At 65.3% G+C, this 57,671-nt stretch carries 36 protein-coding genes and 19 pseudogenes (1 of these 55 running past the window's edge); 16 read left to right on the top strand and 39 right to left on the bottom strand.

Annotated features, from left to right (window positions below):
• From LE197_RS00265 to LE197_RS00245, 5 genes are all read left to right on the top strand, one after another.
• Positions 1-875 carry the 3' portion of an ABC transporter permease gene (locus LE197_RS00265; protein ID WP_003159504.1) on the top strand. It extends 19 nt beyond the left edge of the window, so the window shows 875 of its 894 coding nt (coding positions 20-894); its start codon lies off the left edge, out of view; its stop codon occupies positions 873-875.
• Positions 868-1,638 (top strand): ABC transporter permease, encoded by a 771-nt coding sequence (locus LE197_RS00260; RefSeq protein WP_003092244.1) that lies wholly within the window; start codon positions 868-870, stop codon positions 1,636-1,638. Before LE197_RS00265 ends, LE197_RS00260 begins: the two co-directional genes overlap by 8 nt.
• Before the next feature lie 88 nt (positions 1,639-1,726).
• Entirely contained in the window at positions 1,727-2,791 is a 1,065-nt protein-coding gene (locus tag LE197_RS00255; protein WP_003129956.1) for a spermidine/putrescine ABC transporter substrate-binding protein, read from the top strand.
• Positions 2,792-2,965: 174 nt separating this feature from the next.
• On the top strand, positions 2,966-3,376 hold the full coding sequence (locus LE197_RS00250; protein ID WP_003109703.1) for a quorum-sensing-regulated virulence factor family protein: 411 nt from the start codon (positions 2,966-2,968) through the stop codon (positions 3,374-3,376).
• 18 nt (positions 3,377-3,394) lie between these two features.
• Complete coding sequence (locus tag LE197_RS00245) at positions 3,395-3,616, top strand: DUF3820 family protein (RefSeq protein WP_003092249.1); 222 nt, start codon at positions 3,395-3,397, stop codon at positions 3,614-3,616.
• A gap of 123 nt (positions 3,617-3,739) precedes the next feature.
• On the opposite strand, the gene LE197_RS00240 is transcribed toward LE197_RS00245, so the two are convergent.
• Positions 3,740-6,145, bottom strand: coding sequence for a phosphoketolase (locus tag LE197_RS00240; RefSeq protein ID WP_003113876.1), 2,406 nt, complete (start codon positions 6,143-6,145; stop codon positions 3,740-3,742).
• Between the two features lie 179 nt (positions 6,146-6,324).
• Between LE197_RS00240 and LE197_RS00235 the strand changes: the two genes are divergently transcribed.
• Positions 6,325-7,728, top strand: coding sequence for an MBL fold metallo-hydrolase RNA specificity domain-containing protein (locus LE197_RS00235; protein ID WP_031640473.1), 1,404 nt, complete (start codon positions 6,325-6,327; stop codon positions 7,726-7,728).
• An 82-nt stretch (positions 7,729-7,810) separates the two neighbouring features.
• Positions 7,811-8,881 carry an LOG family protein gene (locus LE197_RS00230; RefSeq protein WP_003092255.1) on the top strand — a complete coding sequence of 357 codons (1,071 nt, stop codon included), beginning with the start codon at positions 7,811-7,813 and terminating at the stop codon, positions 8,879-8,881.
• A 21-nt stretch (positions 8,882-8,902) separates the two neighbouring features.
• On the opposite strand, the gene recX is transcribed toward LE197_RS00230, so the two are convergent.
• The 3 genes from recX to LE197_RS00215 form a co-directional block, all read right to left on the bottom strand.
• Positions 8,903-9,364, bottom strand: coding sequence for a recombination regulator RecX (gene recX, locus LE197_RS00225; protein WP_003119355.1), 462 nt, complete (start codon positions 9,362-9,364; stop codon positions 8,903-8,905).
• A 5-nt stretch (positions 9,365-9,369) separates the two neighbouring features.
• Positions 9,370-10,410 (bottom strand): recombinase RecA, encoded by a 1,041-nt coding sequence (gene recA, locus LE197_RS00220; RefSeq protein ID WP_003092260.1) that lies wholly within the window; start codon positions 10,408-10,410, stop codon positions 9,370-9,372.
• Between the two features lie 133 nt (positions 10,411-10,543).
• Positions 10,544-11,050 carry a CinA family protein gene (locus tag LE197_RS00215; protein ID WP_003143267.1) on the bottom strand — a complete coding sequence of 169 codons (507 nt, stop codon included), beginning with the start codon at positions 11,048-11,050 and terminating at the stop codon, positions 10,544-10,546.
• A 147-nt stretch (positions 11,051-11,197) separates the two neighbouring features.
• Here LE197_RS00215 and LE197_RS00210 point away from each other — a divergent pair, with 147 nt between their 5' ends.
• The 3 genes from LE197_RS00210 (at position 11,198) to fdxA (ending at position 15,288) form a co-directional block, all read left to right on the top strand.
• Complete coding sequence (locus tag LE197_RS00210; RefSeq protein ID WP_031640472.1) at positions 11,198-12,205, top strand: TolB family protein; 1,008 nt, start codon at positions 11,198-11,200, stop codon at positions 12,203-12,205.
• A 125-nt stretch (positions 12,206-12,330) separates the two neighbouring features.
• Positions 12,331-14,898 carry a DNA mismatch repair protein MutS gene (gene mutS, locus LE197_RS00205; protein ID WP_003113873.1) on the top strand — a complete coding sequence of 856 codons (2,568 nt, stop codon included), beginning with the start codon at positions 12,331-12,333 and terminating at the stop codon, positions 14,896-14,898.
• A gap of 66 nt (positions 14,899-14,964) precedes the next feature.
• Positions 14,965-15,288, top strand: coding sequence for a ferredoxin FdxA (gene fdxA, locus LE197_RS00200; protein ID WP_003092272.1), 324 nt, complete (start codon positions 14,965-14,967; stop codon positions 15,286-15,288).
• A gap of 426 nt (positions 15,289-15,714) precedes the next feature.
• On the opposite strand, the gene rpoS is transcribed toward fdxA, so the two are convergent.
• The 8 genes and pseudogenes from rpoS to LE197_RS00160 all read right to left on the bottom strand — a co-directional run bounded on the left by rpoS (position 15,715) and on the right by LE197_RS00160 (position 22,790).
• Positions 15,715-16,719, bottom strand: coding sequence for an RNA polymerase sigma factor RpoS (rpoS, locus tag LE197_RS00195; protein ID WP_003113871.1), 1,005 nt, complete (start codon positions 16,717-16,719; stop codon positions 15,715-15,717).
• A 104-nt stretch (positions 16,720-16,823) separates the two neighbouring features.
• Complete coding sequence (locus LE197_RS00190) at positions 16,824-17,717, bottom strand: peptidoglycan DD-metalloendopeptidase family protein (RefSeq protein ID WP_003115226.1); 894 nt, start codon at positions 17,715-17,717, stop codon at positions 16,824-16,826.
• A 45-nt stretch (positions 17,718-17,762) separates the two neighbouring features.
• A pseudogene (locus LE197_RS00185) lies at positions 17,763-18,396 on the bottom strand (protein-L-isoaspartate(D-aspartate) O-methyltransferase).
• A 32-nt stretch (positions 18,397-18,428) separates the two neighbouring features.
• A complete protein-coding gene (surE, locus tag LE197_RS00180) occupies positions 18,429-19,178 on the bottom strand; it encodes a 5'/3'-nucleotidase SurE (protein ID WP_003092341.1) in 750 nt (249 codons plus the stop codon).
• A pseudogene (gene truD / locus LE197_RS00175) lies at positions 19,166-20,235 on the bottom strand (tRNA pseudouridine(13) synthase TruD). The gene surE and the pseudogene truD overlap by 13 nt, the downstream one beginning before the upstream one ends.
• Positions 20,232-20,705 carry a 2-C-methyl-D-erythritol 2,4-cyclodiphosphate synthase gene (ispF, locus tag LE197_RS00170; RefSeq protein ID WP_003098560.1) on the bottom strand — a complete coding sequence of 158 codons (474 nt, stop codon included), beginning with the start codon at positions 20,703-20,705 and terminating at the stop codon, positions 20,232-20,234. Before ispF ends, truD begins: the two are co-directional and overlap by 4 nt.
• A 68-nt stretch (positions 20,706-20,773) precedes the next feature.
• Positions 20,774-21,625 carry an S-formylglutathione hydrolase gene (fghA, locus tag LE197_RS00165; RefSeq protein ID WP_003113869.1) on the bottom strand — a complete coding sequence of 284 codons (852 nt, stop codon included), beginning with the start codon at positions 21,623-21,625 and terminating at the stop codon, positions 20,774-20,776.
• A 53-nt stretch (positions 21,626-21,678) separates the two neighbouring features.
• Positions 21,679-22,790 (bottom strand): annotated as a pseudogene (locus LE197_RS00160) (S-(hydroxymethyl)glutathione dehydrogenase/class III alcohol dehydrogenase).
• 131 nt (positions 22,791-22,921) lie between these two features.
• Here LE197_RS00160 and gfnR point away from each other — a divergent pair.
• The 3 genes and pseudogenes from gfnR (at position 22,922) to yedF (ending at position 25,345) form a co-directional block, all read left to right on the top strand.
• Complete coding sequence (gene gfnR / locus LE197_RS00155) at positions 22,922-23,830, top strand: glutathione-dependent formaldehyde neutralization regulator (RefSeq protein WP_003098564.1); 909 nt, start codon at positions 22,922-22,924, stop codon at positions 23,828-23,830.
• Positions 23,831-23,905: 75 nt separating this feature from the next.
• Positions 23,906-25,131: pseudogene (yedE, locus tag LE197_RS00150) on the top strand (selenium metabolism membrane protein YedE/FdhT).
• Entirely contained in the window at positions 25,097-25,345 is a 249-nt protein-coding gene (yedF, locus tag LE197_RS00145) for a sulfurtransferase-like selenium metabolism protein YedF (protein WP_003092358.1), read from the top strand. Before yedE ends, yedF begins: the two are co-directional and overlap by 35 nt.
• Positions 25,346-25,405: 60 nt before the next feature.
• Here yedF and ispD read toward each other — a convergent pair whose 3' ends face one another.
• The 27 genes and pseudogenes from ispD to rpsB all read right to left on the bottom strand — a co-directional run bounded on the left by ispD (position 25,406) and on the right by rpsB (position 52,683).
• On the bottom strand, positions 25,406-26,110 hold the full coding sequence (gene ispD, locus LE197_RS00140) for a 2-C-methyl-D-erythritol 4-phosphate cytidylyltransferase (RefSeq protein ID WP_003092359.1): 705 nt from the start codon (positions 26,108-26,110) through the stop codon (positions 25,406-25,408).
• Between the two features lie 19 nt (positions 26,111-26,129).
• Entirely contained in the window at positions 26,130-26,414 is a 285-nt protein-coding gene (gene ftsB / locus LE197_RS00135; RefSeq protein ID WP_003098569.1) for a cell division protein FtsB, read from the bottom strand.
• Between the two features lie 63 nt (positions 26,415-26,477).
• A complete protein-coding gene (eno, locus tag LE197_RS00130) occupies positions 26,478-27,767 on the bottom strand; it encodes a phosphopyruvate hydratase (protein WP_003092364.1) in 1,290 nt (429 codons plus the stop codon).
• Positions 27,768-27,812: 45 nt separating this feature from the next.
• Positions 27,813-28,656, bottom strand: a pseudogene (gene kdsA / locus LE197_RS00125) (3-deoxy-8-phosphooctulonate synthase).
• A gap of 2 nt (positions 28,657-28,658) precedes the next feature.
• Positions 28,659-30,287 carry a CTP synthase gene (locus tag LE197_RS00120; protein WP_003092366.1) on the bottom strand — a complete coding sequence of 543 codons (1,629 nt, stop codon included), beginning with the start codon at positions 30,285-30,287 and terminating at the stop codon, positions 28,659-28,661.
• Between the two features lie 170 nt (positions 30,288-30,457).
• Positions 30,458-31,785, bottom strand: a pseudogene (gene tilS, locus LE197_RS00115) (tRNA lysidine(34) synthetase TilS).
• Positions 31,786-31,854: 69 nt separating this feature from the next.
• Positions 31,855-32,805 carry an acetyl-CoA carboxylase carboxyl transferase subunit alpha gene (gene accA / locus LE197_RS00110; protein ID WP_003109333.1) on the bottom strand — a complete coding sequence of 317 codons (951 nt, stop codon included), beginning with the start codon at positions 32,803-32,805 and terminating at the stop codon, positions 31,855-31,857.
• A gap of 149 nt (positions 32,806-32,954) precedes the next feature.
• Positions 32,955-36,474, bottom strand: a pseudogene (gene dnaE, locus LE197_RS00105) (DNA polymerase III subunit alpha).
• Positions 36,475-36,603: 129 nt separating this feature from the next.
• Positions 36,604-38,019 (bottom strand): alanine/glycine:cation symporter family protein, encoded by a 1,416-nt coding sequence (locus tag LE197_RS00100; protein WP_003092370.1) that lies wholly within the window; start codon positions 38,017-38,019, stop codon positions 36,604-36,606.
• Between the two features lie 215 nt (positions 38,020-38,234).
• On the bottom strand, positions 38,235-38,840 hold the full coding sequence (gene rnhB / locus LE197_RS00095) for a ribonuclease HII (RefSeq protein ID WP_003098580.1): 606 nt from the start codon (positions 38,838-38,840) through the stop codon (positions 38,235-38,237).
• Positions 38,840-39,975: pseudogene (lpxB, locus tag LE197_RS00090) on the bottom strand (lipid-A-disaccharide synthase). The gene rnhB and the pseudogene lpxB overlap by 1 nt, the downstream one beginning before the upstream one ends.
• A gap of 3 nt (positions 39,976-39,978) precedes the next feature.
• On the bottom strand, positions 39,979-40,755 hold the full coding sequence (gene lpxA / locus LE197_RS00085) for an acyl-ACP--UDP-N-acetylglucosamine O-acyltransferase (RefSeq protein ID WP_003092373.1): 777 nt from the start codon (positions 40,753-40,755) through the stop codon (positions 39,979-39,981).
• Positions 40,752-41,191: pseudogene (gene fabZ / locus LE197_RS00080) on the bottom strand (3-hydroxyacyl-ACP dehydratase FabZ). Before fabZ ends, lpxA begins: the two are co-directional and overlap by 4 nt.
• 46 nt (positions 41,192-41,237) lie before the next feature.
• The gene (gene lpxD / locus LE197_RS37220; protein WP_413247422.1) at positions 41,238-41,867 is read right to left on the bottom strand and encodes a UDP-3-O-(3-hydroxymyristoyl)glucosamine N-acyltransferase; all 630 of its coding nucleotides are present in this window, start codon (positions 41,865-41,867) and stop codon (positions 41,238-41,240) included.
• The gene (locus tag LE197_RS37215) at positions 41,864-42,061 is read right to left on the bottom strand and encodes a hypothetical protein (protein ID WP_413247421.1); all 198 of its coding nucleotides are present in this window, start codon (positions 42,059-42,061) and stop codon (positions 41,864-41,866) included. The genes lpxD and LE197_RS37215 overlap by 4 nt, the downstream gene beginning before the upstream one ends.
• A gap of 40 nt (positions 42,062-42,101) precedes the next feature.
• Positions 42,102-42,290 (bottom strand): hypothetical protein, encoded by a 189-nt coding sequence (locus LE197_RS37210; protein WP_413247420.1) that lies wholly within the window; start codon positions 42,288-42,290, stop codon positions 42,102-42,104.
• Between the two features lie 2 nt (positions 42,291-42,292).
• Positions 42,293-42,798: pseudogene (locus tag LE197_RS00070) on the bottom strand (OmpH family outer membrane protein).
• Between the two features lie 51 nt (positions 42,799-42,849).
• Positions 42,850-45,239, bottom strand: a pseudogene (gene bamA, locus LE197_RS00065) (outer membrane protein assembly factor BamA).
• A gap of 69 nt (positions 45,240-45,308) precedes the next feature.
• A pseudogene (gene rseP / locus LE197_RS00060) lies at positions 45,309-46,661 on the bottom strand (RIP metalloprotease RseP).
• Positions 46,658-47,341, bottom strand: a complete 684-nt coding sequence (locus LE197_RS00055) for a hypothetical protein (protein ID WP_226034121.1) — start codon at positions 47,339-47,341, stop codon at positions 46,658-46,660. Before LE197_RS00055 ends, rseP begins: the two are co-directional and overlap by 4 nt.
• Positions 47,338-47,880, bottom strand: coding sequence for a hypothetical protein (locus LE197_RS00050; RefSeq protein ID WP_226034120.1), 543 nt, complete (start codon positions 47,878-47,880; stop codon positions 47,338-47,340). Before LE197_RS00050 ends, LE197_RS00055 begins: the two co-directional genes overlap by 4 nt.
• 7 nt (positions 47,881-47,887) lie before the next feature.
• Positions 47,888-48,689 (bottom strand): annotated as a pseudogene (gene cdsA, locus LE197_RS00045) (phosphatidate cytidylyltransferase); the annotation flags it as partial.
• Positions 48,683-49,433, bottom strand: a pseudogene (gene uppS, locus LE197_RS00040) (polyprenyl diphosphate synthase). The pseudogenes cdsA and uppS, both read right to left, overlap by 7 nt.
• Positions 49,434-49,448: 15 nt before the next feature.
• Positions 49,449-50,008 (bottom strand): annotated as a pseudogene (frr, locus tag LE197_RS00035) (ribosome recycling factor).
• A 2-nt stretch (positions 50,009-50,010) separates the two neighbouring features.
• The gene (gene pyrH, locus LE197_RS00030) at positions 50,011-50,748 is read right to left on the bottom strand and encodes a UMP kinase (RefSeq protein WP_003092391.1); all 738 of its coding nucleotides are present in this window, start codon (positions 50,746-50,748) and stop codon (positions 50,011-50,013) included.
• A 198-nt stretch (positions 50,749-50,946) separates the two neighbouring features.
• On the bottom strand, positions 50,947-51,816 hold the full coding sequence (tsf, locus tag LE197_RS00025; RefSeq protein ID WP_226033846.1) for a translation elongation factor Ts: 870 nt from the start codon (positions 51,814-51,816) through the stop codon (positions 50,947-50,949).
• Positions 51,817-51,943: 127 nt separating this feature from the next.
• A pseudogene (gene rpsB / locus LE197_RS00020) lies at positions 51,944-52,683 on the bottom strand (30S ribosomal protein S2).
• Positions 52,684-52,948: 265 nt separating this feature from the next.
• On the opposite strand from rpsB, the pseudogene map reads away from it, so the two are divergent.
• From map to LE197_RS00005, 3 pseudogenes are all read left to right on the top strand, one after another.
• Positions 52,949-53,733: pseudogene (gene map, locus LE197_RS00015) on the top strand (type I methionyl aminopeptidase).
• 166 nt (positions 53,734-53,899) lie between these two features.
• A pseudogene (locus LE197_RS00010) lies at positions 53,900-56,602 on the top strand ([protein-PII] uridylyltransferase).
• A 17-nt stretch (positions 56,603-56,619) separates the two neighbouring features.
• Positions 56,620-57,669, top strand: a pseudogene (locus tag LE197_RS00005) (aminotransferase class I/II-fold pyridoxal phosphate-dependent enzyme); the annotation flags it as partial.
• Between the last annotated feature and the right edge of the window lie 2 nt (positions 57,670-57,671).

Below are 57,671 nucleotides of genomic sequence, written 5' to 3'. Positions count from 1 at the left end.
AGTGGCTGCTGGTCTGGCCGCCGCAAGCGTATCTGCTGTTCTTCTTCCTGGTTCCGGCGCTGATCATGCTGTTCGCCTCGTTCCGCTTTCCCGGCGACTACGGCGGCCTGGCGCCCTGGATGTACAGCGAAGACGGGCAGACCGTCTACGACCTCAGCGTGGAGAACTACACCCGGCTCACCGAGAGCTGGGTGTACCTGCAACTGTTCGTCAAATCCTTCGGCTACGCCCTGGTCACCACCCTGGCCTGCCTGCTGCTCGCCTACCCGGTGGCGACCACCCTCGCCCGGGCCCCGGCGAAGTGGCGCAACCTGCTGATCCTGCTGGTGATCCTGCCGTTCTGGAGCAACCTGCTGGTACGCGTCTACGCCTGGATGATCATCCTCTCGCCGTCCGGTGCCCTGACCCGCGGGATCAACGCCACGCTGGACCTGTTCGGCGCGCAGCCGATCAGCCTGATGTTCACCCCGTTCGCGGTGATCCTGTGCATGGTCTACGTGCACCTGCCGTTCATGATCCTGCCGCTCTACGCCAACCTGGAGAAACACGACCCGGCCCTGCTGGACGCCGCCCAGGACCTCGGCGCCGGTCGTTGGCAACGCTTCTGGCGGGTGACCTTCCCGCTCTCGCTGCCGGGCGTGGCCGCCGGCGCGGCACTGGTATTCATCCCGGTGCTGGGAATGTTCGCGATCCCCGACCTGGTCGGCGGTACCGACGGCATCATGATCGGCAACCTGATCAAGAGCCAGTTCCTCGACTCCCGCGACTGGCCGTTCGGCAGCGCGCTGTCGATCGCCCTGACCGGCTGCATCCTGCTGCTGGTCGCCCTCGGCATGGGCGCCGCGCGCGCCCGCAAGGGAGGCGCCCATGCGTAGGCCCTACCTGCTCTGGAGCGCCACCGCGCTGGTGTACCTGTTCCTCTACGTACCGCTGGTGATCGTGGTGCTGTACTCCTTCAACGACTCGCGGCTGAACGCCGAGTGGGTGGGCTTCACCCTGGACTGGTACCGCAAGCTGTTCGGCAACCGCGACATGCTCCAGGCCGCCGCCAACTCGCTGGTCATCGCGCTGGTTTCGGCCAGCGTGGCGACCCTGCTCGGCACCCTCGCCGGGGTCGCCCTGCATCGCTTCAAGCTGCGCGTGCTGCCCCTGCTAGTGCTGACCCCGATCGCCATTCCGGAACTCCTGATGGGGGTCTCGCTGGTGATCTTCTTCATCGGCCTGAACATGAGCCTGGGCATGCTCTCGGTGACCCTCGCGCACATCACCTTCTCGGTCGGCTTCGTCGCCCTGGTGGTGCAGGCGCGCATGTCGGGCATGGACGAAAGCCTCACCGAGGCGGCCCGCGACCTCGGTGCCACGCCCTGGCAGAGCTTCCGCCTGGTGACCCTGCCGCTGATCATGCCGGGCATCGTCGCCGGCGCGCTGATGGCCTTCACCCTGTCCATCGACGACTTCGTGATCACCTTCTTCACCGCCGGCGGCGGCTTCGCCACCCTGCCGACGCAGATCTACACCATGATCAAGATCGCCGTGACGCCCGAAGTGAACGCCGTCTCCACCCTGCTGATGCTGCTCACCCTGGTGCTGATCGTGATCGCCTCGAAACTCTCCCCCAGCGCCATCAAGGGCCATTGATCCGCCGAAACCCGCGGGCCTCCCGGAGAGGCCCGCGGCCTTGCCCTGCTCCGGTTTCCGGAGCCCTGCCACCCCGTAACAAGGAACCATGATGAAAAAGCTGTTGCTCGTCGCAACCCTCATGGCAGGAGCCGCCCAGGCCACCGCCGCCGAGAAGCTGTATCTGTTCAACTGGAACGACTACATCGCCGAGGACACGCTGAAACGCTTCGAGCAGCAATGTGGCTGCGAGCTGGTGCAGGAGTTCTATTCCGGCACCGAGGAAATGATGGCCAAGCTGGCCGCCGGGGCCAGCGGCTACGACGTGATCATCCCGACCCAGAACGCGGTCGAGGCGCTGATCCGCAAGGGCGACCTGCTGGAGCTGGACAAGAGTCGCCTGGCGAACCTGAGCAACGAGGCCGCGGGCTACCTCGACAAGGATTTCGACAAGGGCAACCGCTATTCCCTGCCCTACGCCTTCACCACCACCCTGGTCGGCTACAACAAGACCGAGCTGGACAAGCTGGGCATCGACCCCGCCGACTGGTCGGTGATCTTCGACCCGGCGGTCCTGGAGAAGATCAAGGGCAGGGTCACGGTGATGGACGACCCGCAGGAACTGTTCGGCGCCGCCCTGAAGTACCTCGGTCACTCCGCCAACGACACCGACCCGCAGCACTGGAAGGAAGCCCAGGCGCTGATCCTCGCGGCCAAGCCGTACTGGGCCGCGTTCAACTCGTCGAGCTATATCAAGGAGCTGACCCTGGGCAACATCTGGGTCGCCCATGGCTACTCCAGCGACATGTACCAGGCCAGGGCCGACGCGGAGGCTGCCGGCCGCGCCTTCAAGGTCGACTTCGCCCTGCCCCGCCAGGGCGCGGTACTGGCCATCGACAACATGGTGATCCACAAGGGCTCGAAGAACCCCGACCTGGCCTACCGCTTCATCGACTTCATGCTCGACGGTCGGAACGCTTCCGAGCTGACCAACCAGATCGGTACCGGCACGCCCAACGCCGCCGCCCTGCCCTTCATCAGGCCGGAAATCAAGACGCTCGCCGCCCTGTTCCCGGACGCCGCCACCCAGGCCAGGCTGGAGCCGCTGAAGGACCTGAACTCGCGCCAGCGACGCGCCCTGAACAAGCTCTGGACCGAGATCAAGCTGCGCTGATCCGCACCGCTATCGACGAAAGGGCGACCCTCGGTCGCCCTTTTGCGTTTCCGTGCCCCGCCCCGAACGCGGTAACATGGCGCCCATTCGCCACCGTCCGTCCCGGGAAAGGGCCGACGGAAACAATTCGCCCCTTCATCGGTCGAATCCGCTTATTGCCCCAGGAGATCTTCGATGTCGCGCCTCATGGCCCTTGCCCTTTGTTTCGTCCTGCCCACCGCCGCCCATGCCGCCTCGCTCAAGGATTTCGAACTGAGCAAGATGCTGGAGAAAGTGGCCAAGGAAAGCAGCGTAGGCACTCCTCGCGCCATCAACGAAGACATCCTCGACCAGGGCTACACCGTCGAAGGCAACCAGTTGATCAATCACCTCAGCGTACGCGCCAGCCACGCCGAGCGCATGCGCTCCAACCCGGACAGCGTGCGCAGCCAGCTCGGCGATAGCGTGTGCAGCAACACCGGCTATCGCCAGTTGCTCGCCCGCGGCGCGATCCTCACCTACAGCTTCACCGAGTACAAGACCAACCAGCCGGTCGCCACCGAACGCTTCGATGCCGGCAGCTGCCGCATCCAGGGCAAGAAGTAAGCGCGCCGCGCGGTCGCCATGCTGGACAAGCAGCATCTGCTGAAGATCGCCAGGACGCCGATGCCGTTCGGCAAGTACCAGGGACGGATGCTGGTCGACCTGCCGGAGGAGTACCTGCTGTGGTTCTACAAGAAAGGCTTCCCGCCCGGTGAACTCGGGCGGCTGATGCAGTTGACCCTGGAGCTGAAGATCGACGGGCTGGACGGGCTGCTCAAGCCGCTTCGTCCCCCCGCTCCGTAGGCGAATGACGTCGCCGACGCTATCCGCCGATACCCCGCCCACACCCTGCCTTCGCCAGACACCCGCCCCCGTTCGGCAGGGCGAATAACGCCACAGACGTTATCCGCCGATACGCAGCCGAACTCAGCGCAACAACGCCGGATCGCCCTTGCCAGCCACCGCCGCCGCTTCCTCCGGGGTCAGCAGCGCGGTGCGCGGGACCTCCATCAAGCGGGCGCAAGCCGCCAGCACGTTGCCCCAGCAGGCGCGGTTGGCGAACTGCATGCCCGCCTCGTCGAGGGTGCCACCGCGGTTGCGATAGCCGAGTACCGAGGTGCGCCGGGCATCCGGCAGGATCGGCCAGAGATGCCCACGCGCCACTTCCGCACGCATATGGGTGAGCAGCACGCGGCGCTCATGGCTATCCGGGAACAGTCGTTCCACCAGCGCCTCGTCGGCCACCGCCTCGACCTCCCAGCGATCGCGCGGCGCGCGGAAGCGTCCCGGCTCCTGCAGGTAGACCAGCCGGTAGGCCTGCCCGGCCTCGGCCAGGCGCTGCGCGGCGCGGCGCATCTGTTCGAGCTGGTAGCTGCCGTTGGCGATCAGCAGCAGCGGATCGGAGCCGCAGCGCTCCTCGACCAGGATCGCGCCGTCGCGGGCCAGGCGCTCGGCCTGGACGGCGTCGAACACCATCGGCCGGTCGCGCTTGGGGATCACCAGGCAGGCCAGTTGCCCCCGGCTGCGGTAGATCGTCGGTAGCAGCGCCAGGGCACTGTTGTGATCGGCCGGGAAGAGCACCCGGACCATGTCGCTCATCTCGCCAAGCAGGGCTTCGCAGAAGGTGGTGTCCTGGTGCGACTGCTGGTTCTTGCCGTTCTCCCAGGTATGCGAAGTAGCGACCAGCGGCCAGCCCAGCCAGCCGGCCGGACGCCCGACCTCCTTCTGCTGGCGGGCGAAGATCAGGGTCTGGCGCACCGCGCCGAGCATCTTCACGCAGAACGCCTCGTAGCTGGCAACCAGGTTGAGTCCGCCCTGGTTGGCCAGGCAGGCGGACACCACCGCCTCCTCGTTGAGCGCGGTGATGACCCGACCGCTCACCGATTCCAGTTCGCTCTCCGGCTCGCTGACCCGATGCTTGAGCGCCTTGAGCACGCCGCCGAGGCGGTTGCTGGCCAATTCGTCGGGATTGCCGACCCGGGCGCGCAGGTCGGGGTTGGCCTCCACCAGTTCGGTATAGAAGCGGTCCAGCGCGGCCATCGGCGAGCAGGCGTCGTCGCGATAGCGCAGCGGCGGGATGATCGGTTCGATGGGATGGCGCAGGGCCAGCGGGTTGTCCCGTTCGAGGGGGCGCTCGCCGCGCTGCTCGGCGAACAGCCGGCGGGCCAATTCGAGAGCCTCAGGCTCGACCCAGAGTTCGTTTGCATGCTGGTTGAACAGTTGCCGGGCCTGTTCGTCGTTATGCGGATTGCCCGGCAGCGGCAGGTTGTGCGCGGCGTTGCTGCCGGCGCCATAGAAGCCGAAGCCCTTGACCGTCTCGGCGATGCCGTAGGGAATCGGCAGCGGGTAGCGGAGGATGCCGCTGTTCTTCTCCTGCACGCGCCGCTCCAGGCGCTGCTCCATCTCCCAGAGCGTACAGACGAAGGCGGCCGGGTCGCGCCCATCGAAGCTGATCGGATCGAAGCCGCATCGGCGCAGATGCAGCTTGAAGCCCTCCAGCCCCTCATGGGTGCCCAGTTCGGTGCGCTGCTCGATGCGCCGGCCATTGGCGATCATCACCGGCAGCGCCGCCCCGCAATCCTCGGCTCGCCACCAGCGCGGAATCCAGTCGCTGCCGCGCTGTTCCTCGGCGGCGCCATCGGAGAGGAACGCCACCAGGGTCTCGCCGGGCAGCGGCATGTGCGCGTACTGCAATTCGGCGAAGCCGAGGTAACCGCCCTCGGCGATACCGCCGGCGGTATGCGGATTCACGTGGCTGCCCAGTGGCGCCGCCGGTGCGCCGTTGGGGGCCTGGGCGTAGCCGTAGAAGTCCTGCAGCAAGCGGTTCAGCCCTTCCTCGCCGTCGGCATAGGCGCGCTCCTGCTCCGGGTGCAGGTTGCCGGTGAGGACGTTCAGCGCGTCGATGGCGGCCACGCAATGGCCCTGGCCCATCAACCAGGCGCGAGTCTTGCCGGTCAGGACGTTGAGTGCCAGATAGCCGGCGTAGGCCGGGACCATGTTCAGGGCTCCGCCGGTGTGGCCCTCGGGCTGTGTCTTGAAATCCTCGGCCTGCAACGGCTGGCCGTCCAGGCGGATGCGCCGGGCGTAGGTCATGTGCACGACGATGCGCAGGGCGCTGGCGGTCAGCCGGTCGAGGGCGCGGAACAGCTGGTAGACGCTGGCCAGGTCCGGTTGCAGCCCGGCTTGGACCAATTGATGAGCGGTGCGGAACACGGCGGCGCGGGTCTCTGCGCTATGCTGGAGCGGACCATGGCCTTGCAGCCACGCGGCAAACGCCGGCTCGGCCGCCGCATGGGCAAGCAACTCGTCCTGACTGGGCAGAATCTGACTCATGGTGGGTAGCCTCCCTAGTGGTGCCTTGCAGTCTAGGCAGCACACGGCAAAGGGCGCTGACCTGCATCAAGCTCCCCGCCCCCGATTCGTTCACCCTGGCCCTGTACGAAGGTTCCATGGCATTCCACGATCCCCGAAAGGTATCGGGGTGTCGACAGAGCTCTGACGGAGGAGGCTCGATGGCATCACTGACGTTTCTAGGCGCCGCCCAGGAGGTCACTGGCTCCTGTTATCTGCTGGAAACCCTCGATGGCGTGAAGGTCCTGCTCGAATGCGGCATGCGCCAGGGGCGCCGCGAAGCCGACAACGGCAACCGCGCGCCCTTCCCCTTCGATCCCGCGAGCATCGACGCGGTGGTCATCTCCCACGCCCACCTGGACCACAGCGGCCTGCTGCCGCGCCTGGCGGCCGAGGGCTTCAAGGGCCCGATCTTCGCCACCGAGGCCACCTGCGAACTGCTGGAACTCATGCTGCTGGACTCCGCGCACATCCAGGAAAAGGACGCCGAGTGGGAGAACCGCTGGCGCAACCGGATCGGCAAGCCGAGCATCAAGCCGCTGTATACCCAGGCCGACACCGAACGCGCGCTCAAGCTGCGCCGGCCGATCAGCCTCGGCAGCACCGTGGCGGTCGCTCGTGGCGTGCGGGTGACCTTTCACAACGCCGGGCACATCCTCGGCTCGTCGATCGTCGAAGTGCAATTCCACGACCAGGTGCAACCGCGCCGCCTGGTGTTTTCCGGCGACCTCGGCAACACCTGCTCGCCGTTGATGCGCGCGCCCTCGCCGCTGAGCCGGGCCGACGTGGTGATGCTCGAATCCACCTATGGCGATCGCGATCACCGCGACAGCAACGACACCCTGGAGGAACTGGCGGCGATTCTCGACCAGGCGCACCGCGACGGCGGCAACGTGCTGATCCCGTCGTTCGCCGTCGGCCGCACCCAGGACCTGCTCTACTACCTCGGCCGCTTCTACCAGGAGGGCCGCCTGCCGCAACAGGCGGTATTCCTCGACAGCCCGATGGCCGCCCGTGCCAATGGCATCTACCTGCGCCACAGCAACGAGTTCGACGACCGCGACCGCGAGTACATTCGCGGCACCGGCACCACCCGCCTGGAGGAATGGCTGCCGGTGCTGCGCGTCACCCGCAGCGCCGACGAGTCGATGGTGATCAACCGGATCAAGAGCGGCGCGGTCATCATCGCCGGCAGCGGCATGTGCACCGGCGGCCGTATCGTCCATCACTTCAAGCACAACCTCTGGCGCCCGGAATGCCATGTGGTATTCCCCGGCTTCCAGGCGCGCGGCACCCTGGGCCGCAACATCGTCGACGGCGCCAGCGCGGTTCGCGTGTTCCACCAGCGCATCGCGGTCAAGGCGCAGATCCATACCCTCGGCGGCTTCTCCGCCCACGCCGGGCAATCGCAGCTGCTCGACTGGGTCGGTCACTTCGCCCACCGTCCAGCGCTATACCTGATACATGGCGAGCGGGAAAAGATGGAAGCGCTGCAGGGCGCGATCCGCGAGCGTCTCGACTGGGATGCCGAGATACCGGAGCCCGGCGAACGCATCGAGATCTGAGCCGCCGTCCGCAACTGTCACGCAGTCCGTGGCAGTATGCGGATGACCGCCTGTCCAGGGTGGTTGTAGAAGGAGTATGCGAATGCCCTACGAAGCCGATGACTATCTTTCCCGGCACTTCCAGACCAGCGGCACCGACCTGGCGCGGAAGGTCGACGAACTGGCGGCCCTTGCGGCTCCCGGCGACAGCCCCAATCTCGCGCTCTACCGCGAGATGCTCTTCACCGTGACGCGCATGGCCCAGGCCGACCGCAACCGCTGGGACGCCAAGATCATGCTGCAGACCCTGCGCGAGATGGAGCATGCCTTCAGCGTCCTCGAGCAGTTCAAGCGGCGACGCAAGGTCACCGTGTTCGGCTCGGCGCGCACGCCAGTCGAACATCCGGTCTATGCCCTGGCGCGCAAGTTGGGCGAGGAACTGGCCCGCTACGACCTGATGGTGATCACCGGCGCCGGCGGCGGCATCATGGCCGCCGCCCACGAAGGCGCCGGGCTGGAGAACAGCCTGGGCTTCAACATCACCCTGCCCTTCGAGCAGCACGCCAACCATACGGTGGACGGCAGCGGCAACCTGCTGTCGTTCCACTTCTTCTTCCTGCGCAAGCTGTTCTTCGTCAAGGAAGCCGACGCCCTGGTGCTCTGCCCCGGCGGCTTCGGCACCCTAGACGAGGCACTGGAAGTGCTGACCCTGGTACAGACCGGCAAGAGCCCGCTGGTGCCGATCGTGCTGCTCGACCAGCCGGGCGGCCGCTACTGGGAACACGCCCTGGAGTTCATGCAGGAACAGTTGCTGGAGAATCACTATATCCTGCCGGCCGACATGCGCCTGATGCGCCTGGTGCATTCGGCCGAAGACGCGGTGAAGGAAATCGCCCAGTTCTACCGCAACTTCCACTCCAGCCGCTGGCTGAAAGGCACGTTCGTTATTCGCCTGAACCACGCCCTGAACGAAGCCGCGCTGGCGCACCTGCACGAACACTTCGCCAGCCTCTGCCTGAGCGGCGGCTTCCAGCAGCAGGCCTACAGCGAGCAGGAACAGGACGAACCGGAGTTCCGCAACCTGACCCGCCTCGCCTTCGTGTTCAACGGGCGCGACCAGGGGCGTCTGCGGGAATTGCTGGACTACATCAACCTGCCGGAAAACTGGGACTGAAGCTGCCGCTCCGGCACGCGCTCAATCGTCGCTGCGACCGTTCAACAGGCGGCTGATCGACTCCATGGAGTAACCCCGGTACGCCAGGAAGCGGCCCTGCTGGGCCTTTTCCCTGGCGTCCTGCGGCAGGCGGGCGAACTTGCGGCGCCAGACCTCGCGCAATTGCGCACTCCAGTCGACCTCGCAGGCACCCAGCGCCCTTTCGATATCGGCGCGCGGCAGACCGCGTTGCGCCAGTTCCTCACGGATGCGCAACGGCCCATGGCCGCTACGGGCGCGACTGGCGATGAAGCTTTCGAGATAGCGGGATTCGTCGAGCAGACCTTCCTCGGCCAGGCGGTCGAGGGCAGGGTCGATCAACTCGGCAGACGCGCCACGCTGGCGCAACTTGCGGGAAAGCTCGGCGCGCCCGTGCTCACGGCGCGCCAGCAGATCCATGGCCGCCCGCCGCACGGCGACGGGCGTATCGAGCACGGTCGCCATTGGCCTCAATCGGCTTCGGCGTCAGCCACTTCTTCGGCGTCGGCCTTCACCGGGCCGCTCTTGGCCAGCAACTGGTCGCGAATGGTCTTCTCCAGTACCGAACCGATTTCCGGATTGTCTTCCAGGTACTTGGCGGCGTTCGCCTTGCCCTGGCCGATCTTACTGCCCTGGTAGCTGTACCAGGCGCCGGACTTCTCGACCAGGCCCAATTGCACGCCCAGGTCGATGATCTCGCCGGTACGGTAGATGCCCTTGCCGTAGAGGATCTGGAACTCGGCCTGGCGGAACGGCGGGGAAACCTTGTTCTTCACCACCTTGACGCGGGTTTCGCTACCCACCACCTCGTCGCCTTCCTTCACCGCACCGGTACGACGGATGTCCAGGCGGACCGAGGCGTAGAACTTCAGTGCGTTACCGCCGGTGGTGGTTTCCGGGTTGCCGAACATGACGCCGATCTTCATGCGGATCTGGTTGATGAAGATGACCAGGCAGTTGGCGTTCTTGATATTGCCGGTGATCTTGCGCAGCGCCTGGGACATCAGGCGTGCCTGCAGGCCGACGTGGGCGTCGCCCATCTCGCCTTCGATCTCGGCCTTGGGTACCAGCGCGGCCACGGAGTCGACGATGATCACGTCGACCGCGTTGGAGCGCACCAGCATGTCGGTGATTTCCAGGGCCTGCTCGCCGGTGTCCGGCTGGGAGACCAGCAGGTCGTCGACGTTGACGCCCAGCTTGCCGGCATAGTCGGGATCGAGCGCGTGCTCGGCGTCGACGAAGGCACAGGTGGCGCCCTGTTTCTGGGCCTCGGCGATCACCGAGAGGGTCAGGGTGGTCTTGCCCGAGGATTCCGGACCGTAGATCTCGACGATCCGGCCCTTGGGCAGGCCGCCGATGCCGAGGGCGATGTCCAGGCCCAGGGAGCCGGTGGAGATGGCCGGGATCGCCTGGCGCTCATGGTCGCCCATGCGCATGACCGCGCCTTTGCCGAATTGGCGTTCGATCTGTCCCAGGGCCGCGGCCAGGGCGCGCTTCTTGTTCTCGTCCATTGAAGTCCTCGCGAAGTCAGGGCGGCCGGACGGCCACGAACAACTGTATAAGTAGACAGTATTATTCCACAGGGCAAGTCGCTCGCCTACCCCCGACGGGAAGAATGTTCCGAACGGTTGCCCGCAGGCGCGGCTAGCCCGGGTTCTCGCCGTTGCTCATGCGCAGCAGGCCGGTCAGCGCGGTCGCCACCGTCTGCCGGCGCACGGCATCGCGGTCGCCGTTGAACTGGCAGCGCTCGCTGACCAGCCGCTCGCCGTCGGCCCAGGCCAGCCAGACCGTGCCAACCGGCTTTTCCGGCGAGCCGCCGTCGGGCCCGGCGACACCGCTCACCGCCACCGCGAAACGCGCCCGGCTGTGCCGCTGGGCGCCGCGCACCATGGCCTCGACCACTTCCCGGCTGACCGCGCCGACTGCCGGGAACAGCGACTCGGGCACCTCCAGCTGGAGGGTCTTCTGGCGGTTCGAGTAGGTCACGTAGCCAGCCTCGAACCAGCCCGAACTCCCCGGGATGCGGGTGATCGCCTCGGCGATGCCGCCACCGGTGCAGGATTCCGCCGTGCTGACCTGCTCGCCCAGGTAACGAAGGCTTTCGCCGAGGCGGGCGGCCAGTGCGGTCAGGTCGGACTCCATCAGGGTCATCACTGTTCTCCAGGGTAGAAACGGAAAGGGACTACCCTACACCATCGGCTTTTCCATTCAGAAGCAGCTTTCGGACAAGCGCAACCGCGCGAAGGCAGCGAATGCGCGAACATGCGTGCTCCATCACCGTCCAAGGAAAGGCACCCCATGAACATCGCGCCACTCAAGGTCTCTCTGCTCTCCCTCGCCCTGCTCCTCTCCCCCGTTGCCAGCCTCCCCGCCCATGCGGCCTGCACCGCCAACCTGGCCCTGCAACCCGCCAGCAGCCTGCCCGCGCTCGGCGGGCGCCTGGCCTACCACAGCTATATGGAGTACGGGGACGGCTCCTCGAACCTCTACCTGCACGATTTCAAGAGCAAGAGCACCCGCCAGCTCAACCAGCCCGGCTGGAACATCGAGGACCCGATGAATGCGCATTTCTCCCCGGACGGCCGCTACCTGACCTTCATGGGCCGCCAGAATGGCGCCTGGCACGTGTTCGCCTGGGCCATCGGCGGTACCCAGGCGCCGAGCAACCTGACCGCGGCCATCGGCGGTCGCAACGAGGATCCGAAGTTCTCCTTCGACGGCCGCCAGGTCGTGCTCAAGCACGAGGGCGACATCCGCCTCGCCACCCTGGTCTTCAATGGCGATGGCAGCGTCGGCGTGAGCGCCTGGAAAGCCGTGACCGGCGACGGCTGGAGCACCGAAGAGTCGATGCCGTTCCTCACCCCCTCAGGCAAGTACGTGGTCTACGCGACAGGAGCCGGCGACAGCCTGCGGGTGGTGCGCAGGAACCTGGAGAACGGCCAGGTCAGCGCCCTCGCCACCCCGGCCGCGGGGGGCCGCGACTATTACCCGGTGGTACGCGACTATACCGCCTACTTCCTCTCGCGCACCCAGCCGGCCGGCAACGACCAGTTGGCCATGGTCGTACCCAACAGCCCGCCCGGCACCCCGGCGATCCTGCCGCTCAACCACTGCCAGGGCGACAATTCCGACGCCGCGCCGGTGAACGAGGACTACCTGATCTTCTCCAGCACTTCGTTCGACCCGACCTACAGCCTGCTCCTCGGTGACATCGCCGCGGCGCGGGTCTGGCGTCTCGACCCGGCGCAGATCAACCTGCCCGACGGTCGGCAGAAGCTCGGCGCCAGCTATACCGCGGCACGCTGAAAGCAGCCCGCACAGGCGCGGACCTGAGGGTCCGCGCCGGTTCCGAACGGACCCGACACAGGCCGGTGAATCGGGTTAACATTGCCCTCTTTTGCACCGTCCAAAGCCCGCTTCCGAAGGCCCGTATGACCGACCTCTCTCAGCACACGCCAATGATGCAGCAGTACTTCAAACTGAAGCATCAGCACCCCGACCAATTGATGTTCTATCGCATGGGCGACTTCTACGAGCTGTTCTACGAGGACGCGAAGAAGGCCGCCAAACTGCTCGACATCACCCTGACCGCACGCGGCCAGTCCGGCGGCAAGGCGATCCCGATGGCAGGCATTCCCTTCCATTCCGCGGAGGGCTACCTGGCCAAGCTGGTCAAGCTCGGCGAGTCGGTGGCGATCTGCGAGCAGATCGGCGATCCGGCCACCAGCAAGGGGCCGGTGGAGCGCCAGGTGGTGCGGATCATCACTCCCGGTACGGTGAGCGACGAAGCGCTGCTCGACGAACGCCGCGACAACCTGCTGGCGGCGATCCTCGGCGACGAGCGCCTGTTCGGCCTCGCCGTGCTGGACATCACCAGCGGCCGCTTCAGCGTCCAGGAGATAAAAGGCTGGGAAACCCTGCTGGCCGAACTGGAGCGCCTCAACCCGGCCGAGCTGCTGATTCCCGACGACTGGCCACAGGGCCTGCCGGCGGAGAAGCGCCGCGGCGTACGTCGCCGCGCGCCATGGGACTTCGATCGCGACTCGGCGCACAAGAGCCTCTGCCAGCAATTCGGCACCCAGGACCTGAAAGGCTTCGGCTGCCAGAACCTGACCCTGGCCATCGGCGCCGCCGGCTGCCTGCTCGCCTACGCCAAGGAAACCCAGCGTACCGCCCTGCCGCACCTGCGCAGCCTGCGCCACGACCGCCTCGATGACACGGTGATCCTCGACGGTGCCAGCCGCCGCAACCTGGAGCTGGATATCAACCTCAGCGGTGGCCGCGAGAACACTCTGCAATCGGTGGTCGACCGCTGCCAGACCGCCATGGCCAGCCGCCTGATGAGCCGCTGGCTGAACCGTCCGCTGCGTGACCGCGCGGTACTGGAAGCCCGCCAGGAGTCCATCGCCTGCCTGCTGGAACGCTACCGCTTCGAGAACCTGCAACCGCAGCTCAAGGAAATCGGCGACCTCGAACGCATCCTCGCCCGCATCGGCCTGCGCAACGCCCGCCCTCGCGACCTGGCGCGCCTGCGCGACGCGCTGGCGGCGCTGCCGGACCTGCAGAACGCCATGACCGAACTGGAAGCGCCGCACCTGCAGGCGCTGGCCACCACCATCGGCACCTATCCCGAACTCGCCGAACTGCTGGCCAAGGCGATCATCGACAACCCGCCAGCGGTGATCCGCGACGGTGGCGTGATCAAGACCGGCTATGACGCGGAGCTGGACGAGCTGCAGGCGCTGAGCGAAAACGCCGGGCAATTCCTGATGGACCTGGAAGCGCGCGAGAAGGCCCGCACCGGCCTGCCCAACCTGAAGGTCGGCTACAACCGCATCCATGGCTACTTCATCGAGCTGCCACGGGTGCAGGCCGAACAGGCGCCGGCCGACTACATCCGCCGGCAGACCCTGAAAGGCGCCGAGCGCTTCATCACGCCGGAACTGAAGGCCTTCGAGGACAAAGCGCTGTCGGCCCAGAGCCGCGCCCTGGCCCGCGAGAAGGCGCTCTACGAAGAGCTGCTGGAACGCCTGATCGGCCATCTCGCTCCGCTCCAGGACAGCGCCTCGGCGCTGGCGGAGCTGGACGTGCTGGCGAATCTCGCCGAACGCGCGCTGAACCTCGACCTGAATCGCCCGCGGTTCGTCGAACACACCTGCCTGCACATCGAGCAGGGCCGCCATCCGGTGGTCGAGCAGGTGCTGGAGACGCCGTTCGTGGCCAACGACCTGGCGCTGGATGCCGACACCCGGATGCTGGTGATCACCGGTCCGAACATGGGCGGTAAATCCACCTACATGCGGCAAACCGCGCTGATCGTGCTGCTTGCGCATATCGGCAGCTTCGTTCCGGCTGCGCGCTGCGAGCTGTCCCTGGTGGACCGCATCTTCACCCGCATCGGCTCGTCCGACGACCTTGCCGGCGGCCGCTCGACCTTCATGGTGGAGATGAGCGAAACCGCCAACATCCTGCACAACGCCACTGACAAGAGCCTGGTGCTGATGGATGAGGTCGGCCGCGGCACCAGCACCTTCGACGGCCTGTCGCTGGCCTGGGCAGCGGCCGAGGACCTGGCCCGGACTCGCGCCTTCACCCTGTTCGCCACCCACTATTTCGAACTGACCGTACTGCCGGAAAGCCAGCCCGCGGTAGCCAACGTGCACCTGAACGCGACCGAGCACAATGAACGCATCGTGTTCCTGCACCATGTACTGCCGGGACCGGCGAGCCAGAGCTACGGCCTCGCGGTGGCCCAGTTGGCCGGCGTGCCGGCCCCGGTAATCCAGCGCGCCCGCGAACACCTCAAGCGCCTGGAAACCACCAGCCTGCCGCACGAGATGCCGAGCCAGCAGAGCGGCAAGCCCGCCTCGCCGATGCAGAGCGACCTGTTCGCCAGCCTGCCGCACCCGGTGATCGATGAATTGTCGAGGATCAATCCCGACGATATCAGCCCGCGGCAAGCTCTCGATCTGTTATATGCATGGAAGATGCGGGTCTGACGGACTACCGCACAAGCTGCTAGAATCGCGCGCGCTTAGCCGCCCGCCTGAGGAGAGAACTAGAAAATGACCTTCGTCGTCACCGACAACTGCATCAAGTGCAAATACACCGACTGCGTGGAAGTCTGCCCGGTAGACTGCTTCTACGAAGGACCCAACTTCCTGGTCATCCATCCGGACGAGTGCATCGACTGCGCCCTGTGCGAGCCCGAATGTCCGGCCCAGGCGATTTTCTCCGAAGACGAAGTGCCGGAGAACATGCAGGAATTCATCGAGCTGAACAGCGAGCTGGCGGAAGTCTGGCCGAACATCACCGAGAAGAAGGATGCCCTGCCCGACGCTGAGGAATGGGACGGCGTCGCCGGCAAGCTCCAGCATCTGGAGCGCTGATACGCCAAGGCCCGCAAACAGCGGGCCTTTTCTTTGGCGACGAGTAAAACGGCAGGCAAAAAAAAGGGGCGGGGTATTACCCCGCCCACTCTTCAGTCCCTCGTCATCGTCCTGATGAATCGCCTCCCTGGCGACGTCCCTTCCCCGATCCTTCGGGGTTGCGTGTTCCCTGTACGCAGGAGTGATATTAGCGATTCCCTGTGCTTCCGCAACCTGCCAGAAAACCCAGCGAAGCTTCTTCGGCAGTCATTTTAGAAAAATATATTCCTTTATTTTCAATAAGTTACTTAAATTCACCGAGCGTTTTTGGCAAACCTCCCGGGCATTTATCTACTTAGGCTCACACGCCGTGTAAGTTAATGCTTACAAGAGCAGACACAAAAAACCCGGCGAACGCCGGGTCTTCAGTGGGTCTAAGGTTTTCCGTCACTGGAACAGCGCGTCACTCGACAGGCCGTTCTTCTCCAGGATCTCCCGCAGGCGCTTCAGCGCCTCGACCTGGATCTGACGAACCCGCTCGCGGGTCAGGCCGATTTCCTGGCCGACCTCTTCCAGCGTGCTGCTTTCGTGCCCGCGCAAGCCGAAGCGGCGAATCACCACCTCACGCTGCTTGTCGGTGAGTTCCGTCAGCCACTGGTCGATGCTTTCGCTGAGATCGTCATCCTGCAGCAGCTCGCACGGGTCGGTGGGGCGATCGTCGGTGAGCGTATCCAGCAGGGTCTTGTCCGAGTCCGGACCAAGAGAGACGTCTACCGAAGTCACCCGTTCGTTCAGGCCGAGCATGCGCTTGACCTCGGCGACCGGCTTCTCCAGCAGGTTGGCGATTTCTTCGGGTGAAGGTTCGTGGTCGAGCTTGTGGGTCAGTTCCCGCGCCGCACGCAGGTAGACGTTGAGCTCCTTGACCACATGGATCGGCAAGCGAATGGTCCGGGTCTGGTTCATGATGGCCCGCTCGATGGTCTGGCGGATCCACCAGGTGGCGTAGGTCGAGAACCGGAATCCGCGCTCCGGATCGAACTTCTCCACGGCGCGGATCAGGCCTAGGTTGCCTTCCTCGATCAGGTCGAGCAGGGACAGTCCGCGATTGACATAGCGCCGGGCGATCTTCACCACCAACCGCAGGTTGCTCTCGATCATCCGCTTCCGACCAGCGGGATCGCCCTTCTGCGCCAGACGAGCGAAGTGGACTTCCTCTTCGGGCGTCAACAGGGGCGAGAAACCGATTTCGTTGAGATACAGCTGCGTTGCGTCCAACGCGCGCGTGTAGTCGATGTGCTTGTGTTGTTTGGAAGAGAAGGAAGTGGTGGCTTTTGGAGTTGCCCGGGGAGAAGGCTGCTCGTCGGCAGACGACTCGTCCAGCATGATGCCGGGCTCCAGGAGGAGCACTTCATCATCGTGGTCAAACTCCGGCCCTTCTTTTTTGAGTGCCATGTCGTTATCCCTTGCATGAGTTCGACTCAAGCCCGGGCGATTCCTTTCCCGCTGGACACGCCCGGACCCGCTCACCTACATGATGTGGGCGGGCGAACTCCCGGTCAGCGACGTGGCAAATATTGCAGTGGATCGACAGGCTTACCCTGGCGGCGAATCTCGAAGTGCAGCTTCACCCGATCGGTTCCTGTGGAGCCCATCTCGGCAATCGATTGCCCTACCTTGACCTGTTGCCCTTCCCGCACCAGCAGCCTGCGGTTGTGACCGTAGGCACTCACGTAGGTCTCGTTGTGTTTGATGATGACCAACTCGCCGTAGCCCCGCAAACCACTACCGGCGTATACAACGGTCCCACCAGACGCAGCCAGGACAGGCTGGCCCAATTGACCGGCTATATCAATCCCTTTATTCAAACTTCCGTTTGAGGCAAAACGGCCGATCAGAGTACCGCTCGCGGGCCATGCCCACCCCCCCACCGCAGGCCCCGCGACGACGGGAGTCGCGCCGCTGCTGGGTGGGGTCGTGGTCGAGGCCGGAGCCGGTGCGGGCTTGGCAGGTACCGACGTACTAACTGCGGGTGGAACCGGGGTAGGCTTGGTCGCCACGGGCGCAGCGACGACCGGCGTGTTTTTCGCGACGGACGGTTGCGTCGATGCCCGCCCACCAAATTGGATAGCTTGACCGACCTGGATGGTATAGGGCGGCGCGATGCCATTGCGCGCGGCCAGGGCTTTCCAGTCCCAGCCGAAGCGGAAGGCAATGGAATACAGGGTGTCGCCGCGGCGCACGATGTACTGCCCGCTGGTGACCGGCGTACGCCGCGCAGCGGCAGGCGCGGAACCGTTGCGATCGACGACCTTGACTCCGCCGGGAGGCGACGACGAACAGGCGGCGAGAAGGGAACAGACAACGGCCCCGAGCAACAGGTGGCAGCCACCGTAGAGCCGAGTCCATTGCCGCAGGGTCGCTGCTAGCCTCAATCCTTCCCCCTTATCCATCTTCTTCGCTTTCGTTCAATCGGGCCGGCGACGCCGGCCGCCGGCTCAGGCGATCGGGCCGTTGAGCAGCGGGACGAAACGTACCGAGTCGAGTACCTGGCGGCTGAACCCGTCCTCGGTGCGGACGATCAGCATCAGTTGCTGGACCTCGCCGCCACCGACCGGGATCACCAGGCGCCCCCGGGGCCAACTGGTCCAGCAACGACTGCGGGACTTCCGTGGCCGCCGCGGTGACGATGATTCCATTGTAGGGAGCCAACGCCGACCAGCCCTCCCAGCCATCGCCCCAACGAAAGACAACATTACGCAGGTTTAGCTCCGCAAGACGCTCCTTGGCCTTGTCCTGCAACGCCTGGATCCGCTCGACGGAGAAGACCCGCTCGACCAGTTGCGCCAGCACCGCGGTCTGGTAGCCGGACCCGGTACCGATCTCCATGACCTTGTCCAGCGGGCCGGCCGCCAGCAGCAACTCGGTCATCCGCGCCACCATGAACGGCTGGGAAATGGTCTGGTTGTGGCCGATCGGCAGGGCGGTGTCTTCGTAGGCGCGATGCGAGAGCGCCTCGTCGACGAACAGATGACGCGGCGTGCGGCGGATCACCTCGAGCACGTGGGCGTTGGACAGGCCTTCTTCGTACAGGCGCTGGATCAGGCGCTCTCGGGTACGCTGGGAGGTCATGCCGATACCCCGGCGATGCAGGTCTTCGGACATCACGTCAGTCCTCCCAGCCACTCGTCGAGGCCGCCGAAGGCTTCGTGGAAGGTACGGTCCAGCTGCAACGGAGTGATCGACACGTAGCCTTGCATGACCGCGTGGAAATCCGTCCCCGGCCCGCCATCCTCGGCATCGCCGGCCGCGGCGATCCAGTAGCCTTCCTTGCCGCGCGGATTGACCACCTTCACCGGTGCGGCGGCACGGGCGCGGTGCCCGAGGCGGGTCAGTTGGATACCACGTACGCGATCCAGCGGCAGGTTCGGGATATTGACGTTGAGCACGGTACGCGGCGGCACGGCCAGGCGCTCGTGGGCGGAGACCAGCAGGCGGGCGAAGTGCATGGCAGTGGGCAGGTTGTCCGTCAACCGCGAGACCAGCGAGAAGGCGAAGGCCGGCCCCTTCAGGAAGCGCCCTTCGATGGCCGCCGCCACGGTACCGGAATAGAGGACGTCATCGCCGAGGTTGGCGCCCAGGTTGATACCCGAGACCACCATGTCCGGCAATTCCTCCAGCAAGCCGTTCAGGCCCAGGTGCACGCAGTCGGTCGGCGTGCCGTTGAGGCTGATGAATCCGTTGTCCAGGCGCTGCGGGTGCAGCGGGCGGTCCAGCGTCAGGGAACTGCTGGCGCCGCTCTTGTCCTGGTCGGGGGCGATCACTACGCAATCGGCATGATCCGCCAGCGCGTCGTAAAGCGCGGCGATACCGGGTGCGGTCACCCCGTCGTCGTTGGCAATCAGTATGCGCATGGGTTTTCCGTCGTCTCCCTGTCGGTACCAGGTCGAGGATTTCACGCACCACTACGGTGGCGAAACAACCGGCCGGCAGGACGAATTCCAGTTGCAGAACATCAGGTTCGGGATAATGCCACGCCAGCCCCTGGATGGGGAGCCGCAGGATGCGCCGTTCGTGCGCCATGCCCGCCTTCGCCAGCCAGCGGCAGAGCGCCGGCTCGCGCCCGGCCAGGGCCAGCTCGCGTTCGAGGACGCCGGCGCCGCTCGGCGGATCGCCCTCGCCCCAGAGCGGTCCGGTGGGGTGCAGGTCGAGGGCGGCCAGACGGGCATCGCGGCATTCTTCCTCGCCAGCGAGGAAAAAGCTGCGGCTGTCGGTGAAGGCCAGCAGGTCACCGACCGCTGCCCGGTTCCAGCTACCCTCCGCGACCCGCTCGGCGAGCAGGCGATTGAACAGGCAGCTGCGCCCGGCGGAAAGGAAGCGCGAACGCAGGTTGCGGTTCGCCGGCAGCAGGTCCTGTTCCGCGCAACTGCGCGCGTCGACCAGGTTGCCGCCGCCGTGGCCGAAGCGTTGCAGGCCGAAATAATTGGGCACGCCGTCCGCGGCGATACGTTCCAAGCGCGCGTCGAGAAGGGCACGCTCCGCCCGCAGCCCGGTCAGACGCAGGGTGAAGCCGTTGGCGGCATGCGCGCCTCGCTGCAACTTGCGCGAATGACGGGTGCAGCGAAGAATCCGCAGGTCCGCGCCCTCGGCTGCGCCCAGGTCGGGATCGGCCTTGCCCGGCAGGTGCAGGCTGAACCATTGCCGGGTCAGGGCCTGGCGGTCCTTCAACCCGGCGTAGCTGACGTTCTTCTGCTGCACGCCGGCGGCGCGGCCGAGGCGACGGGCCGCCTCCTCGGTGTTCAATCCGCGCTTTTCCACCCACAACCAGAGGTGCTCGCCTTCACCGCTGAGGGGAATGTCCAGCACCTCGTCGACCTGGAAGTCCTCGGCCACGGCCTTGAGCACCGCCTCGCCGCAGGCTGCCCCATGGGCGCGCGGCCCGAGCAGGTCGAGTTCGCCGAGAACGCTCATCGGGCCATCAGCAAAGCGACCGCATGTACAGCAATGCCCTCTTCGCGTCCGGTGAAACCTAGCCGCTCGGTAGTGGTGGCCTTGACGTTGACCTGGTCGACCGCGACGCCGAGGTCCTCGGCGATCAACCCGCGCATGGTCTCGATGTGCGGCGCCATCTTCGGCGCCTGGGCGACGATGGTGGCGTCGACGTTGCCGACCTTCCAGCCCTTCTCGGCGACGATGGCGACCACGTGTCGCAGCAGCGCGCGACTGTCGGCGCCCTTGAACCGCGGGTCGGTGTCCGGGAAGTGCTTGCCGATGTCGCCCAGCGCCGCCGCGCCGAGCAGCGCATCGGACAAGGCGTGCAGCAGCACGTCGCCGTCGGAGTGGGCGACCAGCCCATGTTTGTGGGGAATGCGCACACCGCCGAGGGTGATGAAGTCGCCCTCGCCGAAGCGATGCACGTCGTAGCCATGGCCAATTCGCATGAAAAAACCCTGGTTGGAATCAGGGCGTGATTCTACCCCGGATCGGGACAGGCTTCAGGTATCGCGGATCAACCGTTGAGAACCCCGGCATGATGGCGCAGGTGATCCTCGATGAAACTGGCGATGAAGTAGTAGCTGTGGTCGTAACCTGGTTGCAGACGCAGCTCCAGCGGGTGGCCGGCCTTGTCCGCCGCATTGCGTAGCGCTTCCGGCTTGAGCTGGACGGCGAGGAAGTCGTCGCGCTCGCCCTGGTCGACCAGGATCGGCAAGCGTTCGGACGCACCCTCGAGCAACGCACAGGCATCCCACTCGCGCCAGGCCGCCGGGTCCTCGCCCAGGTAGCGGGAGAACGCCTTCTGGCCCCAGGGACAATCGCTCGGATGGCAGATCGGCGCGAAGGCCGACAGCGACAGGTAGCGCCCCGGGTTGCGCAGCGCGCAAACCAGCGCGCCATGCCCACCCATCGAGTGCCCGCTGATGCCGCGCCGCCGGGACACCGGGAAATGCGCCTCGATCAGCGCCGGCAACTCGTGCACCACGTAGTCGTGCATGCGGTAGTGCGCGGCCCAGGGCTCCTGCGTGGCGTTCAGGTAGAAGCCTGCGCCCAGGCCGAAGTCCCAGGCGCCGTCGGGATCGCCGGGGACACCGCTGCCGCGCGGGCTGGTATCCGGCGCCACCAGTACCAATCCCAGTTCGGCGGCGACCCGCTGGGCGCCGGCCTTCTGCATGAAGTTCTCGTCGGTACAGGTCAGCCCGGACAGCCAGTACAGGGCCGGCAGCGCCGCCTCCGGCTCGGCCTGGGGCGGCAGGTAGATGGCGAAGACCATCTCGCAGTTCAGGGTCCGGGAAAAATGACGGTAACGCTGGTGCCAGCCGCCGAAGGTCTTCTGGCTGCCGATCAGTTCGAGGGAATCCTTCACGTGACCTCCGTGAAACGGTCGTGGCGAGCCGCAGGGCCCGCCGCGACGGCTTGTCAGTAATGAATGACGGTGCGGATGCTCTTGCCTTCGTGCATCAGCTCGAAGGCCTCGTTGATGTCCTCCAGCCCCATGGTGTGGGTGATGAAGGTATCCAGCGGGATCTCGCCCTTCTGCGCCTTCTCGACATAGCTCGGCAGCTCGCTGCGCCCGCGCACCCGCCGAACGCCGAACCGCGCCAGACGCGGCCGGTGACCAGTTGGAACGGCCGGGTGCTGATTTCCTGGCCGGCGCCGGCGACACCGATGATCACCGACTCGCCCCAGCCCTTGTGGCAGCATTCCAGCGCGGCGCGCATCAACTGCACGTTGCCGACGCACTCGAAGGAGTAGTCGACGCCGCCATCGGTCAGTTCGACGATGACGTCCTGGATCGGCTTGTCGTAGTCCTTCGGATTGATGAAGTCGGTGGCGCCCAGCTCCCTGGCGATGTCGAACTTGCCCGGGTTGATGTCGACCGCGATGATGCGCGCGGCCTTGGCCATCTTCGCCCCGATGATCGCCGCCAGGCCGATACCGCCCAGGCCGAAGATGGCAACGGTAGCGCCCTCTTCCACCTTGGCGGTATTCAGCACGGCGCCGATCCCGGTGGTGACGCCGCAACCAAGCAGGCAGACCTTCTCCAGCGGCGCGTCCTTGGGAATCTTCGCCAGGGAGATTTCCGGCAGCACGGTGTATTCGGAGAAGGTCGAGCAGCCCATGTAGTGGAAGACCGGCTCGCCCTTGTAGGAGAAACGGCTGGTGCCGTCGGGCATCAGGCCCTTGCCCTGGGTGGCGCGCACCGCCTGGCAGAGGTTGGTCTTGCCGGACAGGCAGAATTTGCACTTGCCGCACTCGGCGGTGTAGAGCGGGATGACATGGTCGCCCACCTGCAGGGAGGTCACGCCCTCGCCCACCGCTTCGACGATGCCGCCACCTTCGTGGCCCAGGATGCACGGGAACACCCCCTCGGAATCCTGGCCGGACAGGGTGTACGCATCGGTATGGCAGACGCCGGTGGCGACGATGCGCACCAGTACCTCGCCCTTCTGCGGCGGCGCCACATCCACCTCGACGATTTCCAACGGCTTGTTGGGGGCGAAGGCGACGGCGGCACGGGACTTGATCATCTGGGAACTCCTGAACGATGGAAGCCGGCGGGCCGCTAAGCGACCCACTGAAACGGAAAGTGTAGAAAACCGCGTTTCAAGGAATAATCAGGCAATAATCAAAACATTATTGCCATACAGGGACAATCCAGATGAATCGCTGGGAAGGACTCGACGAATTCGTCGCTGTCGCCGAAACCGGGCAGTTCACCGCGGCAGCCGAACGCATGGGCGTTTCCTCGTCGCACATCAGCCGCCAGGTCGCCCGCCTGGAGGAGCGCCTGCAGACCCGCCTGCTCTACCGCAGCACCCGGCGAGTATCGCTGAGCGAAGCCGGACAGACCTTCCTGCAACATTGCCAGCGCCTGCAGGACGCCCGCGACGAAGCCCTGCGCGCGGTCAGCGACCTCTCCGCGGAGCCCAAGGGCCTGCTGCGCATGACCTGCGCGGTAGCCTACGGCGAACGTTTCATCGTGCCGCTGGTGAATGCCTTCATGGCCGACTATCCGCAACTGCGGGTCGACATCGAGCTGTCCAACCGCCAGTTGGACCTGCTCCACGAGGGCTTCGACCTGGCCATCCGCCTCGGCCGCCTGAGCGATTCGCGATTGGTCGCCACACGGTTGGCACCACGCGTCATGTACCTCTGCGCCACCCCGGAATACCTGCGCCGCCACGGCACTCCGCAGTCGCCGGCGGAACTCGGCCAGTTCAACTGCCTGATCGGCAGCAGCGACCTGTGGAGCTTCCTCGAGGACGGCCGGGAAACCCAGCACCGGGTCCAGGGCAACTGGCGCTGCAACAGCGGCCAGGCGGTGCTCGACGCCGCCCTGCGCGGCTTCGGCCTGTGCCAGCTGCCCGACTACTATGTGATCGAGCATCTGCGCAGCGGCCGCCTGGTCTCCCTGCTGGAAGGCCACCAGCCGCCGAATACCGCGGTATGGGCGCTGTACCCGCAGCAGCGGCACCTGTCGCCGAAAGTCAGGCAACTGGTGGACTATCTCAAGGAAGGCCTGGCGCAATCCCATCCGGGACTCGCCGGGGAGAAAAACCTGCGCTGAAGCAGTAAGGCGATTCACCGCTGCGATAGACTTGGCGGTTTCCCGTTCCACCCGCTATCGATTCAAGGAAGTCGCATGTCTGCCTTCAATGCGTTTCGCCAACGCTACCTGGTGAGGTTCTGGTCGCCGCTGCCGGCGCTGGTCGCCCTCGGCGTCGCCTCCGCCTACTACTTCGCGCTCACCGGCACCTTCTGGGCGGTGACCGGCGAATCACCCGCTGGGGCGGCCACGTGCTGTCCTGGTTCGGCTACCAGCCACAGGACTGGAGCTACTTCAGGCTGATCGGCCTTCAAGGCACGCCGCTGGACCGGATCGACGGAGTGATGATCATCGGCATGTTCCTCGGCGCCCTGTGCTGCGCCCTCTGGGCCGGCAACGTCAGCCTGCGCTGGCCGACCAGCAAACGTCGCCTGCTGCAGGGTCTGGTCGGCGGTATCGTCGCCGGCTTCGGCGCGCGCCTGGCGATGGGCTGCAACCTGGCGGCGTTCTTCACCGGTATCCCGATGTTTTCCCTGCACGCCTGGGCCTTCATGTTCGCCACCGTCGGCGGCGCCTGGATCGGCGTGAAGATCAGCCTGCTGCCGTTCCTGCGCACACCGCTGAAAGTCGGCGCCACGGCCAGCGCCCTGCCCAGCGCCGAAAGCCTGGCCCGACGCGCACGCCTGCAGGCCCGCCTGGGCCTGGCGGTGCTGGCGCTCGCCGCGCTGTTCGCCGCCTGGCGCTTCGAGGTATCGCTGGTGCTGGGCATGGCCTGCCTGTTCGGCCTGCTGTTCGGCGGCCTGATCGAGCGCGCGCAGATCTGCTTCACCAGTGCCGCACGGGACCTCTGGACCACCGGCCGGACCCGCGCCGCCTTCGGCATCCTGCTCGGCATGGCGGCCGCCTGCATCGGTACCTTCGCCGCGATCCGCCTGGGCGTCGCGCCGAAGATCTTCTGGATGGGCCCGAATGCGATCATCGGCGGCATTCTCTTCGGCATCGGCATCGTCCTCGCCGGCGGTTGCGAGACCGGCTGGATGTACCGCTCGATGGAGGGCCAGGTGCACTTCTGGGTGGTCGGCATCGGCAACGTCATCGGCGGAACCCTGGTGGCGATCTTTTGGGACCAGTTGGGCACCCGCCTCGCCCTGCCCTATCCCAAGCTCAACCTGCTGGAAAGCTTCGGGCCCGGCAACGGCCTGCTATTGACCTTCGCCGGCCTGGCCCTGTGCCTGCTGCTGGTGCAACTGAACGCCTCCCGATTCACCCGACCGCGGAAACCGAACCATGAGCCAGACCGACAAACCGACCCTGTCGCTTGACCTGCGCGGCGAACATTGCCCGTACAACGCCATCGCCACCCTGGAAACCCTGGCGACCATGCAGCCGGGCGAACGCCTGGAAGTGGTCACCGACTGCTCGCAATCGGTCCACGGGATTCCCGAAGATACCCAGCGCCAGGGCTACAAATGCCTGGCGGTGGAGCAGCATGGCGCGCTGTTCCGCTTCCTCATAGAGGTGCCGCTGGAAAGCTGAACGAGCGAGCCTGCAACGACAAGAAAGCCGACCCTCGGGTCGGCTTTCTTGTGCCAGGGTTCAGTGCGGAAAACTGCGCTGCAGGCGCAGCAGGTCTTCCGGGGTGGTGATCTTCAGGTTGTCGGCGCGCCCTTCCACCAGCTTCGGCGCATAGCCGGCCCACTCCATCGCCGAAGCCTCGTCGGTGATCGCCACGCCGGCCACCAACGCATCGGCCAGCGCCCGGTGCAGGGCGCCGAGGCGGAACATCTGCGGCGTATAGGCCAGCCAGACCACCGAGCGGTCGATGGTTTCGCTGACCCGGCCGTCGCGGTCGGAGCGCTTGAGAGTGTCCCTCGCCGGCACCGCCAGCAGCCCGCCGACCGGATCTTCGGCGAGTTCTTCGAGCAGGCGGTCGAGGTCGCCGCGGGTCAGGTTCGGCCGCGCGGCGTCATGCACCAGCACCCAGTCGTCGGCCTGTGCCCCCAACTCCAGCAGGCGCAGCAAGCCGTTCAACACCGAGCCGGCGCGCTCGGCGCCCCCGGCGGCGCGCTGCACATGCCGGCTGGCGGCGCAGTCCAGCCCGGGCCAGTAGGGATCGTCCTCGGCCAGGCAGACCACCAGGCCCCTGAGCATCGGGTGTTCGAGGAAACAATCGAGGGTGCGCTCGATCACGGTGCGACCGGCAAGATCGAGATATTGCTTCGGGCGGTCGGCGCGCATGCGCGAACCCACGCCGGCGGCGGGGATCACCGTCCAGAAGGCGGGAAGGTCGGAAGTCGTCATCGGGAGAAGGGTCGTCAGCTCACTTGGCGAGCTGGTAGAGGGTTTCGCCGTCCTTGACCATGCCGAGCTCGTGCCGCGCACGCTCCTCGACGGTCTCGGTGCCTTTCTTCAGCTCGGCGACTTCGGCTTCGAGAATCCGGTTGCGCTCCAGCAGGCGCTCGTTCTCGCCATGCTGGTCGGCGATCTGCTTCTGCAGGTCGCGCACCTGCGCCAGGCTGCCATCGCCGACCCACAGGCGATATTGCAGGCCCGCCAGCGCCAGGATCAGCACCACGAACAGCCAGTAGGGGCTACGTAACCTCAAGCCTCGAACTCCTTGAGAAGAAAAGGGTGGCTCTTGCCACCCCTTCACCGTACCAGACTAGGCTCAGCCGCGGAATTCCGCGCGACCACGGTACGGCGCCTTGGCGCCCAGTTGCTCTTCGATGCGCAGCAACTGGTTGTACTTGGACACGCGGTCGGAGCGGCACAGCGAACCGGTCTTGATCTGACCGGCGGCGGTACCCACGGCCAGGTCGGCGATGGTCGAGTCCTCGGTTTCGCCGGAGCGGTGCGAGATCACCGCGGTATAGCCGGCGGCCTTGGCCATCTGGATGGCCTCCAGGGTCTCGGTGAGCGAACCGATCTGGTTGAACTTGATCAGGATCGAATTGCCGATGCCCTTCTCGATGCCTTCCTTGAGGATCTTGGTGTTGGTCACGAACAGGTCGTCGCCGACCAGTTGGACCTTGGCGCCGATCTTGTCGGTCAGGCCTTTCCAGCCGGCCCAGTCGGACTCGTCCATGCCGTCCTCGATGGAGATGATCGGGTAGCGCTGGGTCAGGCCGGCCAGGTAGTCGGCGAAACCGGCGGCGTCGAATACCTTGCCTTCGCCTTCCAGGTCGTACTTGCCGTCCTTGAAGAACTCGCTGGAGGCGCAGTCCAGGGCCAGGGTCACGTCGTCGCCCAGCTTGTAGCCGGCCTTCTCGACGGCCTCGGCGATGGCGGCCAGGGCGTCTTCGTTGGACGACAGGTTCGGCGCGAAGCCGCCTTCGTCACCGACGGCGGTGTTCAGGCCACGGGCCTTCAGCACGGCCTTGAGGTGATGGAAGATCTCGGCGCCCATGCGCAGCGCCTCGGCGAAGTTCTTCGCGCCGACCGGCTGGACCATGAATTCCTGGATATCGACGTTGTTGTCCGCATGCTCGCCGCCGTTGATGATGTTCATCATCGGCACCGGCATGGAGTACTGGCCGGGAGTGCCGTTGAGGTCGGCGATGTGCGCGTACAGCGGTACGCCCTTGGCCTGTGCGGCGGCCTTGGCGGCAGCCAGGGACACCGCGAGGATCGCGTTGGCGCCCAGCTTGGCCTTGTTCTCGGTGCCGTCCAGCTCGATCATCGCGTGGTCGAGGGCTTTCTGGTCGGCCGCGTCCTTGCCCAGCAGCAGGTCGCGGATCGGGCCGTTGATGTTGGCCACGGCTTTCAGCACGCCCTTGCCCAGGTAACGGCTCTTGTCGCCATCGCGCAGCTCGAGGGCCTCGCGGGAACCGGTGGAAGCACCGGAAGGCGCGCAGGCGCTGCCGACGATGCCGTTGTCCAGGATCACGTCCGCTTCAACGGTAGGGTTGCCGCGGGAGTCCAGGACCTCACGGCCCTTGATGTCGACGATCTTTGCCATTCTTGTTAACACTCCGAAGTGAATGAACGGGGCGGTCTGAGGAGACTAGGCAGTCTCGATTGCAGGAAAGCTCTTGATCAGCTCGTCCAGTTGCTTGAGCTGGGACAGGAAGGCTTCGAGTTTGTTCAGGCGCAGCGCGCACGGACCGTCGCACTTGGCGTGCTCGGGGTCCGGATGGGCCTCGAGGAACAGCCCGGCGAGCTTCTGGCTGAGCCCGGCCTTGGCCAGGTCGGTGACCTGGGCGCGCCGGCCGCCGGCGGAGTCCGCGCGACCGCCAGGCATCTGCAGGGCGTGGGTGACGTCGAAGAATACCGGGTACTCGAACTGCTTCATGATGCCGAAGCCGAGCATGTCGACCACCAGGTTGTTGTAACCGAAGGAGGAGCCGCGCTCGCAGAGATCAGGCGGTCGTTACCGGCTTCCTCGCACTTGGTCAGGATGTGCTTCATCTCCTGGGGCGCGAGGAACTGGGCCTTCTTGATATTGATCACCGCGTTGGTCCTGGCCATCGCCACCACCAGGTCGGTCTGTCGCGAGAGGAAGGCCGGCAGCTGGATGATGTCGCAGACCTCGGCCACCGGCTGGGCCTGGAACGGCTCGTGGACATCGGTGATGACCGGTACCTTGAAGGTCTTCTTGATCTCTTCGAAGATCTTCATTCCCTCTTCCAGGCCCGGACCACGGAACGAGTGGATCGAGGAACGGTTGGCCTTGTCGAAGCTGGCCTTGAACACATAGGGATACCGAGTTTCTCGGTAACCCGTACGTATTCTTCGCAGACCTGCATGGCCAGGTCGCGCGACTCCAGCACGTTCATGCCGCCGAACAGCACGAACGGCAGGTCGTTGCCGATCTGGATATCGCCGACGCGAACGATCTTCTGTGCCATGCTCAGGCCTTCCCGGAATATTTCAGCGCGGCGTTGACGAAACCGCTGAACAGCGGGTGGCCATCACGCGGTGTGGAGGTGAATTCCGGGTGGAACTGGCAGGCAACGAACCACGGATGCTCCGGGGCCTCGACCACTTCCACCAGGGCGCCGTCGCCGGAGCGGCCGGAAATCTTCAGGCCGGCCTGTTCCAGTTGCGGCAGCAGGTTGTTGTTCACTTCGTAGCGATGGCGATGGCGCTCGACGATCACGTCCTTGGCATAGCAGTCGTGCACCAAGGTGCCGGTCTGCAGCTGGCACTCCTGGGCGCCCAGGCGCATGGTGCCGCCCAGGTCGGAAGCTTCGGTGCGGATCTCGGTGGCGCCGGTCGCGTCCTGCCATTCGGTGATCAGGCCGACCACCGGATGGCCGCTGGACTTGTCGAACTCGGTGGAGTTGGCGTCGCTCCAGCCGAGCACGTTGCGGGCGTATTCGATGACCGCGACCTGCATGCCCAGGCAGATGCCCAGGTAGGGGATCTTGTTCTCGCGGGCGTACTGCACGGTGCTGATCTTGCCTTCCACGCCGCGCAGGCCGAAGCCGCCCGGGACCAGGATGGCGTCGACGCCTTCCAGCAGGCTGGTGCCCTGCTGCTCGATGTCTTCGGAGTCGATGTAGCGCAGGTTGACCTTGGTGCGGCTCTGGATGCCGGCGTGGGTCATCGCCTCGATCAGCGACTTGTACGCGTCCAGCAGTTCCATGTACTTGCCGACCATGGCGATGGTGACTTCACGCTCGGGGTTGAGCTTGGCATCGACCACCCGGTCCCATTCGGACAGGTCGGCCTGCCCGCACTCCAGGCCGAAGCGCTCGACGACGATGTCGTCCAGGCCCTGGGCATGCAGCACCGACGGGATGCGGTAGATGGTGTCGACGTCTTCCAGGGCGATCACCGCGCGCTCCTCGACGTTGGTGAAGAGCGCGATCTTGCGCCGCGAGGAGACGTCGATCGGGTGGTCGGAACGGCAGACCAGCACGTCCGGTTGCAGGCCGATGGAGCGCAGCTCCTTGACCGAGTGCTGGGTCGGCTTGGTCTTGGTCTCGCCGGCGGTGGCGATGTACGGCACCAGGGTCAGGTGCATCAGCATCGCGCGCTTGGCGCCGATCTCGACGCGCAGTTGGCGGATCGCCTCGAGGAACGGCTGCGACTCGATGTCGCCGACGGTGCCACCGATCTCCACCAGGGCGACGTCGGCATCGCCGGCGCCCTTGATGATGCGCCGCTTGATCTCGTCGGTGATGTGCGGGATCACCTGCACGGTGGCGCCCAGGTAGTCGCCGCGGCGTTCCTTGCGCAACACGTCCATGTAGACGCGGCCGGTGGTGAAGTTGTTGTTCTGGGTCATGGTGGTACGAACGAAGCGCTCGTAATGGCCCAGGTCCAGGTCGGTCTCGGCGCCGTCCTGGGTCACGAAGACCTCACCGTGCTGGAACGGGCTCATGGTGCCCGGGTCCACGTTGATGTAAGGGTCCAGCTTGAGCATCGTGATCTTCAGGCCACGCGCTTCCAAGATCGCAGCCAGAGAAGCCGAAGCGATGCCTTTCCCCAATGAAGAAACAACACCACCCGTGACGAAGATGTAGCGCGTCATGAAAAACCCTAGAAGTCAGCGTTTAGGCGGGATCAACCGCCGGGGATTCGGAGAAGGGAGGCCAGCTCCCGCCACGGACAAATCCGTGGGCAAAGCAAACTCCTGCTGATTCCGGAGGGAATCGGCGGGAGCAGTACAAGACGGGAGCGTAGTCTACTGGAAACGGCTTACTAGCTCAAACCCGGGTCGTTCGTCGGCGGGCTCCAGGACAGTCGCCAGCCCCCCTCGCGGGGACTGTCCAGGCCAGGAATGTTGGCCACCGCGAGCAGTTCGTCGGCTCGGAAGAGCAGCGGCAAACGACCGCGCAGGAAGCTCGGTACGCCCGCTTCGTTGAGCAATCGCTTGAGGTCGCGGCGACCGCGCCCGGCCAGGGCCAGCACCTCCCCACCCCGCCGGTAGTCGACGCGCAACGGCCCCGCCGGAACCTCGCCGAGCAACGCCAGCCGACCATTGCCGGGAAGAAGCAATGGATGAGCGGGACGCTCCCAGACGAACGGTCCCGCCGCCGCCCGCCAGTCCGCCGGCAACCACCAGATCCGCCCCGCGCCGCGACGCAGCTCGCCGCTCTCCAGGCGCCAGATCGGGTCGGCATCGTCGCCGGCATCGCGCAACGACTCCCAGCCGGCCCAATGGTCGCTGTCCGGCAACCGCGTCAGCTGTCCCAGCCAGGCCCGCAGCAGGTTGCGCTGGCGCGCAGCGCTGAGGCGGCGCAGAGGCTCCAGGGCGATCCGGGGCAGATCCAGCCAGTCCGGCCAATCCAGTTCCGAGGGTTGGCGGCAGGCCCGGAGGTCGATGGCGGCCAGTTCAGCCAGCAGGTCTTCGGCCTCGCGCAGATGCGCCGCGCAGCGCGCCATGCCGGCGACGGCCTGCGGCCAGTGGGAGGCGAGACGCGGCATGATCTCCCGGCGCAGGTAGTTGCGCGAGAAGCGCGGATCCTGGTTGGAAGGATCCTCCACCCAGTCCAGCCGGTGCGTCTGCGCATAGGCTTCCAGTTCGGCGCGGGAAACCCCGAGCAAGGGTCGGCACAGGCGGCCGCCGCCCAGCGGCCGGCTCGCCGGCATCGCCGCCAGGCCGCGCAGGCCCGCTCCACGCAACAGGCGGAACAGCAAGGTCTCGGCCTGGTCGTCGAGGTGCTGCGCGGTGAGCAGCACCTGTCCCTCGCCCAGGTTCGCCTGGAATGCGCGATAGCGGGCGTCGCGCGCCGCCTGCTCGATGCTGCCGCCAACGGCGACCTGCACCCGCTCGACCCGCAGCGGGATACCCAGCGATCGGCAGACCGCCTGGCAGTGCGCCGGCCAACCGTCCGCCGCAGCCTGCAAGCCATGGTGGACATGCAGCGCCGACAGCGCCGGCAAGGCTTCGCTCCGGGCCAGTTGGGCGAGCAGATGCAGCAACACCGTGGAATCCAGCCCGCCGGAAAACGCCACGCACCAGCCCCCGCTTCGCGCCAGGGCGCCAGGGCCTGTAACAGACGGGATTCGAGCGGCACCGCCGGCATGCTTGCGCTCCTCATGCGACAAGCCCGGCGAATGCCGGGCTTGTCGATCGTACCAGTGCGCCGGATGGCTTACGGCGCGCCGTAGCTCATCAGGCGGTCGTAACGACGCTCCAGCAACTCACCCATTTCCAGGCCCTGGAGCATCTTCAGTTGCGCCAGCAGTTCGCCACGGATCGATTCGGCCATGCTCGCCGGATCGCGATGGGCGCCGCCCAGCGGTTCGTCGATGACCTTGTCGACGATGCCCAGGCCTTTCAGGCGCTCGGCGGTGATGCCCATGGCCTCGGCGGCTTCCGGCGCCTTCTCGGCGGTCTTCCAGAGGATGGAGGCGCAGCCTTCCGGCGAGATCACCGAATAGGTGGAGTATTGCAGCATGTTCAACTGGTCGCAGACACCGATGGCCAGCGCGCCGCCGGAACCGCCCTCGCCGATCACGGTGGCGATGATCGGCGTCTTCAGTCGCGCCATCACCCGCAGGTTCCAGGCGATCGCCTCGCTCTGGCCGCGTTCCTCGGCATCGATGCCCGGGTAGGCGCCGGGCGTGTCGATGAAGGTGAGGATCGGCATCTTGAAGCGTTCGGCCATTTCCATCAGGCGGCAGGCCTTGCGATAGCCTTCCGGACGCGGCATGCCGAAGTTGCGCCGGACCTTCTCACGGACTTCGCGGCCTTTCTGGTGGCCGATGACCATCACCGGGGAACCGTCGAGGCGGGCAACGCCACCGACGATCGCCGGGTCGTCGGCGAAATGCCGGTCGCCGTGCAGTTCCTCGAAATCGCTGAACAGGTAGCCGATGTAGTCGAGGGTATAGGGACGCTTGGGATGGCGCGCGAGCTGGGCGATCTGCCAACTGGACAGATTGCCGAAGATGTTTTCGGTGAGCGCCTTGCTCTTGTCCTGCAGACGCGAGATTTCGTCGCTGATGTTCAGCGCATTGTCGTTGCCCACCAGGCGCAGCTCTTCGATCTTGGCTTGCAGGTCGGCGATCGGCTGTTCGAAATCAAGAAAGTTCGGGTTCATAGGCTTCCGTCGTGCGCAGATTCTAGTGGGCCGTTTCCGTTTGGCGCCCTACCTTACGGGATCGGGCGCCAGGGGTCGAGCCGGGAGCAAGGGCGATCCGCGTTTTCCCGCCGCAGAGCGCGGAACAACGGCGTTATCGCCCATCGCGATTAACGATAATTGAGGAAGACGTTGTCGCGCCCGAACTGGTCACGCAATGCCTGGATCAGATCGTCCGCCGGATCCACCCGCCAGCTCTCGCCGAACTGCAGCAGGGCCTTGGCGTCGGCGCTGGTGTAGTCCAGGGTGATCGGGCAGGAACCGCGATGGCGGTTGAACAGCTCGCCCAGCCAGCGCAGGCGATCGCCCTTCAACAGGTCGGCGTGCAGCTTCATCCGCAGGCTCTCCGCCAGGCCGGTACGCGCCTCCTCCAGGCTCATCACGCGCTTGGCGCGCAGGCGCAGTCCGCCGGAGAAGTCGTCCTGGCTGACCTCGCCCTCGACCACCACCAGCGCGTCGGTCTGCAGCAGCGACTGGGCCGCGGCGAAGGCTTCGGAGAACAGCGAGGCCTCGATCCGTCCGGAGCGGTCGTCTAGGGTGACGAAGCCCATCTTGTCGCCCTTCTTGTTCTTCATCACCCGCAGGTTGACGATCAGCCCGGCCACCGTCTGGGTATCGCGCGCCGGCTTCAGCTCGACGATGCGCTGGCGGGCGAAGCGCCGCACCTCGCCTTCGTACTCGTCGATCGGATGGCCGGTCAGGTACAGGCCGAGGGTGTCCTTCTCGCCCTTCAGGCGTTCCTTGAGGGTCAGCTCCTTGACCTTGCGGTGGTTGGCGTAGACATCCGCCTCCGGCTCGGCGAAGACTCCGCCGAACAGGTCCATGTGCCCGCTGTCGTGGCTGCGCGCGGTCTGCTCGGCGGCCTGGATCGCTTCCTCCATCGCCGCCAGCAGCACGGCGCGGTTGAGGTCGACGGTAGCCTGGTAGGCCTTTAGCTCGTCGTGGTAGTGCGGCCCCAGGCGATCCAGCGCACCGGCGCGGATCAGCGCTTCCAGGGTGCGCTTGTTGATGCGTTTCAGGTCGACGCGGTCGCAGAAGTCGAACAGGGTGTTGAACGGCCCGCCTTCGGCGCGGCATTCGGTGATCGCCTCCACCGGCCCCTCGCCGACGCCCTTGATCGCGCCCAGGCCATAGACGATCCGGCCATCGTCGTCGACGGTGAAGCGGAACTCGGAGTTGTTCACGTCCGGCGCCACGATGCGCAGCTTCATGTGCCGGCATTCTTCGATCAGCGTCACCACCTTGTCGGTGTTCTGCATATCCGCGGTGAGTACCGCGGCCATGAACGGCGCCGGGAAGTGGGTCTTCAGCCAGGCGGTCTGGTAGGAGACCAGGCCGTAGGCTGCCGAGTGCGACTTGTTGAAGCCGTAGCCGGCGAATTTTTCCACCAGGTCGAAGATGTTGCCCGCGAGATCGGCATCGATGCCGTTGTTCTTGCAACCCTCGATGAAACCGCCGCGCTGCTTGGCCATTTCCTCGGGCTTCTTCTTGCCCATCGCCCGGCGCAGCATGTCCGCGCCACCGAGGGTATAGCCGGCCATGACCTGGGCGATCTGCATCACCTGTTCCTGGTACAGGATGATGCCGTAGGTGGGTTTGAGCACCGGCTCCAGGCCGGCGTACTGGTAATCGGGGTGCGGATAGGACAGCTCGGCGCGACCGTGCTTGCGGTTGATGAAGTCGTCCACCATGCCCGACTGCAGAGGACCCGGGCGGAACAGCGCCACCAGTGCGATGAGGTCTTCCAGGCAGTCCGGCTTGAGCTTCTTGATCAGCTCCTTCATGCCGCGCGATTCGAGCTGGAACACCGCAGTGGTCTCGGCCTTCTGCAGCAGCGAATAGGTCGGCTTGTCGTCCAGCGGGATGAAGTCGATGTTCACCGGCTCCAGGCCCTTCTTGGCCTGCTCGCGGTTGATGATCTCCATCGCCCACTTGATGATGGTCAGGGTCCGCAGACCGAGGAAGTCGAACTTCACCAGGCCGGCCGCCTCCACGTCGTCCTTGTCGAACTGGGTCACCAGGCCGCCGCCTTCCTCGTCGCAGGCGATCGGCGAGAAGTCGGTCAGCTTGGTCGGCGCGATCACCACGCCACCGGCGTGCTTGCCGGTACCGCGGGTGATGCCTTCCAGCTTGAGGGCCATCTCCCAGATCTCGGCGGCTTCCTCGTCGCTCTTGAGGAAGTCGCGGAGCATTTCTTCCTGCTCGTAGGCCTTATCCAGGGTCATGCCGACTTCGAACGGGATCATCTTCGACAGCCGGTCGGCGAGACCGTAGGACTTGCCCTGGACCCGAGCCACGTCGCGTACCACCGCCTTCGCCGCCATGGTGCCGAAGGTGATGATCTGGCTCACCGCGTTGCGCCCGTAGGCGTCGGCCACGTAGTCGATCACCCGGTCGCGGCCCTCCATGCAGAAGTCGACGTCGAAGTCGGGCATGGAGATCCGTTCCGGGTTGAGGAAACGTTCGAACAGCAGGTCGTAGGCCAGCGGATCGAGGTCGGTGATCTTCAGCACGTAGGCCACCAGCGAGCCGGCGCCCGAGCCCCGCCCGGGGCCTACCGGCACGCCGTTGTTCTTCGCCCACTTGATGAAGTCCATCACGATGAGGAAGTAACCGGGGAAACCCATCTGGATGATGATATCGAGTTCGAAGTTCAGACGGTCGACATAGACCTGGCGCTTGGCCTCGTAGTCCGGGGTATCCTTCGGCAACAGCACCTCCAGGCGCTCCTCGAGACCTTCGAAGGAGGCGTGCCGCAGGTAGTCGTCGATGCCCATGCCATTGGGCGTGGGGAAGTCCGGCAGGAAGTACTTGCCCAGCTGCACCTCGATGTTGCAGCGCTTGGCGATCTCGACGGTGTTTTCCAACGCTTCCGGCAGGTCGCTGAACAGCTCGGCCATTTCCGCCGGCGACTTCAGGTATTGCTGGTCCGAATAGGTACGCGGCCGCCGCGGATCGTCGAGGGTCCGCCCTCGCCGATGCAGACGCGGGTCTCGTGGGCCTCGAAGTCGTCCTGCTTGATGAAGCGCACGTCGTTGGTCGCCACCAGCGGCGCGTTGCAGCGTGACGCCAGAGCCACCGCCGCGTGGAGGTGCTCCTCGTCGTTGACCCGGCTGGTACGTTGCACTTCGACGTAGAAGCGCTCGGGGAACACCTCCATCCACTCGCGCAACAGCGCCTCGGCCTTGGCCTCCTCGCCGTCGAGCAGCGCGTGGCCGATCTCGCCTTCCTTGGCCGCGGACAGCGCGATCAGGCCTTCCGCCGCCTCCTTGACCCAGTCGCGCTCGATGATGATCTCGCCATTGCGCTGGCCTTCGCTCCAGCCGCGGGAAATCAGCTCGGTGAGGTTGCGATAGCCCTTCGCGTTCATCGCCAGCAGGCTCAGGCGGCTGAGCGGGCCATCTTCCTCGCGGCTGGCGAGCCAGATGTCGGCCCCGCAGATCGGCTTGATGCCGGCGCCCATGGCGGTCTTGTAGAACTTCACCAGCGAGCACATGTTGCTCTGGTCGGTGACCGCCACCGCCGGCATGCCCAGCCCTGCCACTGCCTTGGCCAGGGGCTTGACCCGGACCAGGCCGTCGACCAGGAGAATTCGGTATGCAGACGCAGGTGAACGAAGGATACGGTCATGAAGGCCCCGGAGCAGAAATAACGCAAAAACGACAAGGCCCGGATTGTACCGGGCCCGGTGGCAAAGCTACAGGTTCAAGAGCGGACGATGCGCCTCGGCTGCGCCGAGAAGCCTCGCCCGCCCCGCGCTCAGGCGCGGCGGTCGTCCCAGATGCCCGGTTCGAGCTTCTGCTGGACTTCCGGGAACTGGCTGGCGTCGAAGGTCGGCAGCTTGCCGGCCTTGCGCTGGGCGTTATAGTCCTTGGCCAGCTTGATCGCGAGGTTGGACAGCAGCAGGATGGCGATCAGATTGGTGATCGCCATCAGGCCCATCGACACGTCGGCGAGGTTCCAGACGAACGGCAGCGAAGCCAGCGCGCCGAACATCACCATCGCCAGCACGATCAGGCGGAAGATCAACAGGCCCGCCAGGTGGTTGTGCTCGAGGAATACCAGGCAGTTCTCGGCATAGAAGTAGTTGGCGACGATCGAGGTGAAGGCGAAGAACAGGATGATCACCGCCAGGAAGTAGCGGCCCCAGTCGCCGACCTGGCTGGTCAGAGCATTCTGCACCAGCATGATGCCCTCGCCTTCCTGCGGTCCGGCCAGCAGGATGATGGCGGCGGAAGCGGTGCAGATCAGCAGGGTATCGATGAACACGCCGGCCATCTGCACATAGCCCTGGGACGCCGGGTGCGGCGGATAGGGCGTGGCCGAGGCGGCGGCGTTGGGCGCCGAGCCCATGCCTGCTTCGTTGGAGAACAGGCCGCGCTTGAAGCCGTTGAGGATCGCCGCGCCGATGCCGCCGGCGGCGGCCTCGTGCCAGCCGAAGGCACTCTTCACCACCATCGCGAGGACGCCCGGCAGTTCGCTGAGGTTGAACAGGATGATGCCCACCGCCAGCAGCAGGTAGGCCACCGCCATGAAGGGTACCGCCAGTTCGGAGAAGCGCGCGATGGAGCGCAGGCCGCCGAAGATGATCAACGCGGTGAGGATCACCACGGCGATGCCGCTGATCCAGGTCGGCACGCCGAAGGCGCCCTGCATGGCACCGGTGATGGTATTGGCCTGCACCGAGTTGAAGACGAAACCGAAGGCGATGATCAGGAAGATCGAGAACAGGATGCCCATCCAGCGCGCGCCCAGGCCCTTCTCCATGTAGTAGGCCGGGCCGCCACGGAACTGGCCCTTGTCGTCGCGAATCTTGAACAACTGGGCCAGGGTCGCCTCGACGAAGCCGGTCGCCATCCCCACCAGGGCGATCGCCCACATCCAGAACACTGCGCCGGGACCGCCGAGCGTGATCGCTACCGCCACGCCGGCGACGTTGCCGGTACCGACCCGCGCCGCCAGAGAGGTGCAGAGCGCCTGGAACGAGGAGATTCCCGAGTCGTCCGACTGGCGGCTGCCCTTGAGCACGCTGAAGGTATGACCGAAGTGGCGGAACTGGATCAGCCCCAGGCGCACGGTGAAGTACAGGCCGCAACCGACCAGCAGCCAGATGAGGATCTTGCCCCAGATAAGGCCGTTGAGCAGGTCGACGACCTGAGTGGCGAATTCTTGCATGGATAACTCCCTGTTCCGCTTGTGGCGGATTGTTGTCAGCCGACCTCCCGGGTAGAAGGCCGCGTGTTTCGGACACACACGGAATGACGTGCGAGCCGAAGGAAATTTCGCTGTGAATGGCACTTGGCAGGAAGGGGCAGGACTTTCCGCTATTGACGTCGCTCGCCGCTTGTCACCAGGCGACAGATACGGTCAGTCACGCGACATCCGTTCAATTATTGAACAGAGACGTCCAGCAATTCGCGAACCGGCGCAAACGAGCGTCGATGGATCGGCGTCGGGCCGAGGCGGGAAAGCGCCTCGAGATGGACCGCGGTCGGATATCCCTTGTGCCCGGCCATGCCATAGCCCGGATAGACCCGGTCCAGCTCGACCATTTCCCGGTCGCGACTGACCTTGGCCAGGATCGACGCCGCAGCGATCGCCGGCACCTGGCTGTCGCCCTTGACCACCGGCGCGCAGGGCACCGCCAGTTTCGGACAACGATTGCCGTCGATCAGGGCCAGCCGCGGAGTCACGCTGAGGCCTTCGACCGCGCGCTGCATGGCGAGCATGGTGGCATGCAGAATGTTCAGCCGGTCGATCTCCTCGACCTCGGCGCGGGCGATGCACCAGGCCAGGGCCTTCTCGCGGATCTCTTCGAACAGCGCCTCGCGGCGGGCTTCGCTGAGCTTCTTCGAGTCGTTCAGGCCGAGGATCGGGCGGCTCGGGTCGAGAATCACCGCGGCGGTGACCACCGGGCCGCACAACGGACCGCGACCGACCTCGTCGACGCCCGCGACCAGATCCTCCACCAGATTGAAATCCAGCCCCAGTTGCATCAGCGGCGCTCCACCAGTTGCAGGACGGCTTCCGCCGCCTGTGCCGAGGCATCCTGGCGCAAGGCCCGATGGATGGCATCGAAGAATTCCACCTGCTGCGAGCCGTCGTCCAGCAGCGGCGAGAGGGTTGCGGCTAGCGCTTGCGGGGTGGCGGCGTCCTGGATCAGTTCCGGCACCAACAGGCGTCCGGCCAACAGGTTCGGCAGGGAGATGTAAGGGCTTTCACCAGGCGCTTGAGAATCCGGTACGTCAGCCCGGCGACCCGATAAGCCACCACCATCGGCCGCTTGTAGAGCAGCGCCTCGAGAGTCGCGGTGCCGGAGGCGATCAGCACCGCATCGCAGGCGGCAAGCGCTTCATGGGACGCACCGTCGAGCAGCGTCAGCGGCAGAGGCTCGCGGCCCTGGAGCATCTGCTCGATCTGTTCGCGCCGTGCAGCGCTGGCGCAGGGCAGCACGAAACGCAAGCCCGGCCGTTCGACGAGCAGACGCTGGGCGGTGTCGAGGAACAAGGCGCCGAGCTTGCCGACCTCGCCGCCGCGACTGCCCGGCATCAGCGCCAGCACCTGTCCGTCCGCCGGCAATCCGAGCCGCGCGCGGGCCGCAGCGCGATCCGCCTGCAGGGGAATGGTGTTGGCCAGGGGGTGGCCGACGAAACGCACAGGCACCCCATGCTCTTCGTAGAAACGTGCTTCGAAGGGGAACAATGCCAGCATCAGGTCGCAGGCTTCGCGAATCTTCAGCACCCGTTTCTGCCGCCAGGCCCATACCGAAGGGCTGACGTAATGCACGGTGCGCAGGCCAGCCTGGCGCAGCTTGTGTTCGACGCCGAGGGTGAAGTCGGGAGCATCGATGCCGATCATCACATCCGGCCGGGCCTCGATGAGCGTGCGGATCAGGCGCTTGCGCCGTCGCAACAACTCCGGCAGCCTGCCCAGCACTTCGACCAGGCCCATCACCGACAGGCGCTCCATGGGGAAATAGCTGGACAGCCCTTCGGCCTCCATGCGCGGCCCACCGACGCCGATGAACTCGATATCCGGGTGCCGCGCCCGCAGCGCCTGCATCAGTCCGGACCCGAGGATGTCGCCGGAGGCCTCGCCGGCGACCAGGGCTACGCGTAATCCGTCAGCCATGGCTCAGCGGGTGATGCCGCGGGTTGCGCTCTGGATGGAATCACGGAACACCGCGACCTCGGGGAACTGGGCAGCGCTTTCGGCCAGCTCGGCCAGGGCTTCCTCGACGGTATGTCCCTGGCGATAGACCACCTTGTAGGCACGCCGCAGGGCATGGATGGCCTCGCTGCTGAAGCCGCGCCGACGCATGCCTTCGAAGTTCATGCTGCGGGCTTCGGCCGGGTTGCCGAAGACCGTCACGTAGGCCGGGACGTCCTTGCCGATGGCGCTGCCCATGCCGGAAAAGCTGTGCGCGCCGATCCGGCAGTACTGGTGCACCAGGGTGTAGCCGGACAGGATCGCCCAGTCGTCCACGTGGACATGCCCGGCCAGCGCCGTGTTGTTCACCAGGATGCAATGGTTGCCGATCACGCTGTCATGGCCGATGTGCGCATAGGCCATGATCAGGTTGTGGTCGCCAATGGTGGTTTCCGCGCGATCCTGGACGGTTCCGCGATGGATGGTCACGCCTTCGCGGATCACGTTGTGGTCACCGATCACCAGGCGCGTCGGCTCGCCCTTGTATTTCAGGTCGGGAGTATCCTCGCCGACGCTGGAAAACTGGTAGATGCGGTTGTGCTTGCCGATCTTCGTGGGGCCCTTGAGCACCACGTGCGGACCGATCACCGTCCCTTCACCGATCTCCACTTCCGCCCCGACGATGGACCACGGGCCCACCTGGACGTCAGCCGCCAGCCTGGCGCTCGGATCGATGATGGCGCGAGGATCGATCAAACTCATAGTTTGCGTTCCGCACAGATGATTTCAGCCGAGCATACCGGCTTGTCGTCGACGGTAGCGTGGCAGTCGAATTTCCAGATGCTGCGCTTCACGCTGATGAACTTGGCGTGCAGTTGCAGTTGGTCGCCCGGCAGGACCGGCTGGCGGAAGCGCAGCTTGTCCGAACCGACGAAGTAGTAAAGGGTGCCGTCGGCGGGCTTCACGTCGAGCATCTTGAAACCGAGGATACCGGCCGCCTGGGCCATCGCCTCGATGATCAGCACGCCCGGCATGATCGGGTGCTCGGGAAATGTCCGTTGAAGAACGGCTCATTGATACTGACATTCTTGTAGGCGCGAATGCGCTTGCCCTCGATGTCCAGCTCTACCACCCGATCCACCAGCAGGAAAGGATAGCGATGAGGCAGGTATTCGCGAATCTCGTTGATGTCCATCATGTTAGGGGAGCCTGTTCAGAAAAAGGGTGACGCAAAAAAACGTCAATTACGCATCAGATGAAGCGTCACCGCTTGAGGTCACGGCAGCCAGGCGTTTTTCCAGCTGCTGAAGTCGACGCGCCATGTCGTCCAGTTGACGAATGCGCGCGGCGCTTTTTCCATTCGGCCGCCGGTTGCATGGCGTACCGGAGGAATACGATCCCGGCTCGGTGATCGAGCGGGTCACCATGGTCATGCCGGTCACGAAAACGTTGTCGCAGATCTCGATATGGCCGACCAGGCCAACGCCGCCGGCGAGCATGCAATGCCTGCCGATCTTGGCGCTGCCGGAAATGCCGACGCAAGCGGCCATGGCGGTATGATCGCCGATCTGCACGTTGTGCGCGATCATGATCTGGTTGTCCAGCTTCACACCGTTGCCGATCAGCGTATCGGACAGTGCTCCACGGTCGATGGTGGTGTTCGCGCCGATCTCGACGTCGTCACCGATGGTCACCCCGCCGATCTGGGCGATCTTCTGCCAGACGCCCTTCTCGTTGGCGAAACCGAAACCTTCGCCGCCGATCACCGCGCCCGACTGGATACTCACCCGCGCGCCGATGGTGACGTCGTGGTAGAGCGTGACCCGCGGCGCCAGCCAGCCGCCTTCGCCGATCACGCTACGGGCTCCGATCACGCAGTGCGCGCCGATGCTGACGCCAGCGCCGATGCGGCGCCACTCTCGATCACCGCATAGGCGCCGACGCTGGCGCTCGGATCGACCTCGGCGTCCGCCGCGACGATGGCGGTAGGATGGATACCGGCGGCCGCCTTCGGTTTGCGATCGAACAGGTGCGACAGGCTGGCATAGGCCAGGTAGGGGTTGGCCACCACCAGCGCGTACCGGCGAACCCGTCGGCGTCGGCAGCCGTCAGCAGGACGGCGCCGGCACGGCTTTCGGGCAGGTACTTGCGATACTGCGGGTTGGCCAGAAGCTCAGCTGAGCCGGTCCGGCCTCCTGCAAGGTCGCCAGGCCCTGGATCGGCAGGTCCGCGTCGCCACGGAGTTCCGCGCCGACATGCGCGGCCAGCTGGCCCAGGGTGTAGGACAAGGTACTCATCATCAACGCAGCTGGTTCATCCGCTCGATCACCTGGCGGGTGATGTCGTATTGCGGCTTGACGTCGACCACGGCGCCACGTTCGATGACCATGTCGTAACCACCTTTCTTGATGGTCTCCTCGACGGCCTGGTCCAGCTTCGGCTTGAGTTTCTTCAGCATGTCGCGGTCGGCGGCGGCCTTCGACTCGTTCAATTCCTTGGACTGGAACTGGAAGTCACGGGCCTTCTGCTTGAAGTCCAGCTCGGCCTTCTCGCGGTCGCCCTGGGACATCTTGCTGCCGTTGGAAACCAGCTTGTCCTGCAGCGCCTTGGCGTCGCGCTCGAGGTTCTTCAGCTTGTTCAGCTGGGGCCGAACTTCTTCTCGGCATCCACGGCGTATTGCTTGGCGGCATCGGACTCGAGCAGCGCCATCTGGTAGTTGAGCACCGCGATCTTCATTTCAGCGAACGCCGAAGGAGCCGCCATGATGGCTGCGGTGATCAGGACGAACTGGGTGAACTTACGCACGATGCACTCCCTGCACAAAGCATGGTTTCGTTACTCGGTACTACGTACAAATCAGAAGGTCTGGCCCAGGGAGAACTGGAAGACCTGGGTTTCCGCGTTGTCCGGCTTCTTGATCGGCGTCGCCAGGCTGAAGCTCAGCGGGCCCAGCGCGGTGATCCAGGTCAGGCCGACGCCCACGGAACTGGCGAGGTTGTCGGTCTTGATGCCGTCGCAGTTGGTGGTGGTCTTGGTCGGGCAGTCGGTATCGAAGGTGCTACCCACGTCCCAGAACAGCACGGTACGCAACTGGCGCTGGTCCTTGACGAACGGCAGCGGGAACAGCAGCTCGGCGCCGCCGGTGATCAGGATGTTACCACCGAAGGCTTCGGGATCCTGGTCCGGTCGGTGTAACGGCCCTTGCTGTCAGGCCCTTGGTTCTTCATAGGCGTACCGTCTGGATTACGAGCCACAGAGGGCGTACTGCGCGGGCCCAGCGTGCTGTCCTTGAAGCCCCGCACCGAGTTGAAGCCGCCGGCGTAGTAGTTCTCGTAGAACGGCAGGCGCTCGGTGGATCCGTAGCCGTCGCCATAGCCCAGCTCGGTGTGGAAGCGCATGGTGTAGTTGTCGGTCAGCGGGGCGAAGACCTGGCCACGGTAGTCGATCTTGTAGAACGACAGGTCGCTGCCCGGCAGGGTGGTTTCCAGGGTCAGGCTCTGCGAGTGACCACGGGTGGCCAGTACGCCCTTGTTCAGGGTCGATTCGGACCAGCCGATGGAAGCCTTGAAGTTGGTGAAGTTGTCGCCTTCCTTGTCGAGGAAGTCGTAGATCTCGTCCACGGTGTAGCGGCCGGTGTCGATCTGGTCGCGCTGCACGCTCAGGCCATAGGTCAGGCGCGAGGTCTCGCTGATCGGGTAGCCGATGCTCATGCCGGCGCCCAGGCTGTTCACCGAGTAGCTGGCGACGTCGACGTCGAGTTCGTCGTAGTCGGTCTTCCGGTAGAAGGCATTGTAGCCGAGGCTGACGCCGTCGACGGTCCAGTAGGGGTCGACAGAGCCGAAGTTGTAGCGGGTTTGGTATTCGCTGCGGGTCAGGCCGATGCTGACCTTGTTGCCGGTACCCAGGAAGTTGTTCTGGCTGATCGAGCCGCCGAGGATCAGGCCGGCGCTCTGGGCGAAGCCGACGCTGGCGGTGATCGAGCCGGACGGTTGCTCTTCGACGCTGTAGTTGACGTCGACCTGGTCGTCGGTGCCGGGAACCGCCGGGGTCTCGACGTTGACTTCCTTGGAAGTAGCCGAGGCGCTCCAGACGGGCCTTGGACTGGTCGATCAGGTAGGTGGAGGCCCAACCGCCTTCCATCTGGCGCATTTCGCGGCGCAGCACTTCGTCTTCGGTCTTGGTGTTGCCGCGGAAGTTGATGCGGTTGACGTAGGCGCGCTTGCCCGGGTCGACGACGAAGGTCACCGAGACGGTCTTGTCGTCGTCATGGGCTTCCGGCACGCCGTTGACGTTGGCGAAGGTGTAGCCCCTCGTTGCCCAGGCGACGGGTGATTAGGTCGGAGGTGGTGGTCATCACCTGCGCGAGAACACCTGGCCCTTCTGTACCAGCAGCAGGCGCTTCACTTCCTCTTCCGGCACCTTCAGGTCGCCGGTCAGCTTCACGTCGCGGATGGTGTACTTCTCACCCTCGTTGATGTTGACGGTGATGTAGACGTGCTTCTTGTCCGGTGATGGATACCTGGGTGGAGGCGATATCCATGTTGATGTAGCCGCGGTCCAGGTAATAGGAGCGCAGGCGCTCGAGGTCGCCGGAGAGCTTTTCGCGGGCGTACTTGTCGTCGTTCTTGAAGAACGACAGCCAGTTGGTGGTCTTCAGTTCGAACAGGTCGGTCAGGTCTTCTTCGGAGAAGACGGTGTTGCCCACCACGTTGATGTGGAAATCGCGGCGACCGTGCCTTCGTTGATGTTGATCTTCAGCGCGACGCGGTTGCGCGGCTGCGGGATCACTTCCGCGTTGATCTCGGCCGAGTAGCGGCCCTGGGCCACGTACTGGCGTTGCAGCTCGTTGCGCACGCCTTCGAGGGTGGCGCGCTGGAAGATCTCGCCCTCGGCCAGGCCGGACTGTTTCAGGCCCTTGAGCAGGTCTTCCTTGGAGATCGCCTTGTTGCCCTCGATCTCGATGCTGGAGATCGACGGGCGCTCGACTGGCAGTGACTACCAGCACGTTGCCATCACGGCCGAGCTGGATGTCCTGGAAGAAGCCGGTCTTGAACAGGGCGGGTGGCCTGGACCAGGGCCTGGTCGTCGATGGTCTCGCCGACGTTCAGCGGCAGGGCGGCGAACACGCTACCGGCGGACACGCGCTGCAGGCCATTGACCCGGATATCGGAAACAGTGAAGGACTCGGCGTGAACCTCGGCGATCATCAGCGCTGACAGCAGCGCGGGTAGCAGAAAGCGTTTCATGGAGTCCTTTTTTCCAACTGACAAATAGAGAATCTGCCGCAAAGGGCGGCAGATTCGAATTCAACATGACTACAGACGACTCAGATCGTTGACCAGAGCGAGCAACATCACGCCAACGACCAGACTGATGCCGATCTGCATCCCCAAGCCTGTACCCGTTCGGATAATGGGCGCCCGCGCACCCACTCAACCAGATAGAACAGCAGATGCCCGCCATCGAGGACAGGGATCGGCAGCAGGTTGAGAACCCCAAGCTAATGCTCAGATAGGCCAGGAAATTGAGAAAATCCCCACGCCAGACTGGGCTGAAGCGCCCGCCACTTTAGCAATGGTTATCGGCCCGCTCAAGTTTTTTACCGAGAGCTCGCCGAGCAACATTTTCTTTATGGAGTCGAGCGTTAGCAGGCTCATGGTCCAGGTTCGGGAAAGCGCCTGACCCACCGCCTCCAGCGGTCCGTAGCTCACTTCGCGGAGCATTTCCGCCGGCCATTCGGTACCGGCGACCCCCGCCCCCATGCCTTAGCCGCTCCGGGCCTTGCCCTCGCCGCGCACCGCCAGTTCCAGGGCAACATCCAGCACTTCGCCGTCGCGCAGCACCTTGAGCTGGACGCGCTGCCCGGGACGGGCACGGACGCTGTCCACCACCTGCTGCCAGTCGTCGACGGCGATGCCATCGATGCTCTGCAAGCGGTCGCCGAGCTTCAGCCCGGCGGCCTGCGCCGGCCCCCTGGGGTCGAGTTCGGCCAGCACCGGCGGCAAGGCCGGCCGCCAGGACCGGATGCCCAGCGAGGCGATGGGATCGGGATTGTCCTCGCCCTTCAGCCAGCCATCCAGACGCACCTGGTGGGTGGAATCGACATTCGAGCCTTTTCCTGCACCCGCACTTCCAGCGTACCGCTCTCGCCGAGACGGCGAACCAGCTGCAGGTTGACCCCGTTCCAGCCGGTGACGGGCTCGCCATCCACCGCCAGCAGCTCCTGCCCGGCCTCCAGGCCGGCCTGGGCGGCCAGGCTCTCCGGCGCCACGGAACCGATGACCGGGCGTACCTGCTGGCTACCGAGCAGGGCGACGACCCAGAAGAACAGAATCGCCAGTAGGAAATTGGCGATGGGACCAGCCGCGACGATGGCGATCCGCTGACGGACCGTCTTACGATTGAAGGACTGTTCGAGCAGATGGGCCGGTACTTCCGCCTCGCGCTCGTCGAGCATCTTGACGTAGCCGCCCAGCGGAATGGCCGCCACCACGAACTCGGTGCCGTGCCGGTCGTGCCAGCGCACCAGCGGCGTGCCGAAGCCGACGGAGAAGCGCAGGACCTTCACCCCGCAGCGTCGCGCGACCCAGAAGTGGCCGAATTCGTGGAACGTCACCAGCACACCCAGGGCTACCAGGGGTGCCGACGATCATGTAAAGCGCACTCATCTCCTACCTCCAGGCCGTCCGAAGACTTCCCAGCCGGCGTGCCGGGTCAACCATTGCCCGGCGACCGAACGCGCGCGGCGATCGGCAGCCAGGACCTGATCGAGCGATTCGACTGCGGTCACCGCCTCGCGGTTCAGCACGTCCTCGATGATAACCGCGATGTCGCTGAAGCGGATGTGCCGCTCGAGAAATGCGGCCACGGCCACCTCGTTCGCGGCATTCAGCATGGCCGGGCGCTGCCGCCGGTTTCCGCGGCCTGGCTCGCCAGGGCGCAGGCAGGGAAGCGCTGCTCGTCGGGGGCGCTGGAAATCCAGGCGACCGACGGCGAACATATCCAGCGGCGAAACGCCGGAATCGATTCGCTCCGGCCAGGCCATGGCATAGGAAATCGGCGTGCGCATGTCCGGATTGCCGAGCTGGGCGATCACCGAACCGTCGACGTAGTCCACCATCGAGTGGATCACGCTCTGCGGGTGGATCACCACCTCGACCTGGCTCGGCTGGGCGTCGAACAGCCAGCACGCCTCGATCAGTTCGAGCCCCTTGTTCATCATGCTGGCGGAGTCGACGGAAATCTTACGCCCCATCGACCAGTTCGGGTGCGCACAAGCCTGCTCCGGCGTCACCGAAGCGAGTTGCTCCAGCGGCGTCTCGCGGAACGGGCCGCCGGAGGCGGTCAAGAGATCCGGCGCACGCCGACCCGCTCCAGGCCATCGGCATAATTGCGCGGCAGCGACTGGGAGATCGCGTTGTGCTCGCTGTCGATCGGCAGGAGCACCGCGCCGCTGCGCTTGACCGCCTGCATGAACAGCGCGCCGGACATCACCAGCGCCTCCTTGTTGGCCAGCAGTACGCGCTTGCCGGCCTCGACGGCCGCCAGGGTCGACGGCAGCCCGGCGGCGCCGACGATGGCCGCCATTACCATGTCCACTTCGGGCGCGCTGGCCACTTCGCACAACGCCTGCTCGCCGAACAGCACCCGGGTGCGGATACCCGCCGCGGCGAGCGAGCCCTGCAAGGCAATCGCCGCGGCCTGCTCCGGCACCACCGCATAGACGGGGCGGTGCCTGAGGCACAGCGCCTCGAGTTCGGCCAGGCGGCTGAAGCCAGTCAGGGCGAAGGCTTCGTAACGATCGGGATGACGCTGGACGACGTCCAGGGTGCTCAGGCCGATCGAGCCGGTCGCGCCGAGCACGCTGATCCGCTGCGGTCGACTCATGGCGCACCCAGCCGGCGGCCCAGAGCAGGGCCGCGAACACCGGGATGGCTGCCGTCAGGCTGTCGATGCGATCCAGCACGCCACCGTGGCCGGGCAGCAGGTTGCTGCTGTCCTTGATTCCGGACTGGCGCTTGAACATGCTTTCGGTGAGGTCGCCGACGATCGAGACGAACACCACCAGCGCCGCACCGAGCAGGGCCAGGAGCAGCGCGCCGAGGGACCAGCCGCGGTAGAGGCCGACCGCCAGGGTGATCGCCAGGCTGGCCGCCAGGCCGCCGTAAACGCCTTCCCAGCTCTTGCCGGGGCTGACCCGCGGCGCCAGCTTGCGCTTGCCGAAGGCCTTGCCGGAGAAGTAGGCGCCGATATCCGCGCCCCAGACCAGCACCATCACGGCGATGATCAGGCCATTGGCCAGCGGCCACTGCTTGAGCAGGACCAGCCCCTGCCAGGCCGGCAACAGGATCAGCAGGCCCATGCCCAGGCGGCGCCAGCGGCCGCCCCAGTAGCCGACGCTTTCCGGGTAGGTGAGCACCAGCACGGTGGCCAGCGTCCGCCAGACCAGCGCCAGCAGCAGCACGGCTCCGGCAAGCTGCGGCAGATGGTAGAGAGCGACCATCAGCACGGCGACCGTCGCCGCGTAGGCAACGCGGCCGAACTGTTGTTCATAGCCGGCCAGGCGCGCCCATTCCCAGGCCCCCAGGCTCACCACCGCGCCGATGAACAGGGCGAAGAACGCCCCTTCGAGAAGGAAAACCACCCAGCGCGATGGGCAAAAGCACCAGCGCCGTGATGATCCGTTGTTTCAGCATGACGGACGGGCCTCGGCCTCGACTTGCTCGCTGGTCTTGCCGAAGCGGCGCTGGCGCTTGGAAATCCGCCAGGGCAGCCCGCATCGCCGCGTGCTTGAAGTCGGGCCAGAACAGGTCGGAGAAATACAGCTCGGCGTAGGCCAGCTGCCAGAGAAGAAATTGCTGATGCGATGCTCGCCGCCGGTGCGGATGCACAGGTCGGGCAGCGGCTGGTCGCCGGTCACCAGGCAGCCCTGGAGCAGCTCGGCGGAGATATCGTCCGCCGCCAGGTGCCCGCCCTGGACCTCGCGCGCCAGGCGCTGTGCGGCCTGGACGATGTCCCACTGGCCGCCGTAGTTGGCGGCGACCTGGAGAGGAAACGGGTATTGCCGGCAGTGGCGGCTTCCGCTTCGCGCATGGCCGCCTGCAACTCCGGATGGAAACGCGTGCGATCGCCGATGATGCGCAGGCGGATGCCGTTCTCGTCGAGCTTGCGCACCTCGCGGCGCAGGGCCACGAGAAACAGCTCCATCAGCGCGCTGACTTCGTCCGCCGGACGCTGCCAGTTCTCGCTGGAGAACGCGAACAGGTGAGGACCTCGACCCCTGCCTCGGCGCAGACCTCGATCACCGCCCTGACGGCATCGACACCGGCCTTGTGGCCGGCGACGCCGGGCAGAAGACGCTTCTTCGCCCAGCGATTGTTACCGTCCATGATAATGGCCACGTGGCGTGGCACGCACACATCCTTCCGGGTCTTTTCCATGACGTCAGCCCGGCCTCAGACAGCCATGAGGTCCGCTTCTTTGGCTTCCAGTGCCTTCTCGATCTCACCGATGAACTTGTCGGTCAGCTTCTGCACGTCGTCGCCGGCGCGGCGCTCTTCGTCCTCGCTGATTTCCTTTTTCCTTCTGCAGGTCCTTCAACTGGGCCAGCGCATCGCGACGGATGTTGCGCACGGAAACCCGCGCCTGCTCGGCCTCGGCACGCGCCTGCTTGGTGTAGCCCTTGCGGGGTCTCCTCGGTCAGGGGCCGGCATCGGTACGCGGATGGTGGTGCCGGCGGTGGCCGGGTTGAGCCCCAGGTCGGAGGTCATGATGGCCTTCTCGACCGCCTGGATCATGCTCTTGTCGAACACGGCCAGGGCCAGGGTACGGGAGTCTTCCACGGTGACGTTGGCGACCTGGCGCAGCGGCGTATCGGCCCGTAATAGGAAACCATCACGCTATCCAGGATGCTCGGATGCGCGCGACCGGTACGAATCTTCGCGAAGGCATGGCCCAGCGCTTCCAGGGTCTTGCCCATGCGCTCCTGCGCTTCCTTCTTGATCTCGTTGATCATTCTCAACCCTCCTCGATCAGGGTGCCTTCGGCACCACCAACAACAATATTCAGCAATGCGCCCGGCTTGTTCATGTTGAACACCCGCAGCGGCATGTTCTGGTCACGGCACAGGCAGATGGCGGTCAGGTCCATCACGCCGAGCTTGCGGTCGAGCACTTCATCATAGGTCAGGCGCTCGAACTTCTCGGCATTCGGGTCCTTGAACGGGTCGGCAGTGTACACGCCATCGACCTTGGTAGCCTTAAGGACCACGTCGGCGTCGATCTCGATGGCGCGCAGGCAAGCCGCCGAGTCGGTGGTGAAGAACGGGTTGCCGGTACCGGCGGAGAAGATCACCACCTCGCCACCGCCGAGGTGGCGCATGGCCTTGCGGCGGTCGTAGTGGTCGGTCACACCGACCATGGAGATCGCCGACATCACCAGCGCGGGGATGTTCGAGCGCTCCAGCGCATCGCGCATCGCCAGGCCGTTCATCACGGTGGCCAGCATCCCCATGTGGTCGCCGGTCACCCGGTCCATGCCGGCCGCGGACAGGGCCGCGCCGCGGAACAGGTTGCCGCCGCCGATGACCAGGCCGACCTGCACGCCGATCCCGACCAACTGGCCGATTTCCAGCGCCATGCGGTCCAGCACCTTGGGATCAATGCCGAACTCCTCCGAGCCCATCAGGGCTTCGCCGCTCAACTTTAGAAGAATGCGTTTATAGCGAGGTTGACGAGCGCTCAGTTGCTGAGCCATGACCTTTTCTCCTGCGGCGATAAAAATACGTGACGGCCGGGCCGTCGTGGGCGGAGACGACTTTGCGCCTGCGTTGCGTGCAAGCCCGCCGAGCGGGCCGGCAACGCGGAAGCTGCCCCGAACGCTTCCCCATTTGACGAAGAGGCCGCACGCATCAGCGGGCAGCCTCTTCCGGGGCGACAGTCGAAACCGTCTTTGTTACTGCTTGGTGGCGGCTACTTGAGCGGCAACTTCGGCAGCGAAGTCCACTTCGGCCTTCTCGATGCCTTCACCCACTTCGTAACGAACGAAGGAAACGATTTCGGCACCGGCCTGCTTGGCCAGGTCGCCGACCTTCACTTCCGGGTTCTTCACGAAAGGCTGCTCGACCAGGCTCGCTTCGGCGAGGAACTTGCTGATGCGGCCCTTGACCATGTTCTCGACGATGTTCTCCGGCTTGCCGGCGATCTTGTCGGCGTTCAGCGCCAGGAAGATTTCCTTCTCTTTCGCGATCGCTTCTTCGGAAACTTCCGAAGCGCTCAGGAACTGCGGGTTGCTGGCGGCGACATGCATGGCGATGTCCTTGGCCAGTTCCGGGTTGCCGCCTTTCAGGTTGACCACGACACCGATGCGGTGGCCGTGCAGGTAGGCGCCGACCACGTCGCCCCCGACGCGGGTCAGGCGGCGGATGTTGACGTTCTCGCCGGTCTTGGCGACCAGGGCCAGACGAGCTTCCTCACGTGCTTCGACCAGCGGAGCGGCGTCGGTCAGCTTCTCGTTGAAGGCCTTTTCCAGGCTCTCGGCGACGAAGCCCTTGAAGTCGTCCTGGAGGGCCAGGAAGTCGGTCTGGGAGTTGACTTCGATGATCACGGCGGCCTTGTTGTCGGCAGCGATCTTGACGGCGATCGAGCCTTCGGCGGCAATGTTGCCGGCCTTCTTGGCAGCCTTGATCGCACCGGCAGCGCGCATGTCGTCGATGGCCTTCTCGATGTCGCCGCCAGCGGCGGTCAGCGCCTTCTTGCACTCCATCATGCCCAAGCCGGTACGCTCGCGCAGTTCTTTAACCATGGCTGCAGTAATTTCTGCCATTTCGAAATCCTCTTGAGTGGTAGCTCTCAAAAAACCTTTGTGCCCGGCCTGCCGGACAGAAACTCAAAGGTGGCAAAAGGGGCCTAGCCCCTTCCTGCGCACCGTCGGACGTCTGAACGTCCCGGAATCAGCCTTCGGCGGATTCGGCCGGCGCTTCCTCGACGAACTCGTCGGCGCTGGTGGCAGCGCCCTGCTTGCCGCGGATTACCGCTTCGGCCATCGAGTTCAGGTAGAGTTGCACGGCGCGGATGGCATCATCGTTACCGGGAATTACATAGTCGACGCCTTCCGGGCTGCTGTTGGTATCGACAACGCCGATGACCGGGATGCCCAGCTTGTTGGCTTCGGTGATGGCGATGCGCTCGTGGTCGACGTCGATCACGAACAGAGCGTCCGGCAGGCCGCCCATGTCCTGATGCCGCCCAGGCTGCGCTCGAGCTTCTCGAGGTCACGGCTGCGCATCAGGGCTTCTTTCTTGGTCAGCTTGTCGAAGGTGCCGTCCTGGGACTGGGTTTCCAGGTCGCGCAGGCGCTTGATCGACTGACGGATGGTCTTGTAGTTGGTGAGCATGCCGCCCAGCCAGCGATGGTCGACGTACGGCATACCGCAACGAGCGGCTTCCTCGCGAACGATCTTGCCGGCGGAACGCTTGGTGCCGACGAACAGGATCTTGTTCTTGCCAGCGGCCAGGCGCTCAACGAAGGTCAGGGCCTCGTTGAACATCGGCAGGGTCTTTTCGAGGTTGATGATATGGATCTTGTTGCGCGCGCCGAAAATGAACTTGCCCATTTTCGGGTTCCAGTAACGGGTCTGGTGGCCGAAGTGCACACCGGCCTTCAGCATATCGCGCATGTTGACTTGGGACATGATAGTTCCTCGATAAGTCGGGTTAGGCCTCCACGCATCCCAATGACCAACCCTTGCGGGCACCCAGGCCATCGTGTCGATGCATGTGTGGGTTTGTGCTCCGAAAAGAAGGCCGCAGCCTCGGGCGGGCGCTTTATACCATAACCGTGGACGCAGTGAAACCCGCCGCGGATGGCCGGGCGGGGAGTAGATCGGTCGGCCAGGTCTGCTAGAATCGCGTATTCCTTATTATTCATGCGTGCTTGCACGCCCGAAGAGAATTCGCATGACCGTCACCATCAAGACGCCCGACGATATCGAGAAGATGCGCATCGCCGGCCGCCTGGCCGCCGAAGTGCTGGAAATGATCGGCGAACACATCAAGCCCGGCGTGACCACCGAGGAGCTGGATCGCATCTGCCACGACTATATCGTCAACGAGCAGAAGGCGATTCCCGCCCGCTGAACTACAAGGGCTTTCCCAAGTCGATCTGCACCTCGATCAACCATGTGGTCTGCCATGGCATCCCCAACGAGAAGCCACTGAAGGAAGGCGACATCCTCAACGTCGACATCACCGTCATCAAGGACGGCTACCACGGCGACACCAGCAAGATGTTCCTGGTCGGCAAGACCCCGGAATGGGCCGACCGCCTCTGCCAGATCACCCAGGAATGCATGTACAAGGGCATTTCCGTGGTGCGTCCGGGCGCGCACCTGGGCGATATCGGCGAAATCATCCAGAAGCACGCGGAAAAGAACGGCTTCTCGGTGGTCCGCGAATACTGCGGCCATGGCATCGGCAAGGTGTTCCACGAGGAGCCGCAGGTCCTCCACTACGGTCGTGCGGGTACCGGCATCGAGCTGAAGGAAGGCATGATCTTCACCATCGAGCCGATGATCAACCAGGGCCGCCTGGAGACCCGCCTGCTCGGCGACGGCTGGACCGCGATCACCAAGGACCGCAAGCTGTCCGCGCAATGGGAGCACACCGTGCTGGTCACCGCCGATGGCTACGAGATCCTCACCCTGCGCAACGACGAAACCTTCCCGCGCACCTCGGCAGCCTGATCCGGCCCGGCTTTTGCTGCCAGCCGTGCGCCTCGACGCCCCGCCCCCATTCCGGCGGGGCCGACGCCCGATTCGGCGCAACGCGCGCACCAATACAGCGCAAAAACGCACCAAGACGGGGCGCTCGCGTATCGAACCCAACCGCTAGCAGATAAAGGAAGGCCGCATGCCGCAGGTGGATCCCGAATTGTTCGATCGCGGGCAGTTCCAGGCGGAACTGGCCTTGAAGTCCAGCCCGATCGCCGCCTTCAAGAAGGCCATCCGGCAATTCCGCGAAGTGCTCGACAACCGCTTCAACAGCGGCCGCGACATCCGCCGCCTGATCGAAGATCGCGCCTGGTGCGTCGACCAGATCCTGCAACAGGCCTGGCAGCGCTTCGACTGGGGAGACGACGCCGACATCGCCCTGGTCGCCGTGGGCGGCTACGGCCGCGGCGAACTCCACCCTACTCCGACGTCGACCCGCTGATCCTCCTCGACAGCGAGGACCAGGAGAGCTTCCGCGAACCGATCGAAGGCTTCCTCACCCTGCTCTGGGACATCGGCCTGGAAGTCGGCCAGAGCGTGCGCTCGGTGCAGCAGTGCGCGGAGGAAGCACGCGCCGACCTGACGGTGATCACCACCCTCATGGAATGCCGCACCATCTGCGGCCCTGACAGCCTGCGCCAGCGCATGCTGCAGGTTACCGGCAGCGCGCACATGTGGCCGAGCAAGGAGTTCTTCCTGGCCAAACGCCACGAACAGCAGCGCCGCCACGCCAAGCACAACGACACCGAGTACAACCTCGAGCCCAACGTCAAGGGCGCTCCCCGGCGGCCTGCGCGACATCCAGACCATCCTCTGGATGGCCCGCCGCCAGTTCGGCAGCCTCAACCTGCACGCCCTGGTGCGCGAAGGCTTCCTGGTGGAAAGCGAGTGCAGCATGCTGGCTTCCAGCCAGGAGTTCCTCTGGCGGGTCCGCTATGCCCTGCACATGCTCGCCGGGCGCGCCGAGGATCGCCTGCTGTTCGATCACCAGCGCAGCATCGCCCGTCTGTTCGGCTACGAAGACAACGACGTCAAACTGGCGGTCGAACGCTTCATGCAGAAGTACTACCGGGTGGTGATGGCGATCTCCGAGCTGAACGACCTGATCATCCAGCACTTCGAGGAAGTCATCCTGCCCTGCGAGCAGCCGGTGCAGATCCAGCCGCTGAACAGTCGCTTCCAGTTGCGCGACGGCTGGCATCGAGGTGACGCACCCGAACGTCTTCAAGCGCACCCCGTTCGCCCTCCTGAAATCTTCGTGCTGATGGCCCAGCACCCGGAAATCAAGGGCGTGCGCGCCGACACCATTCGCCTGCTGCGCGACAGCCGACACCTGATCGACGACGAGTTCCGCCACGACATCCGCAACACCAGCCTGTTCATCGAGCTGTTCAAGAGCAGCCAGGGTATCCACCGCAACCTGCGGCGGATGAACCGCTACGGCATCCTCGGCTGCTACCTGCCGGAGTTCGGCCATATCATCGGGCAGATGCAGCACGACCTGTTCCATATCTATACGGTGGACGCCCACACCTCAACCTGATCAAGCACCTGCGCAAGCTGAATCGGCCGGAGATGGCCGAGAAATATCCGCTGGCGAGCAAGATCATCGATCGTCTGCCCAAGCCGGAACTGATCTACATCGCCGGTCTCTACCACGACATCGCCAAGGGCCGTGGCGGCGACCACTCGGAACTCGGCGCGGTGGACGCCGAGGCCTTCTGCCAGAGCCACCAGTTGCCGCTCTGGGACACCCAACTGGTGTCCTGGCTGGTGCAGAACCACCTGGTGATGTCGACCACCGCGCAACGCAAGGACCTCTCCGACCCGCAGGTGATCTTCGATTTCGCCCAACTGGTCGGCGACCAGACCCACCTCGACTACCTGTACGTGCTCACCGTGGCCGACATCAACGCCACCAACCCGACGCTCTGGAACTCCTGGCGCGCCAGCCTGCTCCGGCAGCTCTACACCGAGACCAAGCGCGCCCTGCGCCGCGGCCTGGAGAACCCGGTGGACCGCGAGGAGCAGATCCGCCAGACGCAGACCGCGGCCCTCGACCAACTGGAGACGCAACGGCATCGACCAGGACGATGCCGAGCAGTTATGGAGCCAGCTCGGCGACGACTACTTCCTGCGCCACACCGCCGGCGACGTGGCCTGGCACACCGAGGCGATCCTCCAGCACCCGGACGACGGCACGCCGCTGGTGCTGATCAAGGCAAACCACCCAGCGCGAGTTCGAGAGCGGTTCGCAGATCTTCATCTACGCCGCCGACCAGCACGATTTCTTCGCGGTCACCGTGCCGCCATGGACCAGCTCAACCTGAGCATCCAGGACGCGCGGATCATCACCTCCACCAGCCAGTTCACCCTCGATACCTATATCGTGCTCGACGCCGACGGCGACTCCATCGGCAACAACCCGGAGCGCATCGCCGAGATCCGCGAGGGGCTTATCGACGCATTGAAGAACCCCGACGACTACCCGACCATCATCCAGCGCCGGGTGCCGCGCCAGCTCAAGCACTTCGCCTTCGCCCTGCAGGTGACCATCTCCACCGACGCGCTGCGCCAGGTCTCGGTGCTCGAAGTCATCGCCCCCGACCGCCCTGGGTTTGCTGGCGCGGATCGGCGTATCTTCCTGGATTTTTAGACCTGTCGGCAGAACGCCAAGATCGCCACCCTCGGCGAGCGCGTGGAGGACGCCTTCTACATCACCGATGCGCGCAACCAGCCGCCCGCCGACCCCGACCTGTGCAAACGCCTGCAGGCCGCCCTGGTCGAGCAGCTGTCACAAGACAACGGACGGGACACCCTGCCTACCCGGATAAACTTCTGAGAAGCCTCGCCAACGCCATGAATACCGCACTCGGACAACCTGCAACCCTACCCCTCGAGAAGCTCCGCGCCTGCTCGGCGGCGCCCGGCCGCCCGCGACGCTGAAGCCGATCGCACTTCGTCCACTCGGCGAGCCTAAGCACCGCTCTCGCCGAGCTTCGTCGCCGAAACCCTGGCGGAGAACCTGACCAGCTCGCGGTCTACCCGACCACCCTCGGCCTGCTGTGCCCTGGCGCGCGAAGCCATCGCGCGCTGGTGCGAGCGGCGCTTCTCGGTGCCGGCCGGCTGGCTGGATGCGGCGCGCCACGTACTGCCGGTGAACGGTACCCGCGAGGCGCTGTTCGCCTTCACCCAGACCGTGGTCCAGCCGCGCAGCGAGCTCGGCGAGGCGCCCGGCCTGGTGGTCAGCCCGAACCCGTTCTACCAGATCTACGAAGGCGCGGCGCTGCTCGCCGAGATGTGCCGCACCACCTGCCCTGCCGCGGGGAAAACGGCTTCAACCCCCCGATTTCGACGCGGTCGACGAAAGCGACCTGGCAGCGCTGCCAGATTCTCTCTCCTCTGCTCGCCGGGCAACCACCGGGGCCCTGGTACCGCTGGAGACCTGAAGAAGCTGATCGCCCTGGCCGACCGCTACGACTTCGTGATCGCCGCCGACGAGAGTGCTGGTGTAGCGAACTCTACTTCGACGAAAACGCCCCGCCGCCCGGCCTGCTCAACGCTTGCGCCGAGCTGGGCCGCACGGACTTCAACCGCTGCGTGGTGTTCCACAGCCTGTCAAGCGCTCCAACCTGCCCGGCCTGCGCTCGGGCTTCGTCGCCGGCGACGCGGGAGGATCCTGAAGAAATTCCTCCTCTACCGCACCTACCACTGCTGCGCCATGCCAGGTCTGGGCCAGTTAAGCGAGAAGCATCGCCGCCTGGAACACTGACGAATCCGCATGTGCGCGCCAACCGCAGCCTCTACCGCGAAATTCGACGCCGTGCTGGCGTCCTCGACGGCGTGCTCGACAGCGCCCGGACGGCGAGTTTCTACCTGTGGGCACGTACCCCGGTGGACGACACCGTATT

Source organism: Pseudomonas sp. PS1(2021) (assembly GCF_020405165.1).
In the GTDB taxonomy this organism is placed as follows: Bacteria; Pseudomonadota; Gammaproteobacteria; order Pseudomonadales; family Pseudomonadaceae; genus Pseudomonas; species Pseudomonas aeruginosa.
The sequence above is the reverse complement of the archived record's forward strand: the minus strand, read 5'-3'. Positions and strand labels throughout refer to the sequence as shown.

Coding starts and splice junctions, on each gene's coding strand:
- accA (WP_003109333.1), bottom strand. CDS start 32,805: ATGAACCCGAACTTTCTTGATTTCGAACAGCCGATCGCCGACCTGCAA.
- LE197_RS00255 (WP_003129956.1), top strand. CDS start 1,727: ATGATGAAAAAGCTGTTGCTCGTCGCAACCCTCATGGCAGGAGCCGCC.
- rpoS (WP_003113871.1), bottom strand. CDS start 16,719: ATGGCACTCAAAAAAGAAGGGCCGGAGTTTGACCACGATGATGAAGTG.
- LE197_RS00260 (WP_003092244.1), top strand. CDS start 868: ATGCGTAGGCCCTACCTGCTCTGGAGCGCCACCGCGCTGGTGTACCTG.
- LE197_RS00190 (WP_003115226.1), bottom strand. CDS start 17,717: ATGGATAAGGGGGAAGGATTGAGGCTAGCAGCGACCCTGCGGCAATGG.
- LE197_RS00250 (WP_003109703.1), top strand. CDS start 2,966: ATGTCGCGCCTCATGGCCCTTGCCCTTTGTTTCGTCCTGCCCACCGCC.
- LE197_RS00210 (WP_031640472.1), top strand. CDS start 11,198: ATGAACATCGCGCCACTCAAGGTCTCTCTGCTCTCCCTCGCCCTGCTC.
- LE197_RS00240 (WP_003113876.1), bottom strand. CDS start 6,145: ATGAGTCAGATTCTGCCCAGTCAGGACGAGTTGCTTGCCCATGCGGCG.
- gfnR (WP_003098564.1), top strand. CDS start 22,922: ATGAATCGCTGGGAAGGACTCGACGAATTCGTCGCTGTCGCCGAAACC.
- recA (WP_003092260.1), bottom strand. CDS start 10,410: ATGGACGAGAACAAGAAGCGCGCCCTGGCCGCGGCCCTGGGACAGATC.
- LE197_RS00050 (WP_226034120.1), bottom strand. CDS start 47,880: ATGAGTCGACCGCAGCGGATCAGCGTGCTCGGCGCGACCGGCTCGATC.
- ispD (WP_003092359.1), bottom strand. CDS start 26,110: ATGACGACTTCCGACCTTCCCGCCTTCTGGACGGTGATCCCCGCCGCC.
- rnhB (WP_003098580.1), bottom strand. CDS start 38,840: ATGCAACTGGGGCTGGATTTCAATCTGGTGGAGGATCTGGTCGCGGGC.
- recX (WP_003119355.1), bottom strand. CDS start 9,364: ATGGCGACCGTGCTCGATACGCCCGTCGCCGTGCGGCGGGCGGCCATG.
- yedF (WP_003092358.1), top strand. CDS start 25,097: ATGAGCCAGACCGACAAACCGACCCTGTCGCTTGACCTGCGCGGCGAA.
- mutS (WP_003113873.1), top strand. CDS start 12,331: ATGACCGACCTCTCTCAGCACACGCCAATGATGCAGCAGTACTTCAAA.
- LE197_RS00245 (WP_003092249.1), top strand. CDS start 3,395: ATGCTGGACAAGCAGCATCTGCTGAAGATCGCCAGGACGCCGATGCCG.
- fdxA (WP_003092272.1), top strand. CDS start 14,965: ATGACCTTCGTCGTCACCGACAACTGCATCAAGTGCAAATACACCGAC.
- LE197_RS00215 (WP_003143267.1), bottom strand. CDS start 11,050: ATGACCCTGATGGAGTCCGACCTGACCGCACTGGCCGCCCGCCTCGGC.
- eno (WP_003092364.1), bottom strand. CDS start 27,767: ATGGCAAAGATCGTCGACATCAAGGGCCGTGAGGTCCTGGACTCCCGC.
- LE197_RS00235 (WP_031640473.1), top strand. CDS start 6,325: ATGGCATCACTGACGTTTCTAGGCGCCGCCCAGGAGGTCACTGGCTCC.
- surE (WP_003092341.1), bottom strand. CDS start 19,178: ATGCGCATACTGATTGCCAACGACGACGGGGTGACCGCACCCGGTATC.
- LE197_RS37210 (WP_413247420.1), bottom strand. CDS start 42,290: ATGAGTACCTTGTCCTACACCCTGGGCCAGCTGGCCGCGCATGTCGGC.
- ispF (WP_003098560.1), bottom strand. CDS start 20,705: ATGCGAATTGGCCATGGCTACGACGTGCATCGCTTCGGCGAGGGCGAC.
- lpxA (WP_003092373.1), bottom strand. CDS start 40,755: ATGAGTTTGATCGATCCTCGCGCCATCATCGATCCGAGCGCCAGGCTG.
- LE197_RS00230 (WP_003092255.1), top strand. CDS start 7,811: ATGCCCTACGAAGCCGATGACTATCTTTCCCGGCACTTCCAGACCAGC.
- tsf (WP_226033846.1), bottom strand. CDS start 51,816: ATGGCAGAAATTACTGCAGCCATGGTTAAAGAACTGCGCGAGCGTACC.
- LE197_RS00100 (WP_003092370.1), bottom strand. CDS start 38,019: ATGCAAGAATTCGCCACTCAGGTCGTCGACCTGCTCAACGGCCTTATC.
- LE197_RS00120 (WP_003092366.1), bottom strand. CDS start 30,287: ATGACGCGCTACATCTTCGTCACGGGTGGTGTTGTTTCTTCATTGGGG.
- pyrH (WP_003092391.1), bottom strand. CDS start 50,748: ATGGCTCAGCAACTGAGCGCTCGTCAACCTCGCTATAAACGCATTCTT.